Annotated in this window: 48 protein-coding genes and 7 tRNA genes (1 of these 55 running past the window's edge); 15 read left to right on the forward strand and 40 right to left on the reverse strand. The window is 71.9% G+C overall.

Annotated elements, in window-relative coordinates; genetic code table 11:
* The 14 genes from ACGFR7_RS28290 to pgsA all read right to left on the reverse strand — a co-directional run.
* Positions 1-159, reverse strand: the start of a protein-coding gene (locus ACGFR7_RS28290) for an adenine phosphoribosyltransferase (protein ID WP_393324758.1). The gene continues 390 nt to the left of window position 1, outside the view; the window shows 159 of its 549 coding nt (coding positions 1-159); it begins with the start codon at positions 157-159; its stop codon lies beyond the left edge, outside the window.
* Entirely contained in the window at positions 156-1,280 is a 1,125-nt protein-coding gene (gene secF, locus ACGFR7_RS28295; RefSeq protein ID WP_393324760.1) for a protein translocase subunit SecF, read from the reverse strand. The genes ACGFR7_RS28290 and secF overlap by 4 nt, the downstream gene beginning before the upstream one ends.
* A 1-nt stretch (position 1,281) precedes the next feature.
* The gene (gene secD / locus ACGFR7_RS28300) at positions 1,282-3,066 is read right to left on the reverse strand and encodes a protein translocase subunit SecD (RefSeq protein ID WP_393324762.1); all 1,785 of its coding nucleotides are present in this window, start codon (positions 3,064-3,066) and stop codon (positions 1,282-1,284) included.
* 151 nt (positions 3,067-3,217) lie between these two features.
* The gene (gene yajC, locus ACGFR7_RS28305) at positions 3,218-3,748 is read right to left on the reverse strand and encodes a preprotein translocase subunit YajC (RefSeq protein WP_393324764.1); all 531 of its coding nucleotides are present in this window, start codon (positions 3,746-3,748) and stop codon (positions 3,218-3,220) included.
* A gap of 161 nt (positions 3,749-3,909) precedes the next feature.
* On the reverse strand, positions 3,910-5,001 hold the full coding sequence (ruvB, locus tag ACGFR7_RS28310; RefSeq protein WP_393324766.1) for a Holliday junction branch migration DNA helicase RuvB: 1,092 nt from the start codon (positions 4,999-5,001) through the stop codon (positions 3,910-3,912).
* A gap of 82 nt (positions 5,002-5,083) precedes the next feature.
* Positions 5,084-5,704 carry a Holliday junction branch migration protein RuvA gene (gene ruvA, locus ACGFR7_RS28315; RefSeq protein ID WP_328388570.1) on the reverse strand — a complete coding sequence of 207 codons (621 nt, stop codon included), beginning with the start codon at positions 5,702-5,704 and terminating at the stop codon, positions 5,084-5,086.
* Entirely contained in the window at positions 5,701-6,279 is a 579-nt protein-coding gene (gene ruvC / locus ACGFR7_RS28320) for a crossover junction endodeoxyribonuclease RuvC (RefSeq protein ID WP_393324768.1), read from the reverse strand. Before ruvC ends, ruvA begins: the two co-directional genes overlap by 4 nt.
* 167 nt (positions 6,280-6,446) lie before the next feature.
* The gene (locus ACGFR7_RS28325; protein ID WP_393324770.1) at positions 6,447-7,199 is read right to left on the reverse strand and encodes a YebC/PmpR family DNA-binding transcriptional regulator; all 753 of its coding nucleotides are present in this window, start codon (positions 7,197-7,199) and stop codon (positions 6,447-6,449) included.
* Between the two features lie 114 nt (positions 7,200-7,313).
* A complete protein-coding gene (pdxT, locus tag ACGFR7_RS28330; RefSeq protein WP_393324771.1) occupies positions 7,314-7,901 on the reverse strand; it encodes a pyridoxal 5'-phosphate synthase glutaminase subunit PdxT in 588 nt (195 codons plus the stop codon).
* A gap of 8 nt (positions 7,902-7,909) precedes the next feature.
* A complete protein-coding gene (gene pdxS, locus ACGFR7_RS28335) occupies positions 7,910-8,821 on the reverse strand; it encodes a pyridoxal 5'-phosphate synthase lyase subunit PdxS (protein WP_328388563.1) in 912 nt (303 codons plus the stop codon).
* 162 nt (positions 8,822-8,983) lie between these two features.
* A complete protein-coding gene (locus tag ACGFR7_RS28340) occupies positions 8,984-9,529 on the reverse strand; it encodes a hypothetical protein (protein WP_393324773.1) in 546 nt (181 codons plus the stop codon).
* 228 nt (positions 9,530-9,757) lie between these two features.
* A complete protein-coding gene (locus ACGFR7_RS28345) occupies positions 9,758-10,918 on the reverse strand; it encodes a glycosyltransferase family 4 protein (RefSeq protein WP_393324774.1) in 1,161 nt (386 codons plus the stop codon).
* The gene (locus ACGFR7_RS28350; protein ID WP_393324776.1) at positions 10,915-11,889 is read right to left on the reverse strand and encodes a phosphatidylinositol mannoside acyltransferase; all 975 of its coding nucleotides are present in this window, start codon (positions 11,887-11,889) and stop codon (positions 10,915-10,917) included. The genes ACGFR7_RS28345 and ACGFR7_RS28350 overlap by 4 nt, the downstream gene beginning before the upstream one ends.
* Positions 11,886-12,542: a phosphatidylinositol phosphate synthase gene (gene pgsA / locus ACGFR7_RS28355; RefSeq protein ID WP_393324778.1), complete on the reverse strand. Its 657-nt coding sequence runs from the start codon at positions 12,540-12,542 to the stop codon at positions 11,886-11,888. The genes ACGFR7_RS28350 and pgsA overlap by 4 nt, the downstream gene beginning before the upstream one ends.
* Positions 12,543-12,818: 276 nt before the next feature.
* Between pgsA and ACGFR7_RS28360 the strand changes: the two genes are divergently transcribed.
* Positions 12,819-15,017 (forward strand): elongation factor G-like protein EF-G2, encoded by a 2,199-nt coding sequence (locus ACGFR7_RS28360; protein WP_393324779.1) that lies wholly within the window; start codon positions 12,819-12,821, stop codon positions 15,015-15,017.
* A 209-nt stretch (positions 15,018-15,226) separates the two neighbouring features.
* Positions 15,227-16,882 (forward strand): hypothetical protein, encoded by a 1,656-nt coding sequence (locus ACGFR7_RS28365; protein ID WP_393324781.1) that lies wholly within the window; start codon positions 15,227-15,229, stop codon positions 16,880-16,882.
* An 18-nt stretch (positions 16,883-16,900) separates the two neighbouring features.
* On the opposite strand, the gene ACGFR7_RS28370 is transcribed toward ACGFR7_RS28365, so the two are convergent.
* The 3 genes from ACGFR7_RS28370 to ACGFR7_RS28380 all read right to left on the reverse strand — a co-directional run bounded on the left by ACGFR7_RS28370 (position 16,901) and on the right by ACGFR7_RS28380 (position 19,574).
* Positions 16,901-18,103 (reverse strand): YncE family protein, encoded by a 1,203-nt coding sequence (locus tag ACGFR7_RS28370; protein ID WP_393324783.1) that lies wholly within the window; start codon positions 18,101-18,103, stop codon positions 16,901-16,903.
* On the reverse strand, positions 18,103-18,891 hold the full coding sequence (locus ACGFR7_RS28375; protein WP_393324838.1) for a polysaccharide deacetylase family protein: 789 nt from the start codon (positions 18,889-18,891) through the stop codon (positions 18,103-18,105). The genes ACGFR7_RS28370 and ACGFR7_RS28375 overlap by 1 nt, the downstream gene beginning before the upstream one ends.
* Before the next feature lie 125 nt (positions 18,892-19,016).
* Positions 19,017-19,574: an HIT family protein gene (locus tag ACGFR7_RS28380; RefSeq protein WP_393324784.1), complete on the reverse strand. Its 558-nt coding sequence runs from the start codon at positions 19,572-19,574 to the stop codon at positions 19,017-19,019.
* A gap of 67 nt (positions 19,575-19,641) precedes the next feature.
* On the opposite strand from ACGFR7_RS28380, the gene ACGFR7_RS28385 reads away from it, so the two are divergent.
* Positions 19,642-20,283, forward strand: a complete 642-nt coding sequence (locus ACGFR7_RS28385) for a potassium channel family protein (protein ID WP_393324786.1) — start codon at positions 19,642-19,644, stop codon at positions 20,281-20,283.
* A gap of 79 nt (positions 20,284-20,362) precedes the next feature.
* On the opposite strand, the gene thrS is transcribed toward ACGFR7_RS28385, so the two are convergent.
* From thrS to ACGFR7_RS28400, 3 genes are all read right to left on the reverse strand, one after another.
* Positions 20,363-22,342: a threonine--tRNA ligase gene (gene thrS, locus ACGFR7_RS28390; RefSeq protein ID WP_393324788.1), complete on the reverse strand. Its 1,980-nt coding sequence runs from the start codon at positions 22,340-22,342 to the stop codon at positions 20,363-20,365.
* 123 nt (positions 22,343-22,465) lie between these two features.
* The gene (locus ACGFR7_RS28395) at positions 22,466-23,644 is read right to left on the reverse strand and encodes a hypothetical protein (protein WP_393324790.1); all 1,179 of its coding nucleotides are present in this window, start codon (positions 23,642-23,644) and stop codon (positions 22,466-22,468) included.
* Complete coding sequence (locus ACGFR7_RS28400; RefSeq protein WP_393324791.1) at positions 23,644-24,210, reverse strand: DUF4365 domain-containing protein; 567 nt, start codon at positions 24,208-24,210, stop codon at positions 23,644-23,646. The genes ACGFR7_RS28395 and ACGFR7_RS28400 overlap by 1 nt, the downstream gene beginning before the upstream one ends.
* 199 nt (positions 24,211-24,409) lie before the next feature.
* On the opposite strand from ACGFR7_RS28400, the gene ACGFR7_RS28405 reads away from it, so the two are divergent.
* Positions 24,410-25,135: an exonuclease domain-containing protein gene (locus tag ACGFR7_RS28405; protein ID WP_393324840.1), complete on the forward strand. Its 726-nt coding sequence runs from the start codon at positions 24,410-24,412 to the stop codon at positions 25,133-25,135.
* A 136-nt stretch (positions 25,136-25,271) separates the two neighbouring features.
* Here the strand turns inward: ACGFR7_RS28405 and ACGFR7_RS28410 are convergent.
* The 4 genes from ACGFR7_RS28410 to ACGFR7_RS28425 all read right to left on the reverse strand — a co-directional run bounded on the left by ACGFR7_RS28410 (position 25,272) and on the right by ACGFR7_RS28425 (position 26,567).
* Positions 25,272-25,343 (reverse strand) — tRNA-Val (locus tag ACGFR7_RS28410).
* A gap of 118 nt (positions 25,344-25,461) precedes the next feature.
* Positions 25,462-25,923 (reverse strand): SRPBCC family protein, encoded by a 462-nt coding sequence (locus tag ACGFR7_RS28415; RefSeq protein WP_393324793.1) that lies wholly within the window; start codon positions 25,921-25,923, stop codon positions 25,462-25,464.
* Positions 25,924-26,009: 86 nt separating this feature from the next.
* A tRNA-Val gene (locus tag ACGFR7_RS28420) sits at positions 26,010-26,081 on the reverse strand.
* A gap of 54 nt (positions 26,082-26,135) precedes the next feature.
* Entirely contained in the window at positions 26,136-26,567 is a 432-nt protein-coding gene (locus ACGFR7_RS28425) for a TIGR02611 family protein (RefSeq protein WP_393324795.1), read from the reverse strand.
* Between the two features lie 190 nt (positions 26,568-26,757).
* On the opposite strand from ACGFR7_RS28425, the gene ACGFR7_RS28430 reads away from it, so the two are divergent.
* Together ACGFR7_RS28430 and ACGFR7_RS28435 are read left to right on the forward strand one after the other, a co-directional pair.
* Positions 26,758-27,171, forward strand: a complete 414-nt coding sequence (locus ACGFR7_RS28430; protein ID WP_003959770.1) for an SsgA family sporulation/cell division regulator — start codon at positions 26,758-26,760, stop codon at positions 27,169-27,171.
* Between the two features lie 227 nt (positions 27,172-27,398).
* Positions 27,399-27,968, forward strand: a complete 570-nt coding sequence (locus tag ACGFR7_RS28435; protein ID WP_393324797.1) for a CGNR zinc finger domain-containing protein — start codon at positions 27,399-27,401, stop codon at positions 27,966-27,968.
* A 66-nt stretch (positions 27,969-28,034) separates the two neighbouring features.
* Here ACGFR7_RS28435 and ACGFR7_RS28440 read toward each other — a convergent pair whose 3' ends face one another.
* Entirely contained in the window at positions 28,035-28,190 is a 156-nt protein-coding gene (locus ACGFR7_RS28440) for a hypothetical protein (protein WP_018087659.1), read from the reverse strand.
* A 68-nt stretch (positions 28,191-28,258) separates the two neighbouring features.
* Entirely contained in the window at positions 28,259-28,720 is a 462-nt protein-coding gene (locus tag ACGFR7_RS28445; RefSeq protein ID WP_393324799.1) for a hypothetical protein, read from the reverse strand.
* Positions 28,721-28,914: 194 nt separating this feature from the next.
* Here ACGFR7_RS28445 and ACGFR7_RS28450 point away from each other — a divergent pair, with 194 nt between their 5' ends.
* Positions 28,915-29,445, forward strand: coding sequence for a DsbA family protein (locus tag ACGFR7_RS28450; protein WP_393324801.1), 531 nt, complete (start codon positions 28,915-28,917; stop codon positions 29,443-29,445).
* Positions 29,446-29,516: 71 nt separating this feature from the next.
* On the opposite strand, the gene ACGFR7_RS28455 is transcribed toward ACGFR7_RS28450, so the two are convergent.
* From ACGFR7_RS28455 to ACGFR7_RS28465, 3 genes are read right to left on the reverse strand one after another with little or no spacing between them, the layout of a single operon-like run.
* Positions 29,517-30,347, reverse strand: coding sequence for a GNAT family N-acetyltransferase (locus ACGFR7_RS28455; protein WP_393324803.1), 831 nt, complete (start codon positions 30,345-30,347; stop codon positions 29,517-29,519).
* A 35-nt stretch (positions 30,348-30,382) separates the two neighbouring features.
* Entirely contained in the window at positions 30,383-31,207 is an 825-nt protein-coding gene (locus ACGFR7_RS28460; protein WP_393324805.1) for an aminotransferase class IV, read from the reverse strand.
* Positions 31,204-32,271 (reverse strand): chorismate-binding protein, encoded by a 1,068-nt coding sequence (locus tag ACGFR7_RS28465; protein ID WP_393324806.1) that lies wholly within the window; start codon positions 32,269-32,271, stop codon positions 31,204-31,206. The genes ACGFR7_RS28460 and ACGFR7_RS28465 overlap by 4 nt, the downstream gene beginning before the upstream one ends.
* A gap of 177 nt (positions 32,272-32,448) precedes the next feature.
* Between ACGFR7_RS28465 and ACGFR7_RS28470 the strand changes: the two genes are divergently transcribed.
* From ACGFR7_RS28470 to ACGFR7_RS28490, 5 genes are all read left to right on the forward strand, one after another.
* Positions 32,449-32,521 (forward strand) — tRNA-Gly (locus tag ACGFR7_RS28470).
* 35 nt (positions 32,522-32,556) lie between these two features.
* Positions 32,557-32,630, forward strand: a tRNA-Cys gene (locus ACGFR7_RS28475).
* 1 nt (position 32,631) lies between these two features.
* A tRNA-Val gene (locus ACGFR7_RS28480) sits at positions 32,632-32,703 on the forward strand.
* 38 nt (positions 32,704-32,741) lie between these two features.
* Positions 32,742-32,813 (forward strand) — tRNA-Val (locus tag ACGFR7_RS28485).
* 34 nt (positions 32,814-32,847) lie between these two features.
* Positions 32,848-32,919 (forward strand) — tRNA-Val (locus tag ACGFR7_RS28490).
* A gap of 112 nt (positions 32,920-33,031) precedes the next feature.
* Here ACGFR7_RS28490 and ACGFR7_RS28495 read toward each other — a convergent pair.
* The 3 genes from ACGFR7_RS28495 to ACGFR7_RS28505 form a co-directional block, all read right to left on the reverse strand.
* The gene (locus ACGFR7_RS28495; protein ID WP_393324807.1) at positions 33,032-33,310 is read right to left on the reverse strand and encodes a zf-TFIIB domain-containing protein; all 279 of its coding nucleotides are present in this window, start codon (positions 33,308-33,310) and stop codon (positions 33,032-33,034) included.
* 73 nt (positions 33,311-33,383) lie between these two features.
* Entirely contained in the window at positions 33,384-34,427 is a 1,044-nt protein-coding gene (locus ACGFR7_RS28500) for a phosphotransferase family protein (RefSeq protein WP_393324809.1), read from the reverse strand.
* A 268-nt stretch (positions 34,428-34,695) separates the two neighbouring features.
* On the reverse strand, positions 34,696-34,905 hold the full coding sequence (locus tag ACGFR7_RS28505) for a hypothetical protein (protein WP_393324811.1): 210 nt from the start codon (positions 34,903-34,905) through the stop codon (positions 34,696-34,698).
* A 612-nt stretch (positions 34,906-35,517) separates the two neighbouring features.
* Between ACGFR7_RS28505 and ACGFR7_RS28510 the strand changes: the two genes are divergently transcribed.
* A complete protein-coding gene (locus ACGFR7_RS28510) occupies positions 35,518-36,873 on the forward strand; it encodes a serine/threonine-protein kinase (RefSeq protein WP_393324813.1) in 1,356 nt (451 codons plus the stop codon).
* Positions 36,874-37,272: 399 nt separating this feature from the next.
* On the opposite strand, the gene ACGFR7_RS28515 is transcribed toward ACGFR7_RS28510, so the two are convergent.
* From ACGFR7_RS28515 to ACGFR7_RS28550, 8 genes are all read right to left on the reverse strand, one after another.
* Positions 37,273-38,088, reverse strand: coding sequence for a TrmH family RNA methyltransferase (locus ACGFR7_RS28515; RefSeq protein WP_393324815.1), 816 nt, complete (start codon positions 38,086-38,088; stop codon positions 37,273-37,275).
* A gap of 53 nt (positions 38,089-38,141) precedes the next feature.
* Entirely contained in the window at positions 38,142-39,380 is a 1,239-nt protein-coding gene (gene cobA / locus ACGFR7_RS28520) for a uroporphyrinogen-III C-methyltransferase (RefSeq protein WP_393324817.1), read from the reverse strand.
* A gap of 165 nt (positions 39,381-39,545) precedes the next feature.
* Positions 39,546-44,000, reverse strand: coding sequence for a nicotinate-nucleotide--dimethylbenzimidazole phosphoribosyltransferase (gene cobT / locus ACGFR7_RS28525; protein ID WP_393324819.1), 4,455 nt, complete (start codon positions 43,998-44,000; stop codon positions 39,546-39,548).
* Between the two features lie 235 nt (positions 44,001-44,235).
* Positions 44,236-45,456 carry a precorrin-6y C5,15-methyltransferase (decarboxylating) subunit CbiE gene (gene cbiE / locus ACGFR7_RS28530; RefSeq protein WP_393324821.1) on the reverse strand — a complete coding sequence of 407 codons (1,221 nt, stop codon included), beginning with the start codon at positions 45,454-45,456 and terminating at the stop codon, positions 44,236-44,238.
* A 171-nt stretch (positions 45,457-45,627) separates the two neighbouring features.
* Positions 45,628-46,263, reverse strand: a complete 636-nt coding sequence (locus tag ACGFR7_RS28535) for a GNAT family N-acetyltransferase (protein WP_393324822.1) — start codon at positions 46,261-46,263, stop codon at positions 45,628-45,630.
* 288 nt (positions 46,264-46,551) lie between these two features.
* Positions 46,552-47,409 (reverse strand): MetQ/NlpA family ABC transporter substrate-binding protein, encoded by an 858-nt coding sequence (locus tag ACGFR7_RS28540; protein ID WP_393324824.1) that lies wholly within the window; start codon positions 47,407-47,409, stop codon positions 46,552-46,554.
* Positions 47,410-47,501: 92 nt separating this feature from the next.
* A complete protein-coding gene (locus ACGFR7_RS28545; RefSeq protein ID WP_393324826.1) occupies positions 47,502-48,236 on the reverse strand; it encodes a methionine ABC transporter permease in 735 nt (244 codons plus the stop codon).
* On the reverse strand, positions 48,233-49,327 hold the full coding sequence (locus tag ACGFR7_RS28550; protein ID WP_393324828.1) for a methionine ABC transporter ATP-binding protein: 1,095 nt from the start codon (positions 49,325-49,327) through the stop codon (positions 48,233-48,235). Before ACGFR7_RS28550 ends, ACGFR7_RS28545 begins: the two co-directional genes overlap by 4 nt.
* A gap of 652 nt (positions 49,328-49,979) precedes the next feature.
* Here ACGFR7_RS28550 and ACGFR7_RS28555 point away from each other — a divergent pair.
* Together ACGFR7_RS28555 and ACGFR7_RS28560 are read left to right on the forward strand one after the other, a co-directional pair.
* Positions 49,980-50,348: a hypothetical protein gene (locus ACGFR7_RS28555; protein ID WP_393324830.1), complete on the forward strand. Its 369-nt coding sequence runs from the start codon at positions 49,980-49,982 to the stop codon at positions 50,346-50,348.
* Positions 50,341-50,799 carry a hypothetical protein gene (locus ACGFR7_RS28560; RefSeq protein WP_393324832.1) on the forward strand — a complete coding sequence of 153 codons (459 nt, stop codon included), beginning with the start codon at positions 50,341-50,343 and terminating at the stop codon, positions 50,797-50,799. The genes ACGFR7_RS28555 and ACGFR7_RS28560 overlap by 8 nt, the downstream gene beginning before the upstream one ends.
* Positions 50,800-50,952 lie beyond the last annotated feature (153 nt).

The following is a 50,952-nucleotide window of genomic DNA, read 5'->3' on the forward strand; positions in this document are numbered from 1 at the left end:
CCCGCACAGTTCGGCGAACGCCTCGGTCAGCGCGCCGAAGGCGGCCGGGTCGGCCAGCAGCGGGGTGATGTCCTTGAACATCACGCCCGGCTGGGGGTGGTCCGGGACGTCCGCGATCCGGCTGAGCAGCAGCTCACGCAGCTCTGCGGGGGCGCTCACCGGCGCTTGCCCGACGGGCGGCCGCGTCCGCGGTTGCGGGAGGCGGGCTGCCGGCGGGGGCCGACAACCGCGGCGCCGTCACCGTCCTCGGCGTCCGCCGCGCCGGCCGCCTCGTCCTGGGCGTCCTCCTGGCCCGCGGCCTTGGCCTCGGCCGCGGCACGCTTCGCCTTGACCCGCTTGGCCAGTGCCTTCATCTGCGGCTCACGGTTCTTCAGGTCCGCGACCAGCGGGGTCGCGATGAAGATCGAGGAGTACGCACCGGCGGCAAGGCCGACGAACAGGGCCAGCGAGATGTCGTTGAGCATGCCCGCGCCCAGGACACCGCCGCCGACGAACAGCAGACCGGCGACCGGGAGCAGCGCCACGACGGTGGTGTTGATGGAGCGCACCAGGGTGCCGTTGATGCTGCGGTTGGCGATCTCGGTGTAGGTGAAGCGGGTCTGCTTGGTGATGTCCTTGGAGGCTTCCTTGAGGCTGTCGAAGACGACGACCGTGTCGTACAGGGAGTAACCGAGGATCGTCAGCAGACCGATGACCGTGCCGGGCGTGACCTCGAAGCCGACCAGGGCGTAGATGCCGACCGTGATCGTCAGGTCGTGGATCAGCGCGACCAGGGCGGCCACCGCCATCCGCCACTCGAAGGCGATGGCCAGATAGAGCACCACGAGGACCATGAAGATCCCCAGGCCCAGCCATGCCTTGTTGGCGATCTGCTCACCCCAACTCGGGCCGACCAGCTGGGTGTTGACGTCCTTGACCGGGACGTTCAGGTCCTTGGCGAGCTCTTCCTGGACCGGCACCGCCTGCTTGGTGTCCAGACCGCTGATCTGGATGCGCAGGGCGCCGCTGTTGGCGAGCTTCTGCACCACGGCCTGGCGGCCGCCGGCCGCCGACTCGGCATTGTGCTGGGCCTCGGAGGTGGACACGGAGGTCTTCGGGGTGGTGAAGACCGCGCCGCCGGAGAACTCGATGCCCTTGTTCAGGCCGCACACCCCGAGGCCGACGATGGCCACGATGGTGATGAGGATCGAGAGGCCGTACCAGATCTTGCGCTTGCCGATGAAGTCGTAGCCGACCTCGCCGCGGTAGAGCCGGGCGCCGATGTTGCCGAGCTTGGACATCTCACGCCTCCTTCGTGGTGGGGGCGGCGCCGCGACGACGGCGCAGCGGCGGCTTGGCGCCCAGGCGCTTGGGGTCGAGGCCGGACCAGGAATGGCCGTCGGAGAAGAACTTCCGCCGGGCCAGCAGGGTCATCAGGGGCTTGGTGAAGAGGAAGACCACGACGACGTCGAGGACGGTGGTCAGGCCGAGCGTGAAGGCGAAGCCCTGCACCTTGCCGACGGTGACGATGAACAGCACCGCGGCGGCCAGGAACGACACGAAGTCGGAGACCAGGATCGTGCGGCGGGCCCGCGGCCAGCCGCGCTCGACGGCCGGACGCAGCGTGCGTCCCTCCCGGATCTCGTCCCGGATGCGTTCGAAGTAGACGATGAACGAGTCGGCGGTGATACCGATGGCCACGATGGCACCACAGACCGCCGGGAGGTTCAGTGCGAACCCGATGGCCGGGCCGAGCAAGGTCATGATCGTGTATGTCAGGACCGCCGAGACGCCCAGGCTCGCCAGCGCGACCAGCGCCAGTCCCCGGTAGTAGGCGACGAGGTAGATGACGACCAGTGCGAGGCCGATGGCGCCGGCGATCAGACCGGCGTGCAGCTGCTCGCCGCCGAGGGCCGCGGTGACCGTGGTCTCGTCGTCGATCTTGAAGGAGAGCGGCAGCGCACCGTAGGAGAGCATGTTGCCCAGGTCCTCGGCGGACTGCTGGGTGAAGCCGCCGGAGATGGTGGCTCCGCCGCCCATGATCGGCTTGTCGACCGAGGGGGAGGACACGACCGCACCGTCGAGGACGATCCCGAACTGGTTCTGCGGCGGCGCCTTGGTGGCGAGCTTGCCGGTGATGTCCCCGAACTTCTTGCCTCCCTCGGAGGTGAAGTCCATCTGGACGATCCAGCCCTGGCCCTGCTGACTGTCGAAGACGGCCTTGGCGCTGCTGACGTCCGTGCCCTCGACGGCGACCGGGCCGAGCACGTACTTCTGGGCGCCGTCCTGCTTGCACGCCACGATCGGGTCGGACGGCTTGGTGCCCGCGGCCTTCTCGCCCGCGGCCGCGCGGCCCTTCTTCGTGGAGCAGTCGAGCGCGTTGAGCTGCTTCTGGAGGGCCGGCGGAATGGCCGCTCCGCCCGGAGGCGTCGGCTGCACCGGGGGCGCGGAGGGCTTGGCGGAGGGGGTGGGCTTGGCGGACGGTGCCTTCTTCAGCGAAGCGGTCACCGCGCGGCCCTGCGTCGTCGGCTTCGAGTCCGGCGACTGCGGGGAAGAGGCCTTCTGCCCGCTGCCCTGCTGGCTCTTGGCCGGGTCACCCGCGGCCTTGTCGCCCTTGCCCTTGCCGTTCGCGCCGCTCTGGGAGGGGCCGGGCTTGGGCTGCTCGGGAGTCTTGGCGCCCGCGGTGGTGGTCAGCACCGGCCGGAACCCGAGCTGGGCGGTGGTGCCGACCTGCTGGCGCGCCTGCTTCGCGTCCGTCCCCTTGGGGATGTTCACGATGATGTGGTTGCTGCCCTGCGTCTGGACCTCGGACTCGGTCACACCGAGGCCGTTGACCCGTCGCTCCATGATCTCGGCGGCGGTTTTCATATTGGTCTCGTTGATCGCGTTGGGCTTGCCCGGCTGATTCTGGGCCGCCAGCGTGAAGCTGGTGCCGCCCGCCAGGTCGATGCCCAGCCGCGGCGTCAGCGTGCCGGAGTAGAACATGCCTCCGATCAGCCCTGCCATGGCGATCAGGACCAGGATCAGGGTGCGGCCCGGATGCCCCTGGCTCGCGGGCGTCCTGCGGCCCTTCTTCGGTGCTGCCACCTTCTCGTATCTCCCTGTCCAACCCCTCGGCCAGGGATGCCGGCCGAGGGGCCACGAAGTCTTGTGGGGACGTGCCCCCGCCGGAGCCTAGACCGTCCCGGAACCGCGGCGCACGACACTCCACGCGTGCTCCGCGGTTCCGTGGGGCGGACTACTTCGCTTCGTCGTCGCCGGACTTCTTGTCGTCCTTGGCGGTGTCCGCGTCGGCCTTGACGGTGTCCTTGGCGTCGCCGGCGGCCTTGGTGTCCTCGGCCTCGGCGGCGGGCTTGTCCCCGGCGGGCTCGGCGGCCGGGACGTCGGCCTTGCCCAGGTCGATCTTGTCACCCTGTTCGGTGGACGCACCGGCGGTCAGTGAGGAGGCGTCGTCCGGGACGACCGGCTCGTCGGCGTGCAGCGGGTCGGCACCGTCCAGGATGCGGTTGTACTCCTCGTCCGCGATGACCGCTCCGATGGCGTTCTTCGCGTAGATGGCGTGCACGCCGGGGGCGACCTCGAGAAGGACGGTCTCGTCGTGGACCTCCTTGACGGTGGCGTACATGCCGCCGATCGTCCGGACGCCGGCGCCGGCCTGCATTTCGTTGCGCATCTGCGCGGCCGCCTGCTGCTTCTTCTTGGCGGATCGCGTCATCAGGAACATGGCCCCGATGAGGACGATGAAGGGGAGGAGAGTCACGATGTTCACGGGACGGAAATCCTTCGCACGACCGCGGATGCGCGATCTCATATACGGGGGTGGGAATGCCGCCCATACGAACGGCATCGGCGGAGTCTAGGCGAGTCCCCACCAGTGGAACAACGCACAGCATCCCACCGCAGTTCCTGACCGGGCGAGTCCCCGCGCCGTCACGCCCCGAACAAGCCCTGCTGCCCGCTTCCGCCGGGCTGCTGCTGCGGCGGCACGAGGCCCAGATGGGCCCATGCGGCCGGGGTCCCGATCCGGCCACGAGGGGTCCTGGCCAGCAGTCCTTCCCGTACGAGGAACGGCTCGGCGACCTCCTCGACGGTCTCCCGCTCCTCCCCCACCGCGACCGCGAGGGTGGACAGGCCCACCGGGCCGCCGCCGAACAGCTTGAGCAGGGCCGTGAGCACGGCACGGTCGAGACGGTCCAGGCCGCGGGCGTCGACCTCGTAGACCCCGAGGGCCTGGGAGGCGATCTCGCGGGTGATCAGGCCGTCGGCCTTCACCTGGGCGTAGTCGCGGACGCGGCGCAGCAGGCGGTTGGCGATACGGGGCGTGCCGCGGGAGCGGCCGGCGATCTCGGCGGCGCCCTCGGGTTCTATGTCGAGGTCCAGCAGCCCGGCCGAGCGGTGGATGACCCGCTCCAGCTCGGCGGGGGCGTAGAACTCCATATGGGCGGTGAAGCCGAAGCGGTCGCGCAGCGGGGGCGGCAGCAGACCGGCCCTGGTCGTGGCCCCGACCAGGGTGAACGGGGGGAGCTCCAGGGGGATGGCGGTGGCTCCCGGTCCCTTGCCGACGATCACGTCGACGCGGAAGTCCTCCATCGCCATGTAGAGCATTTCCTCGGCGGGCCGGGACATCCGGTGGATCTCGTCGAGAAAGAGGACCTCGCCCTCCTGGAGGGAGGAGAGGATCGCGGCGAGGTCACCGGCGTGCTGGATGGCGGGCCCGGAGGTGATCCGGATCGGGGCGCCCATCTCAGCCGCGATGATCATGGAGAGGGTCGTTTTGCCGAGGCCCGGCGCCCCGGACAGCAGGACGTGATCGGCGGTGGCACCGCGGGCGCGGGCGGCACGCAGCACCAGGTCGAGCTGTTCGCGCACCCGCTCCTGGCCGACGAATTCGTCGAGGTCCTTGGGCCGCAGCGCGGCCTCGACGGCGGTGTCCTCGCCGTCCGCGTCGGCTCCGACCAGCCGGTCGGGCGCCCCCGGGTCGGCGTCCTCGGCGGTGTGCGGTGCGGTGTCGTCCCAGTTCACTGCGGATTGCCTCGTGGGGTCGGGGCGGCCGGGCCGCCTGCGTGGTCGTACGGTCGGGGGCGCGAGGCCCGGCCGGCGGCGGTCATCGCGCCCGGTTCAGGGTCTGCAGGGCCGCCTTGAGCAGCTGCGGCACCTGGGGGCTGCCGCCCTCGGCGACGGCCGCCTCGGCCTGCGGGGCGACGGCGGCGACCGCCTCGTCCGCCTCTCGGGTGGCGTAGCCGAGGCCGATCAGGGCGGCGTGCAGCTGGTCGCGCCAGCCGGCCGTGACGGCGCTGCCGACGCCCGCGCGGCCGGTGCCCACCGGCTCGCCGAGCCGGTCCTTGAGCTCCAGGAGCAGCTTCTGCGCGCCCTTCTTGCCGATGCCGGGCACGGCGGTGAGGGTCTTCTCGTCGCCGGTGGAGACGGCGAGGCGCAGGGTGTCAGGGGAGTGCACGGCCAGCATCGCCTGGGCGAGCCGGGGGCCGACGCCGCTGGCGGTCTGCAGCAGCTCGAAGGTCTGCCGCTCGTCGTCGTCGGCGAATCCGTAGAGGGTGAGCGAGTCCTCGCGGACGACGAGGGAGGTGGCGAGCTTGGCCGGCTGTCCGATACGCAGCGCGGACAGGGTGTTCGGCGTGCACTGGACGGCCATGCCGATACCGCCGACCTCGACGACGGCGGTGTCCGGGGCGAGGGCCGCGACCGGGCCGGAGACGAAGGCGATCATCGGGTGCCCTTCTGGGGAGCCGTCCGGCGGGTGCCGGAGGAGGGGACGGTGGCGGAGGCGGCGCGGCGGGCCGCGGCATGCGCCTGCTGGAGGCGGTTGACCGCGGGGGCGCGCCAGATGTGGCAGATGGCGAGGGCCAGGGCATCGGCGGCGTCGGCCGGCTTCGGCGGTGCGTCCAGCCGCAGCAGACGCGTGACCATCGCCCCGACCTGGGCCTTGTCGGCCCGACCTGAGCCGGTGACGGCGGCCTTGACCTCGCTGGGGGTGTGCAGCGCGACCGGCAGCCCGCGCCGGGCCGCGCACAGCATGGCGACCGCGCTGGCCTGGGCGGTGCCCATGACCGTACGGACGTTGTGCTGGCTGAAGACCCGCTCCACGGCGACGTACTCCGGGCGGTACTCGTCCAGCCAGGCGTCCATGCCGCGCTCGATCTCCACGAGACGCTGCGCGATCTCGGCGTCCGCGGGGGTGCGGACGACTCCGACGCCGACCATGGTCAGCGGGCGCCCCGCGACCCCGTCGACCACGCCGACCCCGCAGCGTGTCAGCCCCGGGTCCACCCCCAGCACCTTCATCGCTCCCCGCCCCTCGCACTGTCGCCCGGCTGTTCCTGATCGGGGAACGCACACCCCCGAGGAGAGCGCATGCCCCTGATCAGCACAGTAACGGCTGCCACTGACAAACGGACGGGCCGACGGGGTGTGTCCCCGTCGGCCCGTCTCGACCGAGCGTGCCACGCCCCTCAGGCGTCGACCTTGGCCATCACATCGTCCGAGACATCGAAGTTGGCGAAGACGTTCTGCACGTCGTCGCTGTCCTCCAGCGCGTCGATCAGCTTGAAGATCTTGCGCGCGCCTTCTTCCTCCAGCTCGACCTGCATGGTCGGGACGAAGTTGGCGTCGGCCGAGTCGTAGTCGATGCCGGACTCCTGGAGGGCGCTGCGGACCGCGACCAGGTCGGTGGCCTCGCTGAGCACCTCGAAGGACTCGCCGAGGTCGTTGACCTCCTCGGCGCCGGCGTCCAGCACCGCGCCCAGGACGTCGTCCTCGGTCAGTTCACCCTTGGGGACGATCACCACGCCCTTGCGGTTGAACAGGTACGACACCGAACCCGGGTCGGCCATCGAACCGCCGTTGCGGGTCATGGCGACGCGGACGTCCGAGGCGGCACGGTTGCGGTTGTCGGTCAGGCACTCGATGAGCACCGCGACACCGTTGGGGCCGTACCCCTCGTACATGATGGTTTCGTAGTCGGCGCCGCCGGCCTCAAGACCCGCACCGCGCTTGACCGCGGAGTCGATGTTCTTGTTGGGCACCGAGCTCTTCTTGGCCTTCTGGATGGCGTCGAAGAGGGTCGGATTGCCCTCCGGGTCGGCGCCGCCGGTACGGGCCGCGACCTCGATGTTCTTGATCAGCTTCGCGAAGAGCTTGCCGCGCTTGGCATCGATCACGGCCTTCTTGTGCTTCGTCGTAGCCCATTTAGAGTGGCCGGACATCCGCCTGTCTCCTTCGCGTAACCAACGTCTGAATGAACGCCTCAGATCCTACCGGGGCCGGGTCACACGGTGTTACTCCCGCCCGCCGCCCGGCCACCGCTCCCGACGGGCCCGCTAGGCGCGCCGCACCATGTCCACGAACAGGGCGTGGACCCGGTGGTCGCCGGTGAGCTCCGGGTGGAAGGACGTGGCGAGGACGTTACCTTGCCGCACGGCCACGGTGTGCCCGTCATACGTCGCCAGCACCTCGACCGCGCCGCCGACCGACTCGACCCAGGGCGCCCGGATGAAGACGCCCTCGACCGGTCCGCCGGGGATCCCCGCGACGTCGACGGCCGCCTCGAACGACTCGTTCTGCCGCCCGAAGGCGTTACGACGCACGATCATGTCGATGCCGCCGAACGTCTCCTGGTCCTCACGGGCGTCCAGCAGCTTGTCCGCGACCATGATCATGCCGGCGCAGGTGCCGTAGACCGGCCTGCCCGCACGGACGAAGGCGCGCAGCGGCTCCAGCATGCCGAAGACGACCGCCAGCTTGGACATGGTGGTCGACTCGCCGCCCGGTATCACCAGGCCGTCGATTTCGGCCAGTTCCTCGGAGCGGCGCACCGGCCGGGCCTGGGCACCGGTGTCCGCGAGCGCCTTGAGGTGCTCGCGGACGTCGCCCTGGAGAGCCAGCACACCGATGGTGGGGGTGCTCATCTGCCGTCCTACCAGCCGCGGTTGGCGTAGCGCTCGGTCTCGGGGAGGGTGTCGCAGTTGATGCCGACCATGGCCTCGCCCAGGTTGCGGGAGGCATCCGCGATGACGGCGGGGTCGTCGTAGAAGGTGGTGGCCTTCACGATCGCGGCGGCGCGCTTGGCGGGGTCGCCGGACTTGAAGATGCCGGAGCCGACGAAGACGCCCTCGGCTCCGAGCTGGCGCATCAGCGCGGCATCGGCCGGGGTGGCGACACCACCGGCGGAGAACAGCACGACCGGCAGCTTGCCGAGCTCGGCGACCTCCTTGACCAGCTCGTACGGGGCGCGCAGCTCCTTGGCGGCGGCGAACAGCTCGTTGTGGTCACAGCCGCGCAGCTTGGCGATCTCGCCCTTGATCTGGCGCAGGTGGCGGACCGCCTCGACGACGTTGCCGGTGCCGGCCTCGCCCTTGGAGCGGATCATGGCGGCTCCCTCGGCGATCCGGCGCAGCGCCTCACCCAGGTTGGTGGCACCGCAGACGAAGGGGGTGGTGAACGCCCACTTGTCGGAGTGGTTGACCTCGTCGGCCGGGGTCAGGACCTCGGACTCGTCGATGTAGTCGACACCGAGCGACTGCAGGACCTGGGCCTCGACGAAGTGGCCGATCCGGGACTTGGCCATGACCGGGATGGAGACGGCGTTGATGATGCCGTCGATCATGTCGGGGTCCGACATCCGGGCCACGCCGCCGTCCTTGCGGATGTCGGCGGGAACCCGCTCCAGGGCCATGACGGCGACGGCGCCCGCGTCCTCGGCGATCTTCGCCTCTTCCGGCGTGACGACGTCCATGATCACGCCGCCCTTGAGCTGCTCGGCCATCCCGCGCTTGACGCGCGCGGTTCCGGTCTCGGGGTTCTGGGGCGTGGTGGGCGTGCTGGACACGGTTCGACCTCACTCAATCCGGGTGGCTGTACTGCTGCGCCCACACAACCGTTAGTGAGGGGCCCGGGAAAAGGGCCAATTAGAGGCCGGTGGCTCTTCCCTGCTGGGAGTCGCAGATTCCGGCACGCACCGCCCGGGTCCCGCTGCCGTCCCGCTGCCCGCTCAGTTCCCGGCCGAGCGGTCGTCCAGGACGACGGGCGGCTCGTCGTCCATCTCGAAGGCCAGCGGGAACGGCGCATGGCCGGCCAGCCGCAGATAGCGCACCACCCGGTGACGGCGGACGGCACGCGCGGCCCGTACGGCATCGTTGTGGAACCGGCGGGCCATCGGGACCCGTCGCACGGCGGCGGTGAGCTCGGTAACCGTGCGCTCACCGCCCGGGGCCTCCCGTACGGCCTCCAGCTGGGCCTCCTCGGCGAAGATGGCCCGCAGCGCCTGGCTCAGCTCACTCTCCGCGACCTCACGGTGGTCCTCCGCCGCCTGCCGGGCCTCGTGCGCGGCCTGGTAGAGCACGATCGAGGCGGCAGGATCGAGGATCCCCGACGTCCCCACCTCCTGCGCGACGGACGCCCGCCGCAGCAACTGGGCGTCGAGAGCCGCCCTGGCTGCGTCGATACGCGCGTGCAGGCGGTCGAGGCGGCCCGCCGTCCAGCTCAGGTAGATGCCGATGAGGACGATCGCGGCGGCGATCCAGATGAACGTGGTCACGGCCGGTCACCTTACGCGCCTGGGGCGCGATGTTTTCGCCCCACGTTTTTGGCCGGTCCGCTGCGCTTTGCTGCCGGCCCACGTTTTGGCTCTCCCGCCGTCGCTCCTGCGGCGGGCGGGTCCGCTGGGGGTACCTCCCACGCCCTTCAGGCAGCGGGGGAGCAACGGCGGCAAATCCCCACGGCGGGAAGGCAAAAACGTGGGCCACAGGCAAAGCGCAGCGAAACGTCAATCCTTCGCCAGCCACCGCCGCGCCCGCAAACCCACCCTCTCGTCCGTGGCCACCGACACCGCCCCGGTGGTGACCGTCTCGTAGACGGCGAGGATGTCGGCGCCGACGGTGGACCAGTCGAAGCGACGCACATGGCGGGCGCCGCGTTCACGCAGCTCGGCGAGGCGCGCCGGGTCGCCGAGGAGCCGTACCGCCGCAGTCGCGAGCGCCTCGGCGTCCTCGTTGGCGAACAGTTCGCCGGCTTCGCCCTGGTCCAGGACCTGGGCGAAGGCGTCGAGGTCGCTGGCCAGTACGGGCGCCCCGGCCGACATCGCCTCGACGAGGATGATGCCGAAGGACTCGCCGCCCGTGTTGGGCGCGACATAGAGATCGACGCTGCGCAGCAGCCGGGCCTTGTCCTCGTCGCTGACCATGCCGAGGAATTCGACCCGGGAGCGCATCTCGGCGGGCAGTGCGGCGACCGCTTCCTCCTCGTCGCCGCGGCCGGCGACCAGCAGCCGGGCGTCCGGCACCTCGGCCAGGATCGCGGGCAGCGCCTTCATCAGGACCGGCAGGCCCTTGCGCGGTTCGTCGATCCGGCCGATGAAGCCGATCGTGCGGCCCTGCCACTCGGCCTTGGGCTCGGCCGTGCCGAAGAAGCCGACGTCCACGCCGTTGGGGATGACCACCGCATCGCCGCCGAGGTGTTCGACAAGGGTGCGGCGGGCGTACTCGCTCACCGCGATGCGCGCGCTGATCTTCTCCAGCGCGGGCTGCAGGATCGGATACGCGGCGATCATCGCCCGCGAGCGCGGGTTGGAGGTGTGGAAGGTCGCCACGATCGGGCCCTGTGCCGCCCAGCAGGCGAGCAGGCCGAGCGAGGGCGAGGCCGGTTCGTGGATGTGGATGACGTCGAAGGCGCCGTGCTGCAGCCAGCGGCGCACCCGGGCCGCGGAGAGGAAGCCGAAGTTGAGCCGGGCGACCGAGCCGTTGTACGGGACGGGGACGGCGCGGCCCGCGGAGACGACGTACGGCGGCAGGGGGGTCTCGTCGTCCGCGGGGGCGAGGACGGAGACCTCGTGGCCGAGGCGGATCAGGTGGTCGGCCAGGTCCCGGATGTGGAACTGCACGCCGCCGGGGACGTCCCAGGCGTACGGGCAGACGATGCCGATCTTCACGCCGTCTCCGTTCCGGACGCCGCGGGGCCGCCCGGGGCAGCGGACCGCTCGCGCGGCTCCAGGTCGGCGAGCCAGAGCCGCTGCAGCATGTGCCAGTCCTCGGGGTGGTCGGTGATGCCGGAGGCGAAGGCGTCGGCGAGCGCCTGGGTCATCTGGGCGGCCTTCTCGGCGCGGGTGCCGGTCTCCGGGGCCTCGATCTCGGGGTGGACCCGGCCGCGCATGACGGCGGTGTCGTCGTACCAGAGCGTGACGGGCAGCAGCATCGCGCCGGTCTGGAGGGCGAGCACCGCGGGACCGGCCGGCATCTTCGCCGCCTCCCCGAAGAACTTGACCTCTATCCCGGAGGCGGACAGATCACGGTCGGCGACCAGACAGACCAGGCCGCCGGCCCGCAGCCGCCGGGCGAGCGTGCCGAAGGCGGAGCCGCCGGTGTGCGGCAGCACCTCCATGCCCAGTCCCTCGCGGTAGGCGACGAAACGGTCGTAGAGGGATTCCGGCTTGAGGCGCTGGGCGACGGTGGTGAAGGGGACACCGAGTTTGGTGGTGACCCAGGCACCGGCGAGGTCGTAGTTGCCCATGTGCGGCAGGGCGAGGATGACACCGCGGTCGCTCTTGAGCCCGTCCACCAGGTGGTGCACGTCCTCGGGCGTGAAGCCGCCCCTTATCCGGTCCTTGCTCCAGGCCGGCAGCCGGAAGGACTCCATCCAGTAGCGCATGTACGAGCGCATCCCGGCCCGGGAGAGCTCGGCGAGCCGCTGCGGTGTGGCGTCCGGGACGACCCGGGCGAGGTTCGTCTCCAGCCGCAGGACGCCCTTGCCGCGGCGCTTCCAGACGGTGTCGGCGATCCGGCGGCCGAGCCCTACGGCCACGCCCTCGGGCAGCTTCTTGACGGTGCTCCAGCCCAGCGCGTAGAGCGCGTCCGCCAGTTTTTCGGTGTCCAGCCGCAGCCGGCGAATGCTGAGTGGACTCATACGCCCGTTCCCCCTTGTGCCATGGCGTCGGCCTCGGCCGACTCCCGTCGTACCGTCACCACACGCTGGCCGAGGGTGACGGCGCTGCCGATGCCGACGATCCACAGGGCGATCGGCAGCAGCACCTCAACACCGGGCACCCCGAAGGCGTGCAGACCCGACAGCCCGCAGGCGACCAGCGTGATGACCAGGCGCTCGGCGCGCTCCACCAGGCCGTTGACGTTCACCGGCAGCCCGATGGCCTCGCCGCGCGCCTTGGTGTACGAGACCACCTGGCCGCTGGCGAGGCAGAAGATCGCCATCGCGCAGAGGATCAGGCTGTCGCCGCCTCCCGCGTACCAGAGGGCGAGCCCGCCGAAGATCGCCGAATCGGCGACCCGGTCGAGGGTGGAGTCGAGGAAGGCCCCCCACCGGCTGGAGCGCCCTAGCTGCCGTGCCATGTTGCCGTCGACCAGGTCGGAGAAGACGAACAGGGTGATGACGACCGTGCCCCAGAAGAACTCCCCCCGGGGGTAGAAGACCAGGGCGCCGGCCACCACGCCCCCGGTGCCGACGAGAGTGACCGCGTCCGGGCTGACGCCGATACGGATGAGCAGGGCGGCGAACGGCGTGAGAACACGCGTGAAGAAAGCACGCGCGTACTTGTTCAGCATGGCCTTCCCGGAGGTCGATATGGGCCGCGCGGTCAAGGGGCCACCGGCTGGCCCATCGTAGCCAGGAGGTCTTGGGCCACCACGAACGCATCGCGGCGCGGAGCGCATCCCACGGCTCGGGGACGCCGCCGCGCGCCCGTGGGCGCGCCCGCGGGCCCCGCCGGGCGCCGCTACGGGACCCTTGGGAGCACCGGCGCCGTGTGCCATGTATGGACGCGGCATGGCCTCGGTGGAAAGCTCGAATCACCGCAAAGTGTCGACCTGGAGGCGAGACACATGAGCGAGAAATCGAGTACACACCCGCGAGCCGCCGGCAGGGCACCAACGGCCGACCAGCCCACGGCCCTGCGGAATGTGGTGTTGGTCGGCCACTCCGGATCGGGAAAGACCACCCTGGTCGAAGCGCTCGCGCTGGCATCCGGCGCGGTCAACCGGGCGGGCCGGGTCGAGGACGGCGGGTGCCTGTCCGACTACGACGAGATCGAGCACCGCCAGCAACGCTCCGTACAGCTCTCCCTGGTCCCGGTGGACTGGGGCGGAGTCAAGATCAATATCTTGGACACCCCCGGATACGCCGATTTCGTCGGGGAACTCAGGGCCGGTCTGCGCGCGGCGGACGCGGCCCTTTTCGTTGTCTCGGCGGCCGACGGGGTGGCCGGTGCGACCCGGATGGTCTGGGACGAGTGCGCGGCCGTCGGCATGCCGCGCGCGCTGGTCGTCACGCACCTGGAGGCGTCCCGCTCCGACTTCGACGAGATGACCGAGCTCTGCCGGGCCTCGTTCGGCGGCGAGGACCCGGACGCCGTCGTGCCCCTCTACCTCCCGCTGTACGGGACACCGGGCGCCGACGGCCACTCCCCCGTGCACGGCCTGATCGGCCTGCTCACCCAGAGGGTCTTCGACTACTCCTCCGGCGAGCGCACCGAGCGCGCCCCCACCGAGGACGAGCTGCCGCGGATCGAGGCGGCCCGCAGCCGGCTCATCGAGGCCATCATCGCCGAGAGCGAGGACGAGTCCTTGATGGACCGCTACCTCGGCGGCGAGGAGATCGACGTCAAGACCCTGATCGGGGACCTGGAGACGGCGGTTGCCCGCGGCACCTTCCACCCCGTACTGGCCGCCGCCCCGGCCGCCGAGGGTTCCAAACAGGGAATGGGCACCGTGGAGCTGCTGGAGCTGATCAGCGGCGGCTTCCCGACCCCCGCCGAGCGCGAGGCACCCGCCGTGACCAGCCCGGACGGCGCCGCGCGCCCGGCGCTGAGCTGCGACCCCGACGGGCCGCTCGCGGCGGAGGTGGTCAAGACCTCCTCCGACCCGTATGTCGGCCGGATCTCCCTCGTACGCGTCTTCTCCGGCACCCTGCGCCCGGACGAGATGGTGCATGTCTCCGGCCACGGGCTGGAGGACCGGGGGCACGAGGACCATGACGTCGACGAGCGGGTCGGGGCGCTGTCCACCCCGTTCGGCAAGCAGCAGCGCCCGCTGCCCAAGGCCATCGCCGGCGATCTGGCCTGTGTGGCGAAGCTGACCCGCGCCGAGACCGGCGACACCCTGTCCGGCAAGGACGCCCCGCTGCTGATGGAGCCCTGGACGATGCCCGACCCGCTGCTGCCGGTCGCCATCCAGGCGCACAGCAAGGCCGACGAGGACAAGCTGTCGCAGGGCCTGGCCCGCCTGGTCGCGGAGGATCCGACGATGCGCCTGGAGCACAATCAGGACACCCATCAGGTGGTCCTGTGGTGTCTGGGCGAGGCACATGTCGATGTCGCGCTGGAGCGGCTGCGGGCCCGCTACGGCGTCCAGGTGGACACCGTTGCGCACAAGGTGTCGCTGCGGGAGACCTTCGGCGCCCCCGCCGCGGGCCGTGGACGCCATGTGAAACAGTCCGGCGGACACGGCCAGTTCGCGATCTGCGAGATCGAGATCGAACCGCTGCCGGGCGGCTCCGGCATCGAGTTCGTGGACAAGGTCGTGGGCGGCGCGGTACCCCGGCAGTTCATCCCCTCCGTGGAGAAAGGGGTACGCGCCCAGGCCGAGCGCGGGGTCGCCGCCGGGCATCCGCTCGTCGACATCCGCGTCACGCTGCTCGACGGCAAGGCGCACTCGGTCGACTCCTCGGACGCCGCGTTCCAGACGGCGGGCGCGCTGGCGCTGCGCGAGGCGGCCGGTGACGTCCGGATCGATCTCCTCGAACCGGTGTCCGAGGTGAGCGTGATGGTTCCGGACGATTTCGTCGGCCAGGTGATGAGCGATCTGTCGGGGCGCCGGGGCCGGGTCGTGGGCACGGAGCAGTCAGGGGCGGGGCGCACGGTGGTGCGCGCCGAGGTGCCCGAGATCGAGATCGACCGGTACGCCGTCGATCTGCGCTCCCTCTCGCACGGCACCGGGCGGTTCTCCCGCGCTCACCTGCGGCATGAGCCGATGCCGCCGCAGCTCGCCGACAAGTGGCGGGAACAAGCCGAGAACGGCGCATAGTCAACGGCGGATCAGCCGTTGGAGCGGTCGCTGTCCGGCTCAACTCCCCTGGGCCGGCCGGCGGCTGTACGCTGAGTTCCTGCCGTTGCCTCGGGGGGCCGACGGCAGAAATCGAGGTCACGGGCTCGAACACTGGCTCTCAGCAGGTGTGCCGTCGGCGGAAGTCGGGAAGAGCCGCATCATCGGATGCGTGGGGTGTGGGGGCGGTAGTGGCAGACGGCTTTGACTTCAGTCCCGGGGCGCAGGTCCCGCTCTCGGGGAGCGCCGGGCAGACGGCGGCGACCCAGGCACTGGCCTCGGCCGCCTATCGGGACAGTCCGCTGGCCGATATCTCCAAGGCCGACTCCGACTCCGGCAAGTCCGCGATCAACAAGCCCAAGCTGTCGCTGTTCGCGCCCAATCTCGGCGAGGCGTTCTCGCGTGCCGTGCAGGTGCGGATGCTCGGCGGCGGGCGCGCCGCGCTCATCCAGTCCTTCGGGACCGAGCCGCAGACCATCGTCGAGCACTGCCTGTCCGCCACCCGTGTCCGCAAGCAGCGGGACGCCAAGCTGACGGTGCTGATGGTGCTCTTCGGGGTGCTGTTCCTGCCCGGGGTGCTGGTGTGGCTGGGCGTTTTCCAGCTGCGGAAGATGCTCTCCAAGGACGGTGCGGGCAAGGGGCTTTCGCTGCTCGGCGGGCTGCTCCTGACGGTGCTGGCCGGCGTCGGCCTGTTCTTCATGATCAGGCTGCCGCTCACCGGCTTCTGGCCGCTGTACGCCCGCGCCATGGTCGTCGCTCCGGTGATCGGCTGGTGGCTGGCCAAGCAGATCTGTGAGAAGACCGCGGTGGCCATGCGGGAGTCCTGGAAGGGGCTGCTGGAGGGCGGCGGCGTGGCCGCGAAGATCCCCGAGGCGGTGCCGCAGGACCCGAACCAGATCGCCGCCGAAACCCTCCGGCAGAACCTCGCCAAGATCTCCGCCGAGCAGAGCAGCAACGTCGTCTTCTATGCCGGCCCCAAGGGCATACTCGGCATGGGCACCCGTTGGGGCAGCTGGCAGCTCGCCGAGGAGCTCATCCCGGCGCAGGAAGGCAGCGAGATCCACCCGTTCCGCAGCTGGGACGTGATCCGGGCGATCCACGACAAGCTGCGGCTGCTGGAGCGCAGTCCGCTGCACACCGGCGGCTTCCCCACACCGTCCGTACGCCACTGGATCGTCTCGCCGGTCGGGGAGAAGGCCGCCGCCGTCAGCCGCCCCGAGGGCAGCCATGTGGAGGCGTACCAGATCCGCGGGCACGAGATAGAGCGGATCTGCAACGAGCAGCAGTTCGGCAGCGGCAACCGCCACTACCTCGGCGTCCAGTTCGTGCTGTGGGACGGCCAGTTGGTGATCACCCTGATGATCACCGTCACGGTGCTGCACGAGACCCTGCGCATCGAGGTGACCGGTCACGCCCTCGGCCCGGTCAACGGCCTGTTCACGACCAAGCCCGAGCCCAAGACCAAGGACGTCGCCAAGGTCATCAAGTTCTGGGAGACCAAGACCCAGCACCTCCCGCTCATCGAACCGCAGGAGGTGGTCCGGCTCGCCGCGCGCGCCCCGCTGACCTGGTTCCCGCCGGTCCTGGACTTCCTCGGCGGCAAGCTGACCCTCCCCGAGCCGTTCGGCCTGCGGCACGTCTGGGCCGACAAGCCCTGGCGCCACCGCTTCATGGCCGATGACGCGCTGCGCGCCGCGACCCCGGTGCTCCGCACCGTCCACGCCGCCGCGATGAGCGTCCTCAAGGAGAACGGCGTGGACACCGAACGCTTCACCAACCGTTCCCTGGTGCTCAGCGGCATGATCCAGGGAGCGGAGCCGCAGAAGGCGGACGAGTACAACGCGTAGGCCCTGGAGGTGTCTCCCCTAGCGGAAGATGCCCGTGTGCCCCAGGGAGTACCGCCCCGGCTGCGGGTAGACCGCCAGCCCGTGCGGGCCCTGGCCGACGGGGATCTTCGCCAGGGTTTTGCCGGTACGGGTGTCCAGCGCATAGACCTCGGAGTTGTAGCGGCCGGACAGCCACAGGACCTTGCCGTCGGTGGACAGGCCGCCCATGTCGGGACTGCCGCCGCCGCGGATGTGCCACTTGCCGATGAGGGCGCCGGTCTTGAAGTCGAGCCGGGAGATGGAGCCTTCGCCGCGGTTGGAGACGTACATGTAGCGCGAGTCGCGGCTGACGTAGAGGCCGTGGGCACCCTTGCCGGTCGGCATGAGCTTGGGCTGTGCGAAGGTGTCGCCGTTGAGGATCCAGATGCCGTCGGCCATCATGTCGGCGATGTACCAGGTCTTGCCGTCCGGGGCGATCTTCACGTCCTGCGGCATCGCCCCCTCGAACGGCAGCTTCGCCTTGCCGATCACCTTCATCTTCTCGGTGTCGACCTTCAGCAGCTCACCGGAGAACTCGCAGGAGACGATGAAGTACCGCCCGTCGGGCGAGAAGTCGGCGTGGTTGACGCCCCCGCAGTTGACCGGCAGCGTCTTGCGGACCTCCATGGTGTGGGGGTCGCGGAAGACCAACTGCCGGTCCATCGAGGCCATCACGATGGCGTACTTCCCGTTGGGCGTGAAGTAGAGGTTGTACGGGTCGTGGACCTTGACGGGCTTGCCGGCCTTGCCGGTGGCGGGGTCGATGGGGGTCAGGTCGTGCCCCCGGTTGTTGTTGACCCAGAGCGTCTTGAGGTCCCAGGACGGCACGACGTGCTGCGGCTGTACGCCCACCGGAATGGTCTCGATGACCTTGTAGGTCTTCGGGTCGATGACGCTGACCGTGTCGGAGCCGGTGTTGGGGACGTAGATCCGCGAGGGGAAGTCCTTGACCTGTGGCGCGAGCTTGCCCGGCCGGTCCGCCGCGTAGAGGTCGTGCTCGTCCAGCAGCGGCGGCATCCCGGGCAGGCCGGATGTGGCGGCCTTGACCGGCGCGCGTTCGACCGGCCGCGGGCTGTGCCCGGCCCGCCCGGTCTCGCCGCCGCCGCAGCCCGCCGCCGTCAGCGCGCAGGCGACGGCGAGCAGTGCGGCCCGGTGACGCGCGCGCGGACGGGGACGGTCGTGGGTACGGTTCCGGTCAGCCATCAGGTCACTAGCTCCGTTGTCGTCACCGCGCGCAGACCGCGTCGGCGGAGGCCGTCGAGGATCGGGGGCAGCGCCGCCACCGTGCCGGCGTGCCCGAGGTGGAGGCTCACGATCGAGCCGGGCTCGACCGCGTCCAGGACCGTGCGCCGGACGGCCGGTGCTCCGGGGTCATTCGCGTCGAGGGAGTCCACGTCGTAGGAGAGGACATGCGGATAGCCGGCCTTGCGGGCCAGACCGGTCACCAGATCCGTGGCGCGCTGGGCCTGCGAGGGGCGGAACCAGCTGCCGATGGTCCCGGTGAGGGCGCGCAGCCGGTCGGCGCACCCGGTGATCTCGGCGTAGGCCTCGGCGGCCGGCAGCGCGCAGATGTTGCGATGGTGCAAGGTGTGATTGCCCAGCTCGTGGCCGCCGTCGAGGATCCGTCGGGCCATCGCGGGCTGCTCGTCGAGCCAGTCGCCGACGGCGAGCACGGTGACGCGGGCCCCGGCCCGCTCGGCCTCGCCGAGCAGGGCGGTGGCCATGGTGGGGTCGCCCCTGCCGTGGAAGGTCAGCGCGACGCCGCGGCCGTTCCGCGGCCCGTGCGCGATCTGCACGGGCAGGCCGGGCACCCGGGCCGGCGGGCGGGCGGTGCGGGCCCGGGCGGGTGGCGCGTGCCCCGCACCGCTGGAGCCCGCACCGGAAGGGCCCGGCCCGGCGGACCGTACGGCGCCGGAGTCGTCGTCGCGGTGCGGGTCGCAGCCCGACGCCAGCGCTCCGGCGGCCGCGGCCGAGGCGGCCGCGCGCAGCACGGAGCGGCGATCTAGGGAAGTCACCACCCCATTAGAGAGGCAACTAATCCGGATTAGGGAGATATACCCGATTCGAACGGGTGCGTGTCGCCTCCGCCACCGGCCCGGGGCGAGCCCCGGCAGCCTTAGGCCGGCCAGGCGTCCGCGAGCATCGCCCGGGTGTCGGCGAGGAGTTGGGGCAGCACCTTGGTGTGACCGACCACCGGCATGAAGTTGGTGTCACCGCCCCAGCGCGGGACGACATGCTGATGGAGATGGGCCGCGATCCCGGCACCGGCGACGGCGCCCTGGTTCATCCCGATGTTGAAGCCGTGTGCCCCCGAGGCGGTGCGCAGCGCGGTCATCGCCCGCTTCGTCAGCTCGGCCAGCTCCGCGGTCTCCGGTCCGTCCAGCTCCGTGTAGTCGGCGACATGCCGGAAGGGGACGATCATGAGGTGACCGCCGTTGTACGGGTAGAGGTTCAGCACCGCGTAGACGTACTCGCCGCGCGCGATCACCAGACCGTCCTCGTCCGACTTCGCGGGGATCGTGCAGAACGGACAGCCGTCGCCCGCCCCCGGGCCGGTCGGTTTGTTCTCGCCCTGGATGTAAGCCATCCGGTGGGGCGTCCACAGACGCTGGAAAGCGTCCTGCGTCCCGACTCCGATCTGCTGCTCCGGCTCGCTTGTCATACGGGCCAGCATATGGCGTCGCCCGTTGGCGCCGTGTCGTTGGGGCGCATACCGCGGTCCGCTCCGCGATGCTGAGCCGGTGGACAGGGAACAGCGGCTGTGGGCCTGGGAACGAACCGCCCAGCCCTATCTCCTTGCCGCCTCCCTCCTCTTCCTCACCTCGTACGCGGTCCGGGTCCTGGTCCCCGGCCTCTCCCCCGGCTGGAAGACCTGGTGGGAACTGGTCACCGTCGTCACCTGGAGCATCTTCGGCGTCGAATACCTGGCCCGGCTGGCGCTCAGCGACGACCGGCGGCGCTTTCTGCGCACCCGCTGGCTGGACCTGATCGTGACGGTACTGCCCCTGCTGCGGCCCCTGCGGATCGTCGACATGCACGAGCGGATGCAGCGACGCCGGGACCATCCACGGCTCGTCCTCGAATCACGGGTGATGGCGTACACCGGGATCACCTCGCTACTGCTGGGGTTCGCGGCCAGCCTGGCCGTCTACCACGACGAGCGCGCGGCCCCGGGCGCGAACATCCACACCTTCGGGGACGCGGTGTGGTGGGCCTGCTCGACGCTGACGACCACGGGATACGGCGACGCCACGCCCGTCACCCCGCGCGGCCGGCTGGTCGCGGTGGCGCTGATGTTCGTCGGGGTGGCGCTGGTCGGAGCGGTGGTCGGCTCCTTCTCCTCCTGGCTGCTGCGCCGCTTCCGGCAGGACGGCGAGACATGAGCACGACGGGGGACATGAACGAGGACAGGAAGAAGCCCCGGAGAGCGGGTCGCTCTCCGGGGCCCGGTGCCCACCCGCGTCACACCTGGGCGCGGCGCTCCACGACGTCGAGGATCTCGGCGATCGCCTCCTCGCGCGGGATGCCGTTCTTCTGCGACCCGTCGCGGTAGCGGAAGGAGACCGCGCCGTTGGCGACGTCCTCGTCACCGGCGATGATCATGAACGGCACCTTGGCCTTCTGCGCGTTCCTGATCTTCTTCTGCATCCGGTCCGACGAGGAGTCCACCTCGATCCGCAGGCCCTTGGCCTTGGCCTGCGCGGCGAAGTCCTGCAGGTACGGGACGTGGGCGTCGCCGATCGGGATACCGGTCGCCTGGACCGGCGCCAGCCACGCCGGGAACGCACCCGCGTAGTGCTCCAGCAGCACCGCGAAGAACCGCTCGATGGAGCCGAACAGCGCGCGGTGGATCATCACCGGACGCTGCTTGGAGCCGTCGGCGGCGGTGTACTCCAGGTCGAACCGCTCGGGCAGGTTGAAGTCCAGCTGGACGGTCGACATCTGCCAGGTCCGGCCGATGGCGTCCTTGGTCTGCACGGAGATCTTGGGGCCGTAGAACGCGGCCCCGCCCGGGTCCGGGACCAGCGGCAGCCCCTGCTTCTCGGCCACCTTGCGCAGCGTCTCGGTGGCCTCCTCCCACGCCGCGTCCGAGCCGACGAACTTCTCCGGGTCCTTGGTGGACAGCTCCAGGTAGAAGTCGGTCAGACCGTAGTCGCGCAGCAGGTCGAGGACGAAGGTCAGCGTGGCGTCCAGCTCGTCCGCCATCTGCTCCTTGGTGCAGTAGATGTGCGCGTCGTCCTGGGTGAAGCCGCGGGCACGGGTGAGGCCGTGCACGACGCCCGACTTCTCGTACCGGTACACGGTCCCGAACTCGAAGAGACGCAGCGGCAGTTCACGGTACGAGCGGCCGCGCGCGTCGAAGATCAGGTTGTGCATCGGGCAGTTCATGGGCTTGAGGTAGTAGTCCACGCCCTCGTCGAGCTGCATGGGCGGGTACATGCCGTCGGCGTACCAGTCCAGGTGGCCCGACTTCTCGAACAGCTTCCCCTTGGTGGCGTGCGGGGTGTAGACGAACTCGTACCCCGACTCCTCGTGACGCCGGCGGGAGTAGTCCTCCATGACCCGGCGGATGATGCCGCCCTTGGGGTGGAAGACCGCCAGGCCCGAGCCGATGTCCTCGGGCACGGAGAACAGGTCGAGCTCGGCACCGAGCTTGCGGTGGTCGCGCTTCTCGGCCTCGGCCAGGAACTCCAGATGCGCCTTGAGCTCGTCCTTGGTCGGCCAGGCGGTGCCGTAGATCCGCTGCAGCTGCTTGTTCTTCTCGCTGCCGCGCCAGTAGGCGGCGGCCGAGCGCATCAGCTTGAAGGCCGGGATGGCACGGGTGCTGGGGAGGTGCGGACCGCGGCACAGGTCCTTCCAGCACAGCTCACCGGTCTTGGCGTCGAGGTTGTCGTAGATGGTGAGCTCGCCGGCGCCGACCTCGGCGGAAGCACCCTCGGCGGCGTCCGCGGCGGAGCCCTTGAGCCCGATCAGTTCGAGCTTGTACGGCTCGTCCGCCAGCTCCTCGCGCGCGGCGTCGTCGCCGACCGCCCGGCGCGCGAACTTCTGCCCGCGCTTCTGGATCTCCTGCATCTTCTTCTCGATGCGCTTGAGGTCGTCCGGGTGGAAGGGGGTCTCGACGTCGAAGTCGTAGTAGAAGCCGTCCTTGATCGGCGGGCCGATGCCGAGCTTCGCGTCCGGGAACAGCTCCTGCACGGCCTGCGCCATCACATGCGCGGTGGAGTGCCGCAGGATGTTCAGACCGTCCTCGGAGGAGATCTCCACGGGCTCGACCGCGTCGCCGTCGGCGACCTCGTACGCCAGGTCCTTCAGCTCTCCGGCGACCCGCGCGGCCACGACGCTGCGCTCGCCCTGGAAGAGGTCGGCGGCCGTAGTGCCCGTGGTCACCACGCGTTCATCCCGCTCGGAATCGCGTTGGATGGTCACACGGACGTCTGACACCGGTCTCTCCTGACTCATGTCTCTTCACGTCAGCGATTGCTGCGCAGCCGAATCGTACCGAGCCACCGGACCCGACCGCGAAACGGTTTCACCACCCCCGGCCCGAAAGCCGCTCCGGCGCGGCTATTCCTCGGCGCCGCACGCCTCCTCGAAGAAGTCGAGGTTTTCCTGCAGCGACTTCAGCAGCCGGTCCCGCTCCGCCTCGTCGACCTGTACGGGCGTGACATCGCGGCCGCCGGTGATCCGGCGGAAGCCGCCGCGGCTCTCCAGCCGTCCGCTCACCCGGATGGGCAGTCCCACCAGGTGCGCGTGCCCGGCGATGCGGTAGTCCTCCTCCCCCAGCGCGACCCGCACCTGCACCACGTCCGCCCCGGTGATCACCCGCAGCCGCACGGTACCGGGCCCGCCAGGACGCTCCCTGCGCAGCCGTATCACCGCGCCGGTCACCCGAACGGGCAGCGACGGCTCGTCACGTACATAGCGCTGGGCCGCCTGCTGCAGGGCGGGCAGATCGCCGGGCGAGAACTCCACCGGTTCGGGGCGGGCCGGGCAGCCGGCCGGGGCGCCGGCGCCGGGCGACCACTCGACCGCGATCCGCACCCCCTCCGCGTCCCGCACCAGCGCGATCAGGGCCTGGACCAGCTCATGGCAGACCCCCAGCTCGACGGCCGCGTCGAAGGCTTCCATCCCGCCGGTGGCCCGCTGGTAGTCGGTGGCGTCACGGGCCGCGTGCAGCGCCCGCTGCAGCCCGGCGACCGCACCGCGCCCGCCGCGCACCGGGACGAACGCGGTCAGCCGGCGCCCAGCCGCCGCCGGGCCGACCAGCACCTCGCCCAGGAACACCTCGGCCTGCCGCTTGTGCCGGGCGCCGTAGTAGCCGGACCGGCCGTACGTCCCCAGCGCCCCGGCGATCAGCATCGAGCGGGCCGCACCGCGCAGCTGCTCCTGGGCGACCCAGTACGCGGCCCCCGAGCCGCCGTCGGGCACCTCGCGCTCCCAGCGCACCTCGTCGCTGGGCACCGCGAGCCCCACCAGTACCTCGCGGGCGGAGGCCGAGGAGCTCTGCGCCAGCGCCGCCAGTGCCTCCGCGAGCAGTTCCCCGCTGTCGGGAAAACGGCGGTCGTGCGGCACCAGCAGGCTGGTGCCACCCGAGCCGCCGGGCGGTGTCCACCGGGCGTAGTGGCCCGCGGCCCCGCCCCGGCGCCGCCAGCCGTGCCGGGCCAGCAGCGCGCTGAGCACCGCCGGATCGAGCTGTGCGGGATCCAGGAGCCGCGCGTCGTATTCGTCGGTCGGCCGGTACATCAGGGTCTCCCTCCCGCCCCGACCCGCGTCATGATCTCGCAGAGCGCTCGGTCGTCGAAGATCCGCGCGGTCGGGACCCGCACGGTGGTCCTGCGCCGGCCGGTCACCGGATGACCGGCCAGGTTGATCCAGTAGCAGCAGTGCCGCAGCGCGAGACGGTCGTGGGAGGCCCGCAGCCAGTCCTCCCGGTTCCGCGGGACCAGCATCACGACCAGGATCTTGTGCACCGATACGGGCGTACGGGCCAGCTTCACCAGGTGGTCGTTGTCGAGCGTGAAGGCGAAGGTCGGCCCCGGCGGGCGGGGGGCGGTCTGGTAGGTGCACTTGAGCTGCACCTTGATGGTGACTTCGTCGTCGACGGTGTGGCCTGGTGCGCCATGACTGACGTGCCAGTCGATTCCGTTGTCCGGGAAGGGCTGCGCCAGCGAACATCCCGAGGCGGCGGCGACCGCGTGCAGGTAGCCCACCTGAAGGGTCTCCATGCACGCAGTGGTGGCGAGTGAGCCGCGCTGCGGTGTGGTCAGCTGGGGCAGCAGCCCGCCCGGTTCGGGCTGCGCGAGCGTCATCGCGGGGGTGCCTTCCGGGCTGTGCCGATCGGTGCGGGTGGATGACGGGGAGAAGGCGGAACGCGTCGGCCCGTCCCTCTGGTTGTCTCCGCGTCAAGTGGTCCGCAAACAAAGACGGTTCGAGCACCGGGCGGCTCGGGTATCACCAGCTCGGGTGGTGTGCCTGCCATCCCCCGCACGAGCGCGAGGAGTTGGGATGATGCCGTGCTGGTATGACGGACCGCTTGCCGCTTTCGACACCGAGACCACGGGCATAGACGTCGAGCGCGACCGCATCGTCTCCGCCGCCCTGGTGGTCCAGGAGACACCGCGTTCCGCGCCCCGGATCACCCGGTGGCTGATCAACCCGGGCGTCGACATACCCGAGGCCGCCACGGCGGTGCACGGCCTGACGCGAGACCACCTCGCGCTGCACGGCCGCTGGCCCGCGCCGGTGCTCGAGGAGGTCGCGCGCGCCCTGGCCGCCCAGTCGGTGGCCGGCCGCCCGCTGGTCGTGATGAACGCCCCGTTCGACCTCACGCTCCTGGAGCGCGAGTTGAAGCGGCACCGCGCCAGCTCGCTCGGCGCTTACCTGGGGGGACATCCGCTGCGCATCCTCGATCCCCGCGTCCTCGACAAGCACCTGGACCGCTATCGCAAGGGCCGCCGCACGCTCACCGATCTGTGCGCCCACTACGAGGTCGAGCTGACGGACGCCCACGAGGCGGCCGCCGACGCGCTCGCCGCGCTGCGCGTCGTCCGGGCCCTGGGCCATCGCTATGCGGACCGTCTGGAGGGGCTGCACCCCGCGGAGCTGCACACCCGCCAGGCCGTCTGGTACGCCGCCCAGGCGCGTGGCCTGCAGGCGTGGTTCGAGCGCAGCGGCAACCCCGAAACCGTTGATCCGCATTGGCCGCTGCGTCCCGAACTCCCCGCCGCGGCCTGATCCCACATCAGCAATTCCGGCCCGGCCGGCAAAGGCACCGGGCGAAATTCCCGGCGCGGTGTTCTCCCACCACGGTGCCGCCCTGGCCCAACAAAAAGAACCGGGCCGCTTTTTGCGGCCCGGTTCTTGATCCCGGTGGGCGATACTGGGTTCGAACCAGTGACCTCTTCGGTGTGAACGAAGCGCTCTCCCACTGAGCTAATCGCCCGGGTGCCGGCGAGGCTTCCCTCGCGAACGAGCAGAACAATACAGGCCGCCCGGGGCTTCCATCAAATTCCTGTTCCGCCGTGGCCCGGGGGCCGCCCCACCGGGTCACGCGGGGTGCCTCATCCACGGGCCAGCCAGGCGGCGAGCCCGCGGCGCCCGGACCGCATCATCAGCGCGTGATTGGCGACGAAGACCGGCCGCCCCAGCAGCGCGAACCGCCGCAGCAGCGGCTTGCAGACCTCGACGTCCTGCTCGAAGACCGCGCGGGTGCCGCCGGCCCCGGGCACCACCGTCCAGCGCGCCCAGCCGGCCAGGTCTCCGTGCATCCCTATTTCCAGCACCCCCGCGCCCGGGTCCCGTAGGCGCTCGCTCGCCACGACCGTCAGGTCGTACGGCAGCACCGAACGGAAGCGGGCGATACCGCTGCGGTCGTCGAGCGGATTCACCTCGCGGACCTGGGGCCACCACCGGGGGTAGGCCTCGGCGCGTTCGAGGACGGCGTAGACGACGGTCGGCGGGGCGTTGAGCAGCCAGACGGTGCGGAAGCGGTAGCGGTGCAATCGGCGTGACCGGACGGGCATGATCCCAGTGTGCGCCCCACGGCAGCATCTGCGCGCAACAACTGCGACGGCCCGGAGACTTGAAGTCTCCGGGCCGTCGTCCGGGGTGGGCGATACTGGGTTCGAACCAGTGACCTCTTCGGTGTGAACGAAGCGCTCTCCCACTGAGCTAATCGCCCGGGCGCACCGCCAACATTACCCCACGTCGGCGGCCACTTATGACCATGGCGACGTCACTCGGAGACGTTCCACGGCATCGCGAGGCCGAACTTCCAGACATAGACCGCGAGCACCGCGGCGATGATCACCAGGCCGATGGCGGTCAGGATGATGTTGCGCCGCCGCACCGTGGGGTCGAGCGCCTTCTGGGCCGCTTCCGTGACCTTTCGCTTGGTCCAGCGCAGCGCCAACTGGGCCCAGACGAATTCCGTCGCCCAGATCGCCATACCGGCGAAGATCACCAGCCAGCCCGGCCCCGGCAGCGGCAGCATGATCACGCCGCCCACCACGACCGCGAGGCCGACGACGAAGACTCCGACCTGCCAGCTCACGTGCAGCGGCCGGGAGCGTTTGATGAAGTGCGGCGCTCTCGAACCGAGCGGCTGCTCGGCCGGAGGGGCGTCCTCCTCCACGGTTCCCGGCCCCCCGTTACTCTGCGTATTCATACCCGCAAACTTACCGGACGGGATGGGTCCGGCGGAATTACCGCTGAGGACGATCTCGCAATCCGCCGGAAGAGGTACCTGAAGCCACACAAAACCGTCAGAGGGGTTTACAACGGCACCGTAGGTGGCATGTCGATTTCGCCGACGTGCGAATCCCCGAGCGCACACTGAGCGAAAGGCCCTGGCGCTTATGAACACCACGGTCAGCTGCGAGCTGCACCTGCGCCTCGTTGTGTCGAGCGAGTCCTCACTGCCTGTACCCGCGGGCCTGCGGTATGACACGGCCGATCCCTATGCCGTTCATGCCACCTTCCATACCGGAGCCGAGGAGACCGTGGAGTGGGTTTTCGCCCGCGACCTCCTCGCCGAGGGCCTGCACCGGCCCACGGGCACCGGAGACGTCCGCGTATGGCCGTCCCGGAGCCACGGACAGGGCGTTGTCTGCATCGCCCTGAGTTCCCCGGAGGGCGAGGCCCTGCTCGAGGCGCCCGCACGGGCCCTCGAGTCGTTCCTCAAAAGGACCGATGCCGCCGTACCACCCGGTACGGAGCACCGGCATTTCGATCTCGACACCGAGCTCTCCCACATCCTCGCGGAGAGCTGAGACGCAGCACGGTTACCGAAAGCACCCACCCGCTCACACTTGCGTCCGTCCGACTCGGGGAGACGGCGCAGGACCGACAAGTTCATACGGCACACTTCGGCGTCGTCGCCGCGGACCCACCGCGGAGTCGGCGCTGAAGCTTGTTCCGGGCGCTGGATTCGGCGACCATTCGGCAACCACACCGGGGGCGGTACCCGTCCGGCCCCACCCTGCCAGGGAGCGGAACCGTGATGATCAGCCATGACACCCGGTGCGCACTGGACGCGGTCGTCGATCTGCTGAACACCGCTCCGGAGGGCGAATCGCCCGGAGCGCCGGACAGCCTGACCGGCCTCGCGGCCCTCGAGGACTTCGTCCGGCGCAATGACGTCAGCGACGTGGGCGCGCTCGGTGCGGGCGACCTGGCGGCCGTACGGTCGGTCCGCGCGCGGTTCGCGCGGATCTTCGCGGCCGACGACGACCGCACCGCGGCCGAACAGCTGAACTCGCTGGTCGCCTCCGCGGGGACCACACCGCAGCTGACCGATCACGACGGGTACGACTGGCACGTCCACTACTTCGCGCCCGGCGCGTCGGTCGCCGAGCATCTGGCCGCGGACGGCGGGATGGCGCTGGCCTTCATCCTCGTCGCCGGAGAGCGCGAACGGCTGCGGCGCTGCGAGGCGCCGGACTGCCGGCACGCCTTCGTCGACCTCTCGCGCAACCGCTCCCGGCGCTACTGCGACAGCCGGACCTGCGGAAACCGGCTGCATGTCGCGGCTTACCGGGCGCGGCGACGGGAGGCCGCGGCGGGCTGAACGCCGGGCGCGGCATCCCGGTGGGGTGCACAGCGGCGGGGTGCACAGCGGCGGTGCGTGGCCGCTTCACAGCAGGAAGAGGTCGTGCACCGCCCCGAGAAGGAGCAGAAAGCCGATGACGGCGAGGAAGAGCATCAGCGGCGGCTGGGACAGCGCGAACAGGCAACCGCGCGGTTCGGGGGACGGGGCGTCGTCTTGGGCGAGGGCGCACTCATCGTTCATCTCGCGCGCATCATGACGCAGATGATCGTGCCAATGCGCCCGATAAGCGCCTCAGCAGTGGTAGTTCATCAGATCCCGTGCTTTTTCAGGATCGCTTCGATGTCCGAGAAGTCATCCTTGGGGGCACCGCCCTTGCCCTGAGCCGCCTTTCCCCCGGGCGCCGGCTGCGCCGCACCCCGGGCGGCGCCGAGGGAGGGCACGGAGGCGGCAGGAGCCACCGCGTCGGACCGGTCGGCCGCCGCGGCCTTGCGCTCCTTGCGGCTGCCGATCCCGCCCCTGCGGCGCTCCACTCCCCTGCTGATCATGAACAGCACGGCGGAGAGCGCGAGCACACCGAAGCCGGCCCAGACCGTGGGCTTGAAGACGATGTTGGTGACCCAGTCGATGACGCCCGTCATCACCAGGCCGATGGGAATCAGGGAAAAAGCGGCGATGCGGGTCGCGGCCAGGAACCGCTTGCGGTATGCCGTCAGCGCGGCGATGCCCAGGCCCGCAGCCGACACCGCGGCACAGACGGTCGAGGTCAGCATCCGGTCCTCCTGCTGCTGAAAGGGTGAGCAGGCACTCTGCTCCCTTCCATCCTGCCTTGTCCGGGCGGGCGTGGGCCATGTTCCGGGACGGGCTCAGGGACATCTCGGGGTCGCGCTCCTCCGCAGGTGCCGGTCCGGTCACCGGCCGGGGTACCACCGGGTGCCGGCCGGGGGCGGGCTGGAAGACTGACCCCATGAACGACGCCACCACCTCCGCCGCCCGCCCCGACCGCCCCGTTCTGGACGTGTGGTGCGAATTGCAGTGCCCGGACTGCCACAGCGCCCTGGAGGACGTACGGGCGCTGCGGGCGCGCTACGGCGACCGGCTGGACGTCCGGCTGCGCCACTTCCCCCTCCCCAAGCACAAGCACGCCTACGTCGCCGCACAGGCCGCCGAGGAGGCCATCGAGCAGGGCCAGGGCTGGCCGTACATCGAGGCGGTGCTGGCGCGCAGCGAAGAGCTCGGCACACGCGGCGAGAAGCTGCTGCTGGAGGTCGCCGGGGAGCTGGGGCTGGACGCCGAGGAGCTGGACACCGCGCTGATCGACGGGCGGCATCTGCTGATCGTCGACGCGGACCAGGCCGAGGGCAAGGCGATCGGGGTGACCGGGACCCCTACGTATGTGATCGGCGGCGAGCGGCTGGACGGCGGCACGAGCCAGGAGGGGCTGCGCGCCCGTATCGAGGAGATCGCGGACCGGCTGCTGGCCGCCGGGCAGGGCTGAGCCCAGCTTCACGGGCGCCGGCCGGGCCTCATGGGCACCCGCCGGGCCTCACGGGCGCCGGCCGGGCCGCCTCACAGGATCGGCTTCCACAGCAGGTACCCGGTGGGCCGGTAGCCCAGCGAGGTGTAGAGGCCGAGCGCCTGCGCGTTGTCCGCGTAGACGTTGAGGCCGAGGGTGACGTGGCCGGCGGCCAGGCTCTCGCGCTCGGCGACCAGCATCAAGGTGCGGCCGTGGCCGTGCCCGCGGTGCGCGGGATCGACCCGTACATCGACGACGTAGCCGCCGGGCTGGTCCGGCATCCGCAGGGCGACCCAGATAGTGCCGACGTCCGCGCCGCGGTGGGCCAGGACGCGCAGCGCCTGATCGGGCGTGTCCACACCGTCCGGCAGCAGGGCGCGATGGCCCGCGGCCGAGATCTCCTCGGCGCGTGCGCGGGGCATCCCCTGGACCAGCTGCGTCCGGACGTGCTCGGCGAGCGCGGCGTCCCGCCAGCCCGGGTACTCCGCCTCGCTCAGCGCACGGTCGCTGCTGTCCCCGGGCAGCCGGGGCGGGCCGTCCAGGAGTTTGCTCATCGTGCGGCTGCGCTCGGTGTAGCCCAGGGCCGCGGCGAGCCGGGCGGCGGCCTCCGCGCCCGCCGGGACGGTCACCTCGATCTGCCGGCAGCCCCAGCCGCGCAGCACCTCCTCGGCGGCGAGCGCGGCAACCGTGGCGCGGCCGCGGTGCCGGTCCGGCTCCTCGACGGTCAGCTCCGCGATGCGGCCCGCCGTCGGGCCGAACCGGGCATCCGTCGTCAGCCGGATCGCCCCGACCCGGCGGCTGTTGACACAGATGTCGTACGGACGTGCCCGGCGCCCGTCGCCGTGTCGCTCTTCGGGTCCCGCAGGGCGCAGCGTTGTGGTCACGAGGACTTTCTACCCGCCCGTGCGCGGGCCCGTCATCACTGCGGATCGAAGTCGGCGGCGGACTGCTCGTCGAAGATCCGCATGGCTTCCGCGGTCACCGGGCCCGGGCCGTCGGCGAGTTGGCGGTCGTCGATACGGGTCACGGCCTGGACGTCGCGCAGGGTGGAGGTCAGGAAGATCTCCTCGGCCCGCTCCAGCGCGTCCAGCGGCAGGTCGGTCTCCTTGGCACCGGCCCAGCTGATGGTCAGGGCCCGGGTGATACCCGCCAGGCAGCCGGAGTGCAGCGGCGGCGTGTGCAGTTCGCCGTCCAGGACGACGAAGACGTTGGAGCCGGTGCCCTCGCAGAGCGCGCCGACGGTGTTGGCGAACAGCGCCTCGGAGGCGCCCCCTTCACGGGCGCGGGCCAGGGCGACGACGTTCTCGCCGTACGACGTGGTCTTCAGGCCGGTGAGCGCCCCGCGTTCGTTACGGGTCCACGGGACGGTGACGGCCGCGGTGGTGTCGGGGCGGCGCGTGGTCTCGGAGAGCGCGATGACCAGCGTGGGCCCGGCGTCGCCGCGGTCCGAGCCGAGCGGTGAGACGCCGCCGGTGTAGGTGAGCCGCAGCCGGCCCAGGGCCATCGGGTTGGCGTCGATGACCGCCGCGCAGCCGCGCCGTACCTCGTCGAGGTCGGGGTCGGGCAGTCCCAGTCCGCGGGCCGAGGTGGTCAGGCGCTCCAGATGGCGGGTGAGGGCGAAGGCGCGTCCGCGTTCGGCCTTGATGGTCTCGAAGACTCCGTCGCCGACCGTCAGCCCGTGGTCGAAGACCGAGACCCGGGCGCCCTCGGCGTCCTGCAGCGTGCCGTTGAGCCAGATCTTCATCGCATTCCTCCACTCGCCTCGTGCAGGCCCGACGCTACCGCGAGCAGCCTGCGCGCCTTCAACTCGGTCTCGGCCCATTCCCGCTCCGGATCGGAGTCCCAGATGATCCCGGCGCCGGCACCGAATCGGAGCACCGGGCCGCCGGGCGGGGTGCGGTCGATCCAGAACGTACGGATGCCGACCGCGAGCTCGCCGGTGCGGCGGTCCGCGTCGACCCAGCCGATGCCTCCGCAGTAGGGGCCGCGGGGTGCGGTCTCCAGCTCGTCGATGATCCGCAGCGCGCTGGACTTGGGGGCACCGGTGACCGATCCGGGCGGGAAGGTGGCGTCCAGCAGATCCGCCCAGGCGGTCTTCTCGTTCGCTTCGGCCAGCTCACCGCGCACCGTGGAGACGAGGTGGACGAGGCCGGGGTGCTCCTCGACGGCGCACAGTGCCGGGACGGTGACGGAGCCGGTGGCACAGACCCGGCCGAGATCGTTGCGGACCAGGTCCACGATCATCACGTTCTCCGCCCGGTCCTTCGCCGAGAGGTCCGCCGCGGTCCGGCCGGTGCCCTTGATGGGACCGGAGGCGACGATGCGGTCCTCGCGCCGCAGATACAGCTCCGGGGAGGCGCTGGCGATCTCCACGCCATGGCCGGGCAGCCGGATCGTGCCCGCGTGCGGCGCGGGGTTGCCGCGGGCCAGCACCGCGGACAGCGCGTCCACGTCGGCACGGCCGGGGTCGGGCAGCGGCGCGGTCAGCACCCGGCAGAGGTTCACCTGGTAGACGTCACCGGCCGCGATGTGTTCACGGATACGCCGCACACCGCCGGTATAGGCGTCGCGGTCCAGAGAACTGGTCCAGGCGCCGGGTGCGGGACCGCACCAGCCGTCGGGGGCCGGACCGTCCGCCGTGGTGGCCGGCCGTACGTCGCCGAAGCGGGCACAGACCACCGCGCCCTCGAAATCGGCGGCCACGGCCCACCAGCCCGTGGAGTCCAGAGCCGCGGGATCGCTGGTCACATCCAGCAGGTCGGTGGCTATCAGGCCGCCGAAGCGTGCCATCGGAGCGAAGTCGTGCACGTCAGCGAGTCTATGGCGGCGGCCCCGAGGCTGCCTGCGCCGAGCGAGCAGCGCAGCACGCTGCACAAACGCGTTTTTGTACTGGCCCCGGAATCCGCTAGAGTTCAACACGTCGCCGGGACGCACAAGCGCCCCGGAGGCCGCGTAGCTCCCGGACGTAGTCTGGGAGAGACACCTGCGGACGTAGCTCAGTTGGTAGAGCACCACCTTGCCAAGGTGGATGTCGCGAGTTCGAGTCTCGTCGTCCGCTCGATGTGGGGGATCTTCCCGACCCCCCTCACTCCTGGTGGAGTGGCCGAGAGGCGAGGCAACGGCCTGCAAAGCCGTCTACACGGGTTCAAATCCCGTCTCCACCTCCAAGGACGATTAGCTCAGCGGGAGAGCGCTTCCCTGACACGGAAGAGGTCACTGGTTCAATCCCAGTATCGTCCACTGGATCCCCGAACGTGCTTGACCGGGGTTTCCGTCCCGCGCGATTAGCTCAGCGGGAGAGCGCTTCCCTGACACGGAAGAGGTCACTGGTTCAATCCCAGTATCGCGCACGCAGCTGCGGATCTTCGTGATCCGCGGTCCCGCGGACGATTAGCTCAGCGGGAGAGCGCTTCCCTGACACGGAAGAGGTCACTGGTTCAATCCCAGTATCGTCCACACCTGAACCCGAGGGCCGGAGCATTTCGCTCCGGCCCTCGGCCGTTGTTCGGGCGAGACCGGGTTCAGGAGAGTCCGGTCAGACGAGAGCCCGGTCAGGACGAGAGCCCGGTCAGGACGAGAAGAGCATGTGACCGAAGCCGCGGTGGTGGCCGTGGTGGCCGTGGTGGCCGTGGTGTCCCTGGTGCGGGGCGCCCCAGGCGGGGGCGGCGGGGTAGGCCTGCGGGGCGGGCGGCGGCGGGGGCTGCTGGGACCACTGTGACTCGAGACGGGTCAGCGCCTCCAGCTCCCCGTAGTCCAGGAAGATCCCCCGGCAGCCGGCGCACTGTTCTATCTGCACGCCATTGCGGTGGTATGTCTGCATCGGTGCATGGCACTTGGGGCACTGCATCGTCGGCTCCACTCCTGTCATCCGGCACTGCTCACTGCGGCGCCGCCGGAACGGCCGCCCGGCGGCGGGGTGTTCACCTTACGTCCGGGCCGAAGGGCGCCAACCGGTCAGGCAGGGACGTCATCCGGGCACAGGCCGCGACGACCGCCGCCTCGGACTCGTCCAGGGGACGGGAGGCGGTGATGGCCTTGGCGACGGCGAGCGCGGCGGTCTGCACGGTCAGGGCGCGGGCCGGAATCTCCAGGTCGGGCCAGGGATCGCCGGACGGCCTGACGGCGGGGCCGCCGGCGGCGCGGTAGGCGGCGAGGAAGCGCGTCCAGAGGTCCGGTGCGAGCAGGCCGGTGGCGAACCACGCGGCGGGGCGGGCCAGGTCCCAGGCGCCGTCGCCCGTGCCGAGGTCGTCGATGTCGATGAGGAGCCAGGGACCGTCGGCGGCCGGGTGACGGACGAGCTGGCCCAGGTGCAGATCGCCGTGGCAGAGGGTCCCGGCGCGCGGCGGCGGGTCGGCACCTTGGGCCCACGGCGGCAGCAGGGCCCAGGCCCGCTCGACGGCCGCGGCGGCCGCGGACAGCGCTCCCGGGCCGGACAGGAGTGCGGGCAGCGGGCCGCCGGCAGCGGCCAGGGCGGTGCGCAGCCGGGCCAGGGCACGGGCGGCCTTGGCGGGGCCGGGCATCGGCGGTACGGGGCCGGGCAGTTGGCGCGGGTCGACGGTGTGCAGACGGGCCAGCAGGCGGGCGGCGTCCTCCCAGGGCGCGGCGCCCGGGTCGTCGGGCGAGACCGGGCTGCCGTACGGCCAGCGGGTGAGGGCGCGGCCGTCCTCGGTGAAGGTGAGGAGGCCGTCGGGGGCGGTGACCGGGAGCGGGGGCAGCAGGATGCCGTGCAGCAGGGGGTGGGCGGCGATCCGCAGCCGGGTGGCCAGGTCGTGCGGGTCGCCGTCGGGGGCGTGCGCCTTGGCGACCGTACGGCCGCTGCGGACGACCGTGCCGTCGGGGCGGTCGGCGAGCACTTCGGGGGCCGGGGTGGGGGCGGTGGCCGGGTCGGGGGCAGTGGCCGGAGCGCCGCGCCGGGGCGTCGTCGCGGACAGGGCGGCGAGGCTGTCGAGCAGTGAGGCGGCCATCGTTCCCCCTGGTGCTGCGCGAGCCGGATGACGTCGTGGGCGGCGGGCCGTAAAGGGTGCGCCCGGGTGGTGGGGCCGGCTGCGGGCGGCCCGGAGGGGATCGTACGCGTGGTGCGGGCGGCCAGGCAGGGCGGCGGCCGGGAAAACCCGACGGCCGGGCATCTCCCCAGATGCCCGGCCATCGTGCCGTCCGCCGCACCCCCGTCCCCACGGGGCTTTCAGCCGGAGGTCCCCGTCCCGGGCCGCTCTCCCGGGACCGGGGCGCCGCTCAGCGCCCCAACATTCCGACCACGGACGACGCCTGTGTCATCACGGCTTCCCAGCCGCCGAAGACCACGACGAGAACGCAGGCCAGCGGCAGCACCATGGCAACCGCGACGAGGGGATGGCGCGTGCCGGAGGGCTGCCGGCCGCCGGACGCGGCGGCGGCTCGCCGCCCCTGCGCCCGAAGGGCCGTCCACCCTGAGGTCTGCACCATCGTCCCGCTCCCGTCGTGACATGGGGCGGCGGGCGTCTGACCTCGGGGGACGAGTGCTGCGCCCGCCGCTTGAAGACAACACTAGGCACGTGACCGGCGGCGGGCGTCATGCCGTCGTACCGATTGATCGGCCTCCGGGAGGATGACGGCCCGGCGCCCCGTGTACTCCCCTGGGTGGAGACACCGCGCCCGGGCCTTGGGGATCTCCCCCAAGGGGGACCGTTGCGCTGTCCTGGCCCGCGCACTCCTGAGGGTGACCTCGCTCACGTCGTCCGCTCCCCCGCGCACCACGGTCCCGCCCCCGCGCACCGCCGCGCACACCCCCGCTTTCCGCCCCTTGGCGGCATCCCCGGCATCCACGACCAACCCCACCTGATCCCCTTTCATCCCGCCAATTTGCCTTCTACGACGGATCATTGGGATCCCTCACGGTAAGCCGGGACGCCCGGCGGCCGGTTTTCCCCGCGCGCTGCGGGAATCCCACCCACCACCGGCAATCCGGCCGCCGACGCATGCGCGGCCTCTCAGCACAGCGAGCCGTCAATCCGTAAGCTGTGCCACGTCAGACGGTTGGCAGCGGAGGGGGCTCCCCACCGCAGGTAGGGGACGGACATGGCGATGATGCGGCTCCGACGCGAGGACCCGCGTGTCGTCGGGACGTTCCGGCTGCACCGCCGGCTCGGCGCGGGCGGGATGGGCGTGGTCTATCTCGGCTCGGACAAGCGCGGGCAGCGGGTGGCGCTCAAGGTGATCCGGCCGGACCTGGCGGAGGATCAGGAATTCCGTTCGCGGTTCGCGCGGGAGGTCTCGGCGGCCCGGCGGATCCGCGGCGGCTGTACGGCCCGGCTGGTCGCGGCCGATCTCGATGCCGACCGCCCCTGGTTCGCCACCCAGTACGTCCCCGGGCCCTCGCTGCACGACAAGGTCAACGAGGGCGGTCCGCTGTCCCCGGCGCAGGTCGCCGCCATCGGCGCCGCGCTGTCCGAGGGGCTGTTGGCCGTCCATGACGCGGGCGTGGTGCACCGTGACCTGAAACCGTCCAACATTCTGCTGTCGCCCAAGGGCCCCCGGATCATCGACTTCGGTATCGCGTGGGCGACCGGCGCCAGCACGCTGACCCATGTCGGTACGGCCGTCGGCTCGCCGGGGTTCCTGGCGCCGGAGCAGGTGCGCGGGGCCGCGGTGACACCGGCGACGGACATCTTCGCGCTGGGCGCCACCCTCGCGTACGCCTGTACCGCGGACTCCCCCTTCGGGCAGGGAAGTTCGGAGGTCATGCTCTACCGCGTGGTCCACGAGGAGGCACAGCTCGCCGGGGTACCGGACGCCTTGGCGCCGCTGCTCGCCTCGTGCCTGGCCAAGGATCCGGCGGACCGTCCCAGCACGTTGTCGCTGTCGCTGCGCCTCAAGGAGATCGCGGCCCGTGAGGCGCACGGCCCGTCGGGCGGGCCGCTGGAGAACGGCACGGGCGTGGGCGCCGGTTGGCAGCGTGCGGAGCGCCGTCCTTCGGACCGGCCGACCGGGCAGCGTGCCGAGGAATACGCCCGCCAGCGCACCGAGCGGCGGACGGCCGGCAGCTCCTCGCCGCGTCCGCACCCGCCCCGCCCCGCGGCTTCGCATGACGCGGTCTCCCGGCCGTCCGGCCCGGCCTCGGGCGCGGGGAAGAATCCGCGCAGGACCGGCGGACGCACGGTGCGACGCGTCCCGGCGGCCCGGCCCGCGGGGCCGGGCGGTAAGCGCGCCCCGGTGCGTACGACGTCGGGCGGGCGCCGGCCCGGCCCCGACCGCCGGCTGCTGCGCCAGCGCGTCATTGTGTTCGTGGTGGTGACCCTGCTGGTGGCGCTCGGTATCGCTGCGGCCCAGGGATGCCAGGGGCCGGCTCACGGGCTCGGCGTGCAGCGGCCGGGGCCGGTTGCCTCGTCCGGGGGTGTGGGGGCGCCCTACGGGGTGGGGGAACAGAACCCGTAAGGGGCGCGGAGGCCCCTTACGGGCCTCAACGCGGCGGGGGCGGGGCGGTATTCCCATGGGTTCGAGGCGGTTCCCGTGGGGTTCGAGGCGGTTCCGGAGAAGTCGAGGCGGTTCCGGGGAAGTCGGTGCGGTACTCCTGTGGCGTTCGGGGCGGTATCCCCTGGGTGGACGAGGCTGGCCGGACCGGCCGTTCGGCCCGGGTGACCGAACTGGCCGGACTGGCCGATTGGCCGGAGTGATCGAACTGGCCGGACTGGCCGATTGGCCGGGGTGACCGAACTGGCCGGACTGGCCGATTGGCCGGGGTGACCGGGCAGGACCGCCGGGGTGACCGGCCAGGACCGCCGGGCGAACTACCGGACGGGAAGGGACGCGCCCTGACGGGCCGCAGGCGCGTCCCTAAGCGGGGCGGCCCGTCGCCACCGCGTAGAACGCCACCGCGGCGGCCGCTCCGACGTTGAGCGAGTCCACGCCGTGCGCCATCGGGATGCGGACCCATTCGTCGGCGGCGCGCAGGGCGCCGGTGCTCAGACCGCCGCCCTCCGCGCCCAGCATCAGGGCGGCGCGCTCCAGGGTGTGCGGAGCGGCTTGGTCGATGCCGGTGGCTTTCTCGGCCGGGGTGAGGGCGAGCAGGGTGAAGCCCGCTTCCCGTACGGCGGCCAGGTCCCGGGGCCAGCTCTCCAGGCGGGCGTACGGCACGGAGAACACCGCGCCCATGGAGACCTTGACCGAGCGGCGGTAGAGCGGGTCGGCGCAGTCCGGGGAGAGCAGCACCGCGTCCATGCCGAGGGCCGCCGCGCTGCGGAAGATCGCGCCGATGTTGGTGTGGTCGTTGACCGCTTCCATGACCACGATGCGCCGGGCCCCGGCGAGGAGTTCGGTGGCGTCCGGCAGCTGCTTGCGCTGCATGGAGGCCAGCGCCCCACGGTGGACGTGGTACCCCGTCACCCGCTCGGCGAGGTCAGGGCTGACGGCGTAGACCGGCGCCGGGACCTCGTCGATCACATCGCGCATCACGTCGACCCACTTGGCCGAGAGCAGCATGGACCGCATCTCGTATCCGGCCTGCCGGGCGCGCCGGATGACCTTCTCGCCCTCGGCGATGAAGAGCCCTTCCGCGGGCTCGCGCCGGCGCCGCAGCTCGACGTCGGTCAGGCCGGTGTAGTCGGCCAGCCGGGGGTCGTCCGGGTCGTCGACGGTGATGATTTCTGCCACGGGAAGAGAGTGCCTTGTCGGTGTCGGGGTGCCAATGCCGCGTCCGGGACCGGCTACCTGGGGGCGGGTGCGGGGGCGACGGTGACGACGTCGCCGATGACGATGACCGCCGGGGGACGGACGCCCTCGGCCCGTACGGTGTCGCCGAGCGTGGCGAGAGTGGCGTCGACCCGGCGCTGGGCGGCGGTGGTGCCCTCCTGGATGACGGCGGCCGGGGTGTCGGCGGGCCGGCCGTGCGCGATGAGCTTGGCGGCGATGGCGCCGCTGTTCTCCACGCCCATCAGGACCACGAGGGTGCCGCGCAGCTTGGCGAGCGACGGCCAGTCCACGAGCGAACGCTCGTCGTCGGGGGCGACATGGCCGCTGACGACGGTGAATTCGTGGGCGACTCCACGGTGGGTGACCGGGATGCCGGCGGCGCCGGGCACGGAGATGGTGCTGGAGATGCCGGGGACGACCGTGCAGGGGATGCCGGCCTCGGCGAGCGCCTGGGCCTCCTCCATGCCGCGGCCGAAGACGAACGGGTCGCCGCCCTTGAGCCGGACCACTGCCTTGCCGGCCTTGGCGTGCTCGATCAGCGCGTTGTTGATGGCCTCCTGGGCCATGAACCGACCGTAGGGGATCTTCGCCGCGTCGATGACCTCGACATGCGGCGGGAGTTCGGCGAGCAGATCGCGGGGGCCGAGCCGGTCGGCGATCACCACGTCCGCCTCGGCGAGCAGCCGGCGGCCGCGGACGGTGATCAGGTCGGGGTCGCCGGGTCCGCCGCCGACCAGCGCCACGCCCGGGGTGTGCGGGCGGCGGTGGTGCGGGGCGGCGATGCTGCCGTCGCGCAGGCCCTCGACGATCGCGTCGCGCACGGCGGCGGAGCGGCGCGGGTCGCGGCCGGTGAGCACGGCGACGGTGACGCCCTCGCTGCGGCCGGTGGCCGGGGTCCAGGCGGTGGCCGCCTCGGCGTCGTCGGAGCGTACGCACCACACCCGGCGGTCCTCGGCCTCCCGGGACGCGGCGGCGTTGGCCTCCGGGTCGTCGGTGGAGATCAGCGCGTACCAGGCGCCGTCGAGGTCGCCGTCCCGGTAGCGGCGGCGCTCCCAGCGGATCTCACCGGCGTCGGCCATCGCTTCGACGGAGGGTGTGGCGGACGGGGAGACCAGCAGGACCTCGGCGCCCGCGGCGACGAGGGTCGGGAGCCGGCGCTGGGCGACCTGCCCGGCGCCCAGGACGACCACCCGGCGGCCGGACAGCCGCAGTCCGACGGGGTAGGCGGCGTGTTCGGCGGCGTGCTCAGCCATGGCGGTACGGCTCCTTGTACGGATGCTGCGGGGTTCGGCGACCGGCTCAGCCGCTGCGGCTCTGGAGCGGCTGGTGAGGGGACGGCCCGGGACGGCGGTACGGCCCCGGCCCACAGCCTATGGGGCTGCGGGCCGGGGGTCATGCGGGGACGGTGGCTGCCCCGCTCAGTTCTTCTCGGTGACTCCGGCGGAATCGAAGGTGGCGACCTCGTGCATGGCGCGGGCGGCGCTCTGCACCACGGGCAGCGCGAGCAGGGCGCCGGTGCCCTCGCCGAGACGCAGATCGAGGTCGACCAGCGGGCGCAGTCCCAGCTTGTTCAGGGCCGCTACATGGCCCGGCTCGGCGCTGCGGTGTCCCGCGATGCAGGCGGCCAGCGCCTCGGGGGCGATGGCACGGGCCACCAGGGCGGCGGCGCCGGCGCTGACCCCGTCGAGGATCACCGGAGTACGCAGCGAGGCGCCGCCGAGGATCAGTCCGACGAGGGCGGCGTGCTCCAGGCCGCCGACCGCGGCGAGGACACCGATGGGGTCGGCCGGGTCGGGCTGGTGCAGCTCCAGGGCGCGGCGGACGACATCGACCTTGCGGGCGTGCGTCTCGTCGTTGATGCCGGTGCCGCGGCCGGTGACCTCAACCGGGTCGACGCCGGTGTAGACGGAGATCAGCGCGGCGGAGGTGGTGGTGTTCGCGATGCCCATCTCGCCCGTGAGCAGCGCCTTGTTGCCGGCCGCGACGAGGTCACGGGCGGTGTCGATACCGACCTCGATCGCCTTGAGCACGTCCTCCTGGGTCATCGCCGGGCCGGCCGTGAAGTCGGCGGTGCCGGCCCGGACCTTGCGGGGCAGCAGACCCGGGGTGGCAGGCAGGTCGCTCGCCACTCCGACGTCCACGACACAGACCTCGGCGCCGACCTGGTTGGCGAAGGCGTTGCAGACCGCGCCGCCGCCCAGGAAGTTGGCGACCATCTGGCCGGTGACCTCCTGGGGCCAGGGGGTCACGCCCTGGGCGTGCACCCCGTGGTCACCGGCGAAGATCGCGACGGCGGCCGGCTCCGGGATGGGCGGCGGGCACTTGCGGGACAGCCCGGACAGCTGCGCGGAGATGATCTCCAGCATGCCCAGTGCCCCGGCCGGCTTGGTCATCCGCTTCTGCCGCTCCCAGGCCTCGCCGAGTGCCTTGGCGTCCAGCGGGCGGATGCCCTGCAGGGTCTCCTGGAGGAGGTCGTGCGGGCTCTCGCCGGGCAGCGCGCGCCGGCCGTAGGTCTCCTCGTGGACGACCCAGGACAGCGGGCGCCGCTTGGACCAGCCGGCCTGCAGCAGCTCGGGCTCCTCCGGGAACTCGTCGACGTATCCGATGCACAGGTAGGCGACGACTTCGAGGTGCTCGGGCAGGCCCAGTTCGCGGACCATCTCCCGCTCGTCGAAGAAGCTCACCCAGCCGACGCCCAGGCCCTCGGCGCGGGCGGCGAGCCAGAGGTTCTCGACGGCGAGCGCGGAGGAGTACGGGGCCATCTGCGGCTGGGTGTGCCGGCCGAGGGTGTGCCGGCCGCCGCGGGTGGAGTCGGCGGTGACGACGATGTTCACCGGCGTCTCGAGGATGGCCTCGATCTTCAGCTCGCGGAACTGCTTGGCGCGCGCCTTGGGCAGCGACTTGGCGTAGGCCTCGCGCTGCGCCGCCGCGAGCTGGTGCATCTTCTCGCGGGTCTCGTCCGAGCGGATGACGACGAAGTCCCAGGGCTGGGAGTGGCCGACGCTGGGGGCGGTGTGCGCCGCCTCCAGGACGCGCAGCAGGACTTCGTTGGGGATCGGGTCGCCGAGGAAGCCGTTGCGGATGTCGCGGCGTTCGCGCATCACACGGTGCACGGCGGCCCGCTCGGAGTCGTCGTACCCGGCGGCCGGGGACGGCTGATCGGCTGCGTCGGGCGCCTCGGCGCCGGAGCCGTCGGGGGCCTCGGGGACGGAGCCGTCAGGGGCCTCGGGGACGGAGCCGTCAGGGGCCTCGGCGGGCTGCTCACCTGCCGCATGCGGCAGGTCGTCGCCGAGCTGGACGAGTTCAGCGGCGTCCTGCTGCTGAGGCGTCTCGTCCTGCTGCCGGTGCGTCTCGTCGGCGGGGGCGTCGGCAGCGGGGGCGATGTCGGGCGCGGACCCGGCCGTCGGGGGCTCGTCGGCATTGGCCTGCGGGGCCGGGGCGTCCGCGGTGGACGGCTCGCCGGAGGCCTGGGCCGGGATGTGGACGGCAAGGACGGGGGCGTCGGCGGGCAGGTCTCCGGGGACCTGGGGCTCGGCGGCTTCCGCGGGCCCGGCCGTCTCGGCGGTCCCGGCAGGCTCCTCGGTCCCGGCAGGCTCCTCGGCCCCGGCAGGCTCCTCGGCCCCGGCGGCCTCCTCGGCCCCGGCAGAATCTGCGGTCCCGGCGGTCCCGGCGGTCCCGGCAGTCACGGCGGGCTCGTCGGTCGGCGCGTCCGCGGCGGGGCCGGTGTCCGGGGTCGCTTCGGCCGTCGCGGCGTCCGGCTCGTCGAGCCGGTCGGGGGCGTCGGGACCGGCCGCTTCGGGCTGCTCCTCGACGGCGGTGCCCGCGTCCTGCGGCGCGGCCTGCGGGGCGTCCCGCACCGCGGACGCCTCCGCGGTCTGCTGCCCGGCGGCGTCGTCCACGGGGGCACCGGGCTGCGGCTCTCCGGCGGCCGGTTCCTGCGCCTCGGGCGGCTCTATGACCGTCTGCTCCGAGGGCGCGCCGCTCTCGGTGGCGGACGGCGCGACGGGGGCCTGGGACGCGCTGCCGGGGGCCGGGGCGACGGCGGGCTCGGCAACGGGGACATCAGTACCGGTGGCCTCGGCGGGCACGGCCTCGGTGGGGGCGGCCGCGGCGGGGGCGGCCACGGCGGGAACGGCGTCGGCGGAGCTGGTGTCCACGGCCTCTGCGAGAGCTTCCTCGGGCGTGCCGACGGGCTGCTCCTGGTCGGCGCGCTGCTCGCCCTGTGGTGCCGGGACCTGATCGGCGGTGACATCGGCCAACGGCTGTGCGGCGACGGGGCCCCCGGTGACATCGGCCAACGGCTGTGCGGCGACGGGGCCCCCGGTGACCGGCTCACCCGCAACGGGCTCCCCGGCCTGGGCGATGGCTTCGTCCGCGACCGGGCCCGGGGCCCCGGCCGTCTGCGCCGGCAGCCCGGGCTCCGCTCCGGCTCCGGCTTCGGTTCCGGCAGGGCTGTCCTGGTCCGCGGGCTGCTGCAGGGCCTCGGCGGCGGCCGTCCCGGACTGCTGGGCGGCCACGGCGGCGTCGTCAGGTGCGGGCAGTTCCTCTGCGGGCAGTTTCCCTGCGGGCAGATCCGATGCGGGCACGTTCGGTGCGGCGGCCTCCGGCGCGGGAGTCTCCACCGCGGCCGTTCCCTCCTGGCCGGGCACGGCCGCGTCCGGCAGTACGTCCACAGCCACGTCCTGCGGCTGCGCCTGCGCCGCCATCTCAGCCACGGCCTGCACCTCCGGCGCCTCCTGCACCGCACCGGCGGCTGCGGCGGCTTCGGCTGCTTCCACGGCGACGGCCGCGCCGTCACCGGCCGTGGCTGCGCCCTCGGCCGGCAGCGGCATCGGCTGCGGCTGTTCCGCGGACGGCGCCGTGTCCTGGGGGACGGGCGGCGCGGGCTCGGCGACGGGTGCGACGGGCGCCTCGGGGGCGACCGTTTCTGCAAGGGGGGCCGACGCCGCGGCCTGGGCAGCGGCCTCATTCCACGACGGCACCTGCGACGGGATCTCGCCGAGCTGCGGGCCGGGCAACGGGCCCTGGCCCGCGGCCCCATAGGTCTGCTCGGCGGACCACTGCCCACCGTAGGGCTGCCCGCCATAGGACTGCCCGGCGTACGGCTGCCCGGCATAGGACGACGCCGCAAGGTCCTGCTCCGGCGCGGCCGCCTCACCGAAGGACTGCTCGGCGTACGGCAGGCCCGCGTCGGCCGACGGCTGTGCGCCGACGGCGGCCTCGGGTGCCCCGGCCGGAACGTCGAAGTATTCGGGTCCGCCGGTGGGCGGTCCCGCGTGCCGGGCGGCGGGCTGCGCGGGCGCGTCGGCCGGTCCGCGGTCGGCGAGCGAACGGACCACTCCGCCGGTCGCGTCGGGGACGGGCGGGCCCATGTGCAGCGGACGGCGCGGGGGCGTGGCGGGCGCCGCGGCGCGGGGCTGCTGCGGTGCAGCGGGCTGCGGGATACGGACGGCGCTGAGGTCGACCGAACCGGAATCCCGGCCGCCGCTCTCGTGGTCACCGGCCTGGGCGGGCATCGGCTCGAAGCCGGTGGCTCCCGGTGCGGCCGCGTCGAACGGTGCGCCCTGCTGGGGGTGCTGGTCCTGGTGGGGGTGCTGGTCCTGGTGGGGCTCCTGCGGCTGCGGGAGCGGCTGGTGCGCGGGCTGCTCGCTCCAGGCGCCCTGGGCACCGGGCATCAGCAGCAGGTCGTCGTCCTCGACGACGCCGTCGGGCTGGTCGGCATAGGGGTATTCGCCAGGAGGGGGCGCCATGCCCGGCAGCTCCGTCGGTCCGGCGTCGGCAGGGGAGGGGGCGGCCGCCGGCTGCGGCTGCCCGGGATGTCCGCCTGCGTTCTCCGGCTGTCCCTCGCCCGGGACCTGGCCGGTGTCGGTCATGCGTACCCCTCGCCCATTGGTAGTGCTCCTTCCAACCGCTCGTGCGACGCGCTCGACCGGGGCGCGCCGACGCCCGATAGCTAGAACGAGCGAGCACGCCTCGCGGCACGTCCGCTCTCCAGAGCTTCATATTCGGCCAAAACCACGGCATTTTCCGGATATTGGTGTACGAAGCTGAATGCGGAACGGCGGCGCAACGATCCGCCAGCCTACCTCGCGCGGGTTGCCGTGCTGGTCATGGGTGAGGAACGCGATAGCCGCTGAGCAAAAACACCACGGACCGCTCCCGTTCGACCCAGACGGAGGTGTCCAGGTCCACGGACTGCAGCAGTGCGCACTCGACTTCGTAGCCGCCGTCGGCCAGCGCCCGGCCCAGCGCTTCGGCCTCGTCGCGGGTGGCGGCGTGGGTGACGATGCGTTCGGGACGGCGGGCCGCGCAGGCGGTGACGACCTCCGCTCCCCCGCCGCCGACCCGGATCACATCGGGCTCGGGCAGGTCCTCCAGGACCTGCGGCGCCCGCCCGTGCACGACCTGGAGTTGGACGCCGTGGCGCCGGGCGAGGGCGGCGGTGCGTCCGCAGGCGTCGGGGTCGGCGTCCACCGCGATGACGGCGGCACCAAAGCGCCCGGCCTCCACCGCGGCGGCTCCGCCGCCCGCGCCGATGTCCCAGACGAGGTCGCCCACCTGCGGCCCCAGGCGGGCGAGTTGTGCGGTGCGCAGCTGGACGGACTCACCCTCGCCCAGGGCGCCGCCGTAGGCACTGGCCGGAAGTCCCCAGCCGCGCGCCCCCGTCGGATGGCCGACCTCGCGGCCGGCGATCCAGCCGGTCCCCTGGGCCGCGGCGCCACCGGGCGAACCCCCGACGACAATGACGACATTGGGGTCACGCCAGACATGGTCGGCGGCCTTGTCCGATGTGAGTACTGTCACCCGCTCCCGGTCGGTGCCCAGGTCCTCGCAGATGACGAAGGTGCGGTGGACGCCGCCGAGCAGCAGGGCGAGTTCGGCGGGCCCGGCACCGGGCGAGGTGAGCACCGCGACCTTGGTGTGGGCGCGGCAGACGTTCACCGCGCGGCGCAGATCGCGGCTGTGGGCGACGACGACCTGGGCGTCGTCCCAGGGCATACCGGCCCGGGCGAAGGCGGCGGCGACGGAGGAGACGGCCGGTACCACTTCGACTTCCAGGCCGTGCTCGGGTGCCCGCAGGGTGCGTACGACGCCGAAGAAGCCGGGGTCGCCGTCGGCGAGCACGACGGCGGTGCCGCGGTGCTGGGCGATGCGGCGCGCTGCCAGGGTCACGCTGCCGAGCCGGATCCGCTCGGCCTTCGGCGGGACTTCGGGCAGTGCGAGGTGGTGGGCGGCGCCGGCCACCAGCGTGGCGGCGCCGAGGGCGGAGCGGGCGGCGGCGGTCAGCGCGGAGCCGTCCCATCCGATCACCGTGACCCGGTCGGCCATGCTCGTCAGTCTCCTGGGGCTGCTGTGGTTACGCGCGGGGCGGCAGGCGGGCCGGCTGCGGGCGGCCGCAAGCCGGTGAGGTGCCGCTGGGGCGCTGGTCCGCGCGGGTCGCGCAGGTGCGCGGCAGGCCGAGGGTACCCCGAGAGGTACGGACCGGAGTGCGGGCGTGGGTCAGTTCCACTCGGGGTAGGAAAATGCGTTCGCCTCCGCCGGCCGGCCCGGGATCGCGTCCAGGTCCTCGGGCAGCAGGCTCCACACGATCAGGTCGGTGCGGATGTCCGTCCAGCCGCCGTCCTCGGTGCGGCTGCGGACGATGAAGGCGTTGCGCAGGACGCCCTCGCTGATGCAGCCGATCTTCTGGGCGACCTGCTGGGATGCGGTGTTGCCGGCGGCGGTGCGCAACTCGATGCGTTCGAATTTCTGGTCGTGGAAGAGCCAGTGGGCGACGGCGAGCGAGGCCTCGGAGGCATACCCCTCGCCGCGGGCCCAGGAGGCGACGACGTAGCTGATCTCGCTGGAGCGGATCCGCCAGTCGGTGTGGCGCAGTTGGATCACACCGACCAGGCGCTGGGTGAGGAATTCGGTGACCGCGAAGTCGATGCCGTGGCCCGAGGCCCGTTCGGCGGGGGCGTTCTCGGTGGTCCAGGTGCGCGCGGCGGCCTCGGTGTACGGCTGGGGTATCGCGGTCCAGGCGGCGACCAGCTCGTCGTTCATCATGGCGGTGAGGGACGGCACGTCGGCCGCTTCGAAGGGGCGCAGCACCAACCGGTCCGTGCTGATGGAGATGTCCGGAAAGGTGGATGTCATGCCGCTGCTCCCACGCCGTTGACTGTGGTGTCCGGAACGTCGCGGGCTGTGAGACCGCGAGGTCACGGGCCGTCTTGACCGTCTTGAATGCACCAGCATGCAGCATCGGCCCGCGGGTGTGCCACGCGCGTGGGCCCCGGCCGCGTGCCGCGCGGATCCGGGGCCCGGTGGCCGCGCGTGCGGACGGCCACCCTACGGTGACCTGCGCAGGGCGAGGGCACGTCCACACCCGCCCACCCCCCGAAGGAGGCGGGCGGCGGGAAAAGCGTCAGGACAGGAGCGGCGGCGTCAGCTCTTGGCGGGGCCGAAGGCCGGGATGACCGAGCCGTCCGTGTACTTGTCCTCGATGAACTTCTTGACCTCGGGGGAGTTCAGGAGCTTGGCCAGCTTCTTGATCCGCGGGTCGTTCTCGTTGCCCTTCTTGACGGCGAGGAAGTTGGCGTAGGGGTTGTCCTTCGCCTTCTCCAGGGCGAGCGCGTCGGTGGAGGGCTTGAGGTGGGCGCCGATGGCGAAGTTGCCGTTGATGATCGCGGCGTCGACGTCGTCGATGCGCGGCGCGGTCTGGGCGGCCTCCAGCTCGGTGATCTTGACGCCCTTGTCGTCCTTGACGTCGGTCAGCTTGGCGTCGGAGCCGACGCCGGGCTTGAGGGTGATCACCCCGTTGTCGGCGAGCAGCTTGAGCGCCCGGCCCTCGTTGGAGGGGTCGTTGGGGACCGAGACGGTGCTGCCGGACTTGAGCTGGGACAGCTTGCCGATCTTCTTGGAGTAGACCCCGAGCGGCTCGATGAGCACGTTCTGGACGGGCACGATGTGCGTGCCGTTCTCCTTGTTGAAGGTGTCGAGGAACGGCTTGTGCTGGAAGAAGTTGGCGTCGACCTGGCCGTCGTCGGTGACCTTGTTGGGGATCTTGTAGTCGTTGAACGGCTTGACGACCAGCTTGAGGCCCGCCTTCGCCGCCAGCTTGTTCTTGACGAAGTCGAGAATGGCGCCGTGCGGGGTGGGGCTCGCGGCAACGACGAGGGGGGCGTTCTTGTCGTTCTTGTCGGTGCTGGCGGTGGTGTCGGAGGGGGCGCTGCAGGCGCTCGCGCCGAGGGCGACGGCGGAGGCGGCGGCTATGGCGACGGAGATCTTGACGGTGTTGCGCACGAAGAGTGCCTCTTTCTTGTTCCCACGCGCGCGTTCACGCGTGATGTCCGCCCGGCAAAGGGTCCGGGCTCGGGGTCGTGCGGGTGTGGCGGTCAGGCGGCTTCGGTGACGGCGGCGGGCTCCTCGGCGCGGGCGCGGCGCAGGCCGACGTGTACGCGGGAGGCCCGGGTGCCGCGCCCGGCGAGCCGTCGGACGACGTAGTCACCGAGGTACTGGACGAGGGTGACGATGATGACGAGCTCGACGACGGTGACGACCATCAGCCTGCTCTCGTACTGCTGGTAGCCGTAGGTGTAGGCCAGGTTGCCCAGGCCTCCGCCGCCGACCGTGCCGGCGATCGCCGAGTAGCCGATCAGCGTGATGACGGTGGTGGTGACGGAAGCCACCAGCGCCGGCAGCGCCTGCGGGAGCAGCACCTTGAAGATGATCGTCCAGGTGCCGCCGCCCATCGACTGGCCGGCCTCGACCAGGCCCGGATCGACCTCGCGCAGCGCCGACTCCACCAGCCGCCCGAAGAACGGGATGGCGGCGATGGTGAGCGGGACGACCGCACCGGTCGGGCCGATGGAGACCCCGACGAGGAAGCGGGTGAAGGGGATCAGCCAGACGATCAGGATCAGGAACGGGAAGGACCGTCCGATGTTGACGATCGCGCCGAGAACCTTGTTCACCGTGAGGTTCTGCAGGAGGGCGCCACGGTCGGTCAGGTGCAGCAGCACACCGACGGGGATGCCGAAGAGCACCGCGTAGAACGTCGACCACCACACCATGAACAGGGTGTCCAGGGTGTTGTCGAACAGCAGCGGCTGCATCTCGTCCCAGGTCACTTGGCACCTTCCTTCTGCAGCGTGGCGGCGGGCGCCGGGGTCTTGGGCCGGTCGTCGGCGCCGGCGGCGGGGGCGGCGACGCTGTCGTCGACATCCGCCACGTCCACCTGGAGCCCCTGCTCGCGCAGGAAGCCGATGGGCACGACGTTCTCCTCGAAACGGCCGGGCAGCTCGATCCGCATCCGGCCGACCTGCTTGCCGCCGACCGTGTCCATGGCGGCGCCGAGGATCGAGATGTCGACGTTGTAGGTGCGCGACAGCTCGGAGATCACCGGGCGGGTGGCGGCCGAGCCGTGGAAGGTGACGTCGACGACGGTGCGGTCGTCGGCCGACGGTTCGCCGCCGACCGGGAACAGCTCCCGGGCCAGCTCGGAGCCGGGGGTGGCCAGCAGCTCCGCGACGGTGCCCTGCTCGACCACCCGGCCGTTCTTCATCAGCGCGGCCGAGTCGCAGATCGTCTTGACGACGTCCATCTCGTGCGTGATGAGCACGATGGTCAGGCCCAGCTTGCGGTTGAGGTCGCGCAGCAGCTGGAGGATGGAGCGGGTGGTCTCCGGGTCCAGGGCGCTGGTGGCCTCGTCGGAGAGCAGCACCTTGGGGTCGCCGGCCAGCGCGCGGGCGATGCCCACGCGCTGCTTCTGGCCGCCTGAGAGCTGGGCGGGGTAGGCCTTGGCCTTGTCGGCGAGGCCGACCAGGTCCAGCAGCTCCAGCGCCTTGCGGGAGCGCTCACGGCGGTCGACCTTGAGGATCTCCAGCGGCAGCTCGACGTTGTCCTGGACGGTGCGCGAGGACAGCAGGTTGAAGTGCTGGAAGACCATGCCGATGTGGCTGCGGGCGGCACGCAGCTGGGCGCCGGCGCGCTTCCCGCGCCCGGCGATGGACGTCAGCTCCTGGCCGGCGACGGTGACCGTGCCGGAGGTGGGGCGCTCCAGGAGGTTGAGGCAGCGGATGAGGGTGGATTTTCCGGCGCCGCTCTGGCCGATGACGCCGTACACCTCGCCCTCGCGGACGTGCAGGTCGACGCCGTCCAGGGCGGTGACTTCGCGGTCTCCTGAACGGTAGACCTTGGTCAGGCCCGTTGTGGTGATCACTAGGGAATTCCGTCACTGTCGAGTGCTCGGCGGCTCGCCCGCCGGGCACGGGGCATTCTTGCGAGTGCGGCAGAGGGGAACAGGGAGCGGCGGCGGGCGCGGGGCCCGGCTCCGGGTTCCGGTGACGCGGGGCGGCCGAGGGCGTCGGGAGTCCGACGTACGGCTCATGGCAGGGTCTCGCTTCGGGGCGCGAGGCTCAGGCGGGGGCCCTCAGCGGTCACACATTCGACACATGCAACGAGCACCGGGCGTCAGGTACGCCTCGGTCGCAGGGGTGCGGTTGCTCGTCGTGGTCATGGCGGCAAGTAAACCAGACGGCGGGACGGCCGGATCAAGCCAGTCCGTATAGCGGACACGCCTGATCAACCCGTGGACAGCGGCGCACGGCGCGCAGGTGATCTCCACCGATCCGCCCGTGGCCTGCGCGGATGCCGCCGGGAGCGGGAGTGCGAGGGCACCCCCGGGCAGCACTTCCGCCCGGTGGGCTGTGGCCAACGCCACGGTCGCGGTCCCCACGTCATCACCCCGGCGGTTTCCGCCGCCGGGTGGCCGGCCACGGTGGGGCCGGACGCGGCCACCCGCCCGCCGCGGATTAGCATCGCCCCATGCCCCACAACCCCACGGCGTGCCGCCACGTGGCCCGGAGGTCCCGGTGATCGACGCGCTGACGATCGCGGTCGCGGTGACCGCTCTCGCCCTCGCCGCCTGGTGCGGCTTCGCCGCGTTCCGCGACCAGCCGACCAAGGACTGGCACTTCATCGGCATGGCCCTGGTGTCGGTTCTCGGCCTGGTCCAACTGATCGTCGCCGTCGTCCAGTTGGCGGGCGGAGCGGCACCGGACAAGGGCACCGCGCTCTTCGTCTCGTATCTGCTCGGGGCGGCCGCCTGTGTGCCCGCGACCGGGTTCATGTCGCTCTCGGAGCGCACCCGCTGGGGTTCGGCCACCGTCGCTGCGGGTGCCGTGGTGCTGGCCGTACTGGAAGTGCGGCTGTTCGACATCTGGGGAGGCGGCAGTGCCTGAGACCACGGCAACCACGGCGGCGGACGGCACCGCGGCCACCACTCCGGCGAGGCGTTCCCTGGGCACCGGCCCCGGGCGCCTGCTGGTCACGCTCTACGGCATCTTCACCGTCGCGGCCGCCTCCCGCTCGCTCTACCAGCTGATCGCCCAGTTCGACCGGGCTCCGCTGGCCTACAGCCTCTCGGCGCTCTCCGCGGTCGTCTACGGGTTCATCACCTTCTCGCTGGTGCGCGGTGGTGAGGGCGCCCGCCGGGCCGCGATCGCCTGCTGCGGGCTGGAACTGCTCGGGGTGCTCGGCATCGGCACCTGGACGCTGCTCGACCGGTCCGCTTTTCCCGACGCCACGGTCTGGTCGGACTACGGCATGGGCTATCTCTTCATTCCGGTCATCCTGCCCGTCACCGGGCTGCTGTGGCTGCGCCGGGCCCGTACGGAGCAGCCCGCCGCCTGAGGGCGTCTTCCCGGATGGGGAGTGGCCCGGCCCGGCCCCCGCCCCCGGCCGGGCCCCCCCCCCGCCCCCCCCCCGGGGGGGGCCCCCCCCGGGGGGGGGACCCCCCGGGGCGCCGCCCCCCCCGGGGGGGGGGCACCCCGGGGGGGGCCCCAC

It is taken from the genome of Streptomyces sp. NPDC048516, assembly GCF_043199875.1.
Taxonomy (GTDB): Bacteria; Actinomycetota; Actinomycetes; order Streptomycetales; family Streptomycetaceae; genus Streptomyces.

Excerpts from the sequence above, each read along its gene's own strand:
- ACGFR7_RS28535 (WP_393324822.1), bottom strand. The coding sequence starts at position 46,263 with ATGACATCCACCTTTCCGGACATCTCCATCAGCACGGACCGGTTGGTG.
- ACGFR7_RS28445 (WP_393324799.1), bottom strand. The coding sequence starts at position 28,720 with ATGCTGACCTCGACCGTCTGTGCCGCGGTGTCGGCTGCGGGCCTGGGC.
- ACGFR7_RS28505 (WP_393324811.1), bottom strand. The coding sequence starts at position 34,905 with ATGGTGCAGACCTCAGGGTGGACGGCCCTTCGGGCGCAGGGGCGGCGA.
- cbiE (WP_393324821.1), bottom strand. The coding sequence starts at position 45,456 with ATGGCCGACCGGGTCACGGTGATCGGATGGGACGGCTCCGCGCTGACC.
- ACGFR7_RS28395 (WP_393324790.1), bottom strand. The coding sequence starts at position 23,644 with ATGTACCGGCCGACCGACGAATACGACGCGCGGCTCCTGGATCCCGCA.
- ACGFR7_RS28425 (WP_393324795.1), bottom strand. The coding sequence starts at position 26,567 with ATGAATACGCAGAGTAACGGGGGGCCGGGAACCGTGGAGGAGGACGCC.
- ACGFR7_RS28430 (WP_003959770.1), top strand. The coding sequence starts at position 26,758 with ATGAACACCACGGTCAGCTGCGAGCTGCACCTGCGCCTCGTTGTGTCG.
- pdxT (WP_393324771.1), bottom strand. The coding sequence starts at position 7,901 with ATGAGCACCCCCACCATCGGTGTGCTGGCTCTCCAGGGCGACGTCCGC.
- ACGFR7_RS28510 (WP_393324813.1), top strand. The coding sequence starts at position 35,518 with ATGGCGATGATGCGGCTCCGACGCGAGGACCCGCGTGTCGTCGGGACG.
- cobT (WP_393324819.1), bottom strand. The coding sequence starts at position 44,000 with ATGACCGACACCGGCCAGGTCCCGGGCGAGGGACAGCCGGAGAACGCA.
- pgsA (WP_393324778.1), bottom strand. The coding sequence starts at position 12,542 with ATGCTGAACAAGTACGCGCGTGCTTTCTTCACGCGTGTTCTCACGCCG.
- ruvC (WP_393324768.1), bottom strand. The coding sequence starts at position 6,279 with ATGAAGGTGCTGGGGGTGGACCCGGGGCTGACACGCTGCGGGGTCGGC.
- ACGFR7_RS28360 (WP_393324779.1), top strand. The coding sequence starts at position 12,819 with ATGAGCGAGAAATCGAGTACACACCCGCGAGCCGCCGGCAGGGCACCA.
- ACGFR7_RS28380 (WP_393324784.1), bottom strand. The coding sequence starts at position 19,574 with ATGCTGGCCCGTATGACAAGCGAGCCGGAGCAGCAGATCGGAGTCGGG.
- ACGFR7_RS28500 (WP_393324809.1), bottom strand. The coding sequence starts at position 34,427 with ATGGCCGCCTCACTGCTCGACAGCCTCGCCGCCCTGTCCGCGACGACG.
- cobA (WP_393324817.1), bottom strand. The coding sequence starts at position 39,380 with ATGGCTGAGCACGCCGCCGAACACGCCGCCTACCCCGTCGGACTGCGG.
- ACGFR7_RS28495 (WP_393324807.1), bottom strand. The coding sequence starts at position 33,310 with ATGCAGTGCCCCAAGTGCCATGCACCGATGCAGACATACCACCGCAAT.
- ruvA (WP_328388570.1), bottom strand. The coding sequence starts at position 5,704 with ATGATCGCCTTCGTCTCCGGCCCGGTCGCGGCCCTCGCCCCGGACACC.
- secF (WP_393324760.1), bottom strand. The coding sequence starts at position 1,280 with ATGTCCAAGCTCGGCAACATCGGCGCCCGGCTCTACCGCGGCGAGGTC.
- ACGFR7_RS28370 (WP_393324783.1), bottom strand. The coding sequence starts at position 18,103 with ATGGCTGACCGGAACCGTACCCACGACCGTCCCCGTCCGCGCGCGCGT.
- ACGFR7_RS28350 (WP_393324776.1), bottom strand. The coding sequence starts at position 11,889 with ATGAGTCCACTCAGCATTCGCCGGCTGCGGCTGGACACCGAAAAACTG.
- ACGFR7_RS28405 (WP_393324840.1), top strand. The coding sequence starts at position 24,410 with ATGCCGTGCTGGTATGACGGACCGCTTGCCGCTTTCGACACCGAGACC.
- ACGFR7_RS28415 (WP_393324793.1), bottom strand. The coding sequence starts at position 25,923 with ATGCCCGTCCGGTCACGCCGATTGCACCGCTACCGCTTCCGCACCGTC.
- ACGFR7_RS28325 (WP_393324770.1), bottom strand. The coding sequence starts at position 7,199 with ATGTCCGGCCACTCTAAATGGGCTACGACGAAGCACAAGAAGGCCGTG.
- ACGFR7_RS28450 (WP_393324801.1), top strand. The coding sequence starts at position 28,915 with ATGAACGACGCCACCACCTCCGCCGCCCGCCCCGACCGCCCCGTTCTG.
- ACGFR7_RS28440 (WP_018087659.1), bottom strand. The coding sequence starts at position 28,190 with ATGAACGATGAGTGCGCCCTCGCCCAAGACGACGCCCCGTCCCCCGAA.
- ACGFR7_RS28400 (WP_393324791.1), bottom strand. The coding sequence starts at position 24,210 with ATGACGCTCGCGCAGCCCGAACCGGGCGGGCTGCTGCCCCAGCTGACC.
- ACGFR7_RS28460 (WP_393324805.1), bottom strand. The coding sequence starts at position 31,207 with ATGAAGATCTGGCTCAACGGCACGCTGCAGGACGCCGAGGGCGCCCGG.